The 55,287-nt window shown below is 62.2% G+C and carries 58 protein-coding genes (2 of these 58 cut by a window edge); 26 read left to right on the top strand and 32 right to left on the bottom strand.

What is annotated here, in order from left to right; all coding sequences use genetic code 11:
- The 3 genes in view from AArc1_RS15800 to AArc1_RS15790 are tightly spaced (at most 58 nt apart) and all read left to right on the top strand, a layout consistent with a single transcriptional unit that may run on beyond the window.
- Nucleotides 1–627: the 3' portion of a BKACE family enzyme gene (locus AArc1_RS15800; protein WP_117365277.1), read on the top strand. 276 nt of this gene lie to the left of the window's left edge; the window shows 627 of its 903 coding nt (coding positions 277–903); the start codon falls outside the window, past its left edge; its stop codon occupies nt 625–627.
- Entirely contained in the window at nt 624–1,430 is an 807-nt protein-coding gene (locus AArc1_RS15795) for an SDR family oxidoreductase (RefSeq protein WP_117365276.1), read from the top strand. The genes AArc1_RS15800 and AArc1_RS15795 overlap by 4 nt, the downstream gene beginning before the upstream one ends.
- 58 nt (nt 1,431–1,488) lie before the next feature.
- Nucleotides 1,489–2,220: an SDR family NAD(P)-dependent oxidoreductase gene (locus tag AArc1_RS15790; protein ID WP_117365275.1), complete on the top strand. Its 732-nt coding sequence runs from the start codon at nt 1,489–1,491 to the stop codon at nt 2,218–2,220.
- Nucleotides 2,221–2,257: 37 nt separating this feature from the next.
- Here AArc1_RS15790 and AArc1_RS15785 read toward each other — a convergent pair whose 3' ends face one another.
- Nucleotides 2,258–3,955 carry an acyl-CoA carboxylase subunit beta gene (locus tag AArc1_RS15785; protein WP_117365274.1) on the bottom strand — a complete coding sequence of 566 codons (1,698 nt, stop codon included), beginning with the start codon at nt 3,953–3,955 and terminating at the stop codon, nt 2,258–2,260.
- 154 nt (nt 3,956–4,109) lie between these two features.
- On the opposite strand from AArc1_RS15785, the gene AArc1_RS15780 reads away from it, so the two are divergent.
- The 4 genes from AArc1_RS15780 (at nt 4,110) to AArc1_RS15765 (ending at nt 9,657) form a co-directional block, all read left to right on the top strand.
- A complete protein-coding gene (locus AArc1_RS15780; RefSeq protein WP_117365273.1) occupies nt 4,110–5,276 on the top strand; it encodes an acyl-CoA dehydrogenase family protein in 1,167 nt (388 codons plus the stop codon).
- A 343-nt stretch (nt 5,277–5,619) separates the two neighbouring features.
- The gene (locus AArc1_RS15775) at nt 5,620–6,618 is read left to right on the top strand and encodes an IS110 family RNA-guided transposase (protein WP_117362518.1); all 999 of its coding nucleotides are present in this window, start codon (nt 5,620–5,622) and stop codon (nt 6,616–6,618) included.
- Between the two features lie 797 nt (nt 6,619–7,415).
- Nucleotides 7,416–8,144 (top strand): hypothetical protein, encoded by a 729-nt coding sequence (locus tag AArc1_RS15770; RefSeq protein ID WP_133412206.1) that lies wholly within the window; start codon nt 7,416–7,418, stop codon nt 8,142–8,144.
- Nucleotides 8,145–8,499: 355 nt separating this feature from the next.
- Nucleotides 8,500–9,657 carry a hypothetical protein gene (locus AArc1_RS15765; protein ID WP_117365271.1) on the top strand — a complete coding sequence of 386 codons (1,158 nt, stop codon included), beginning with the start codon at nt 8,500–8,502 and terminating at the stop codon, nt 9,655–9,657.
- A 222-nt stretch (nt 9,658–9,879) separates the two neighbouring features.
- Here the strand turns inward: AArc1_RS15765 and AArc1_RS15760 are convergent, their stop codons facing one another.
- The 4 genes from AArc1_RS15760 to purB all read right to left on the bottom strand — a co-directional run bounded on the left by AArc1_RS15760 (nt 9,880) and on the right by purB (nt 14,525).
- The gene (locus AArc1_RS15760) at nt 9,880–10,275 is read right to left on the bottom strand and encodes a DUF5518 domain-containing protein (protein WP_117365270.1); all 396 of its coding nucleotides are present in this window, start codon (nt 10,273–10,275) and stop codon (nt 9,880–9,882) included.
- Between the two features lie 298 nt (nt 10,276–10,573).
- Nucleotides 10,574–11,050: a hypothetical protein gene (locus tag AArc1_RS15755; protein ID WP_117365269.1), complete on the bottom strand. Its 477-nt coding sequence runs from the start codon at nt 11,048–11,050 to the stop codon at nt 10,574–10,576.
- A 280-nt stretch (nt 11,051–11,330) separates the two neighbouring features.
- Entirely contained in the window at nt 11,331–12,983 is a 1,653-nt protein-coding gene (locus AArc1_RS15750) for a class I adenylate-forming enzyme family protein (RefSeq protein WP_117365268.1), read from the bottom strand.
- A 147-nt stretch (nt 12,984–13,130) separates the two neighbouring features.
- A complete protein-coding gene (gene purB / locus AArc1_RS15745) occupies nt 13,131–14,525 on the bottom strand; it encodes an adenylosuccinate lyase (RefSeq protein WP_117365267.1) in 1,395 nt (464 codons plus the stop codon).
- Between the two features lie 177 nt (nt 14,526–14,702).
- Between purB and purH the strand changes: the two genes are divergently transcribed.
- The gene (gene purH, locus AArc1_RS15740; RefSeq protein WP_117365266.1) at nt 14,703–16,328 is read left to right on the top strand and encodes a bifunctional phosphoribosylaminoimidazolecarboxamide formyltransferase/IMP cyclohydrolase; all 1,626 of its coding nucleotides are present in this window, start codon (nt 14,703–14,705) and stop codon (nt 16,326–16,328) included.
- A gap of 296 nt (nt 16,329–16,624) precedes the next feature.
- Here the strand turns inward: purH and AArc1_RS15735 are convergent, their stop codons facing one another.
- Nucleotides 16,625–17,161 (bottom strand): hypothetical protein, encoded by a 537-nt coding sequence (locus AArc1_RS15735; RefSeq protein ID WP_117365265.1) that lies wholly within the window; start codon nt 17,159–17,161, stop codon nt 16,625–16,627.
- Between the two features lie 221 nt (nt 17,162–17,382).
- Here AArc1_RS15735 and AArc1_RS15730 point away from each other — a divergent pair, with 221 nt between their 5' ends.
- Nucleotides 17,383–18,153, top strand: a complete 771-nt coding sequence (locus AArc1_RS15730) for an SIMPL domain-containing protein (RefSeq protein ID WP_117365264.1) — start codon at nt 17,383–17,385, stop codon at nt 18,151–18,153.
- Between the two features lie 12 nt (nt 18,154–18,165).
- Here AArc1_RS15730 and AArc1_RS15725 read toward each other — a convergent pair whose 3' ends face one another.
- From AArc1_RS15725 to carA, 3 genes are all read right to left on the bottom strand, one after another.
- Nucleotides 18,166–18,819 (bottom strand): DUF7504 family protein, encoded by a 654-nt coding sequence (locus AArc1_RS15725; protein WP_117365263.1) that lies wholly within the window; start codon nt 18,817–18,819, stop codon nt 18,166–18,168.
- The gene (locus AArc1_RS15720; RefSeq protein WP_117365262.1) at nt 18,816–19,709 is read right to left on the bottom strand and encodes a GAF domain-containing protein; all 894 of its coding nucleotides are present in this window, start codon (nt 19,707–19,709) and stop codon (nt 18,816–18,818) included. The genes AArc1_RS15725 and AArc1_RS15720 overlap by 4 nt, the downstream gene beginning before the upstream one ends.
- A 135-nt stretch (nt 19,710–19,844) precedes the next feature.
- Entirely contained in the window at nt 19,845–20,921 is a 1,077-nt protein-coding gene (gene carA / locus AArc1_RS15715) for a glutamine-hydrolyzing carbamoyl-phosphate synthase small subunit (protein WP_117365261.1), read from the bottom strand.
- Between the two features lie 102 nt (nt 20,922–21,023).
- Between carA and AArc1_RS15710 the strand changes: the two genes are divergently transcribed.
- Nucleotides 21,024–21,437, top strand: coding sequence for an Lrp/AsnC family transcriptional regulator (locus tag AArc1_RS15710; protein WP_117365260.1), 414 nt, complete (start codon nt 21,024–21,026; stop codon nt 21,435–21,437).
- A 39-nt stretch (nt 21,438–21,476) separates the two neighbouring features.
- Here the strand turns inward: AArc1_RS15710 and AArc1_RS15705 are convergent, their stop codons facing one another.
- The gene (locus AArc1_RS15705; protein ID WP_228442343.1) at nt 21,477–22,511 is read right to left on the bottom strand and encodes a GNAT family N-acetyltransferase; all 1,035 of its coding nucleotides are present in this window, start codon (nt 22,509–22,511) and stop codon (nt 21,477–21,479) included.
- A 261-nt stretch (nt 22,512–22,772) separates the two neighbouring features.
- A complete protein-coding gene (locus AArc1_RS15700; RefSeq protein WP_117365258.1) occupies nt 22,773–23,237 on the bottom strand; it encodes a universal stress protein in 465 nt (154 codons plus the stop codon).
- 134 nt (nt 23,238–23,371) lie between these two features.
- Here AArc1_RS15700 and AArc1_RS15695 point away from each other — a divergent pair, with 134 nt between their 5' ends.
- From AArc1_RS15695 to AArc1_RS18780, 4 genes are all read left to right on the top strand, one after another.
- Nucleotides 23,372–23,932: an NUDIX hydrolase gene (locus tag AArc1_RS15695; RefSeq protein WP_117365257.1), complete on the top strand. Its 561-nt coding sequence runs from the start codon at nt 23,372–23,374 to the stop codon at nt 23,930–23,932.
- Between the two features lie 206 nt (nt 23,933–24,138).
- Entirely contained in the window at nt 24,139–24,453 is a 315-nt protein-coding gene (locus AArc1_RS15690; RefSeq protein WP_117365928.1) for a DUF7853 family protein, read from the top strand.
- 112 nt (nt 24,454–24,565) lie between these two features.
- Nucleotides 24,566–25,207, top strand: a complete 642-nt coding sequence (locus tag AArc1_RS18785; RefSeq protein ID WP_154670859.1) for a hypothetical protein — start codon at nt 24,566–24,568, stop codon at nt 25,205–25,207.
- 6 nt (nt 25,208–25,213) lie between these two features.
- Nucleotides 25,214–25,462: a hypothetical protein gene (locus AArc1_RS18780; RefSeq protein ID WP_117365254.1), complete on the top strand. Its 249-nt coding sequence runs from the start codon at nt 25,214–25,216 to the stop codon at nt 25,460–25,462.
- Nucleotides 25,463–25,771: 309 nt separating this feature from the next.
- Here AArc1_RS18780 and AArc1_RS15670 read toward each other — a convergent pair whose 3' ends face one another.
- Both AArc1_RS15670 and AArc1_RS15665 read right to left on the bottom strand, forming a co-directional pair.
- Nucleotides 25,772–26,077, bottom strand: a complete 306-nt coding sequence (locus AArc1_RS15670) for a hypothetical protein (protein ID WP_117365253.1) — start codon at nt 26,075–26,077, stop codon at nt 25,772–25,774.
- A 168-nt stretch (nt 26,078–26,245) separates the two neighbouring features.
- Nucleotides 26,246–27,271 carry a zinc-binding dehydrogenase gene (locus tag AArc1_RS15665; protein WP_117365252.1) on the bottom strand — a complete coding sequence of 342 codons (1,026 nt, stop codon included), beginning with the start codon at nt 27,269–27,271 and terminating at the stop codon, nt 26,246–26,248.
- A 129-nt stretch (nt 27,272–27,400) separates the two neighbouring features.
- Here AArc1_RS15665 and AArc1_RS15660 point away from each other — a divergent pair, with 129 nt between their 5' ends.
- The 3 genes from AArc1_RS15660 to AArc1_RS15650 all read left to right on the top strand — a co-directional run bounded on the left by AArc1_RS15660 (nt 27,401) and on the right by AArc1_RS15650 (nt 30,351).
- Nucleotides 27,401–27,919, top strand: coding sequence for a MogA/MoaB family molybdenum cofactor biosynthesis protein (locus tag AArc1_RS15660; protein WP_117365251.1), 519 nt, complete (start codon nt 27,401–27,403; stop codon nt 27,917–27,919).
- Nucleotides 27,920–27,948: 29 nt separating this feature from the next.
- Nucleotides 27,949–28,668, top strand: coding sequence for a 5-formyltetrahydrofolate cyclo-ligase (locus AArc1_RS15655; RefSeq protein WP_117365250.1), 720 nt, complete (start codon nt 27,949–27,951; stop codon nt 28,666–28,668).
- Nucleotides 28,669–29,301: 633 nt separating this feature from the next.
- Nucleotides 29,302–30,351, top strand: coding sequence for an RNA-guided endonuclease TnpB family protein (locus AArc1_RS15650; RefSeq protein ID WP_117365249.1), 1,050 nt, complete (start codon nt 29,302–29,304; stop codon nt 30,349–30,351).
- 285 nt (nt 30,352–30,636) lie between these two features.
- Here AArc1_RS15650 and AArc1_RS15645 read toward each other — a convergent pair whose 3' ends face one another.
- The 5 genes from AArc1_RS15645 to infB form a co-directional block, all read right to left on the bottom strand.
- Nucleotides 30,637–30,957, bottom strand: coding sequence for a DUF7126 family protein (locus AArc1_RS15645; protein ID WP_117365248.1), 321 nt, complete (start codon nt 30,955–30,957; stop codon nt 30,637–30,639).
- Nucleotides 30,958–30,959: 2 nt separating this feature from the next.
- Nucleotides 30,960–31,877, bottom strand: coding sequence for a glutamine-hydrolyzing GMP synthase (gene guaA, locus AArc1_RS15640; protein WP_117365247.1), 918 nt, complete (start codon nt 31,875–31,877; stop codon nt 30,960–30,962).
- The gene (pyrG, locus tag AArc1_RS15635) at nt 31,877–33,562 is read right to left on the bottom strand and encodes a glutamine hydrolyzing CTP synthase (protein WP_117365246.1); all 1,686 of its coding nucleotides are present in this window, start codon (nt 33,560–33,562) and stop codon (nt 31,877–31,879) included. Before pyrG ends, guaA begins: the two co-directional genes overlap by 1 nt.
- 138 nt (nt 33,563–33,700) lie before the next feature.
- Nucleotides 33,701–33,904 carry a hypothetical protein gene (locus AArc1_RS15630; RefSeq protein WP_117365245.1) on the bottom strand — a complete coding sequence of 68 codons (204 nt, stop codon included), beginning with the start codon at nt 33,902–33,904 and terminating at the stop codon, nt 33,701–33,703.
- A gap of 102 nt (nt 33,905–34,006) precedes the next feature.
- A complete protein-coding gene (infB, locus tag AArc1_RS15625; protein WP_117365244.1) occupies nt 34,007–35,806 on the bottom strand; it encodes a translation initiation factor IF-2 in 1,800 nt (599 codons plus the stop codon).
- 297 nt (nt 35,807–36,103) lie between these two features.
- Here infB and AArc1_RS15620 point away from each other — a divergent pair, with 297 nt between their 5' ends.
- Nucleotides 36,104–36,349, top strand: coding sequence for a PRC-barrel domain-containing protein (locus tag AArc1_RS15620; protein WP_117365243.1), 246 nt, complete (start codon nt 36,104–36,106; stop codon nt 36,347–36,349).
- Nucleotides 36,350–36,353: 4 nt separating this feature from the next.
- Nucleotides 36,354–36,812 carry an NOB1 family endonuclease gene (locus AArc1_RS15615; protein WP_117365242.1) on the top strand — a complete coding sequence of 153 codons (459 nt, stop codon included), beginning with the start codon at nt 36,354–36,356 and terminating at the stop codon, nt 36,810–36,812.
- A 45-nt stretch (nt 36,813–36,857) separates the two neighbouring features.
- On the opposite strand, the gene AArc1_RS15610 is transcribed toward AArc1_RS15615, so the two are convergent.
- From AArc1_RS15610 to AArc1_RS15600, 3 genes are all read right to left on the bottom strand, one after another.
- Entirely contained in the window at nt 36,858–37,970 is a 1,113-nt protein-coding gene (locus AArc1_RS15610; RefSeq protein WP_117365241.1) for a CPBP family intramembrane glutamic endopeptidase, read from the bottom strand.
- An 87-nt stretch (nt 37,971–38,057) separates the two neighbouring features.
- Nucleotides 38,058–39,362 carry a glucose-6-phosphate isomerase gene (locus AArc1_RS15605; protein ID WP_117365240.1) on the bottom strand — a complete coding sequence of 435 codons (1,305 nt, stop codon included), beginning with the start codon at nt 39,360–39,362 and terminating at the stop codon, nt 38,058–38,060.
- Nucleotides 39,363–39,572: 210 nt separating this feature from the next.
- Nucleotides 39,573–39,854 (bottom strand): hypothetical protein, encoded by a 282-nt coding sequence (locus tag AArc1_RS15600; protein ID WP_117365239.1) that lies wholly within the window; start codon nt 39,852–39,854, stop codon nt 39,573–39,575.
- Between the two features lie 138 nt (nt 39,855–39,992).
- On the opposite strand from AArc1_RS15600, the gene AArc1_RS15595 reads away from it, so the two are divergent.
- On the top strand, nt 39,993–40,466 hold the full coding sequence (locus tag AArc1_RS15595) for a DUF5812 family protein (RefSeq protein ID WP_117365238.1): 474 nt from the start codon (nt 39,993–39,995) through the stop codon (nt 40,464–40,466).
- A 31-nt stretch (nt 40,467–40,497) separates the two neighbouring features.
- Here the strand turns inward: AArc1_RS15595 and AArc1_RS15590 are convergent, their stop codons facing one another.
- Nucleotides 40,498–40,872 (bottom strand): hypothetical protein, encoded by a 375-nt coding sequence (locus AArc1_RS15590; RefSeq protein WP_117365237.1) that lies wholly within the window; start codon nt 40,870–40,872, stop codon nt 40,498–40,500.
- Nucleotides 40,873–40,989: 117 nt separating this feature from the next.
- Here AArc1_RS15590 and secF point away from each other — a divergent pair, with 117 nt between their 5' ends.
- Complete coding sequence (gene secF, locus AArc1_RS15585) at nt 40,990–41,886, top strand: protein translocase subunit SecF (RefSeq protein ID WP_117365236.1); 897 nt, start codon at nt 40,990–40,992, stop codon at nt 41,884–41,886.
- Entirely contained in the window at nt 41,886–43,520 is a 1,635-nt protein-coding gene (locus AArc1_RS15580; protein WP_117365235.1) for a preprotein translocase subunit SecD, read from the top strand. The genes secF and AArc1_RS15580 overlap by 1 nt, the downstream gene beginning before the upstream one ends.
- A 66-nt stretch (nt 43,521–43,586) precedes the next feature.
- Here the strand turns inward: AArc1_RS15580 and AArc1_RS19560 are convergent, their stop codons facing one another.
- The 7 genes from AArc1_RS19560 to AArc1_RS15550 all read right to left on the bottom strand — a co-directional run bounded on the left by AArc1_RS19560 (nt 43,587) and on the right by AArc1_RS15550 (nt 48,789).
- The gene (locus AArc1_RS19560; protein ID WP_267130075.1) at nt 43,587–43,712 is read right to left on the bottom strand and encodes a hypothetical protein; all 126 of its coding nucleotides are present in this window, start codon (nt 43,710–43,712) and stop codon (nt 43,587–43,589) included.
- A gap of 61 nt (nt 43,713–43,773) precedes the next feature.
- Nucleotides 43,774–44,442: a ribonuclease HII gene (gene rnhB / locus AArc1_RS15575; RefSeq protein ID WP_117365234.1), complete on the bottom strand. Its 669-nt coding sequence runs from the start codon at nt 44,440–44,442 to the stop codon at nt 43,774–43,776.
- A 146-nt stretch (nt 44,443–44,588) separates the two neighbouring features.
- A complete protein-coding gene (locus tag AArc1_RS15570) occupies nt 44,589–45,950 on the bottom strand; it encodes a tRNA pseudouridine(54/55) synthase Pus10 (RefSeq protein WP_117365233.1) in 1,362 nt (453 codons plus the stop codon).
- 81 nt (nt 45,951–46,031) lie between these two features.
- Nucleotides 46,032–46,253 (bottom strand): hypothetical protein, encoded by a 222-nt coding sequence (locus AArc1_RS15565; RefSeq protein WP_117365232.1) that lies wholly within the window; start codon nt 46,251–46,253, stop codon nt 46,032–46,034.
- An 82-nt stretch (nt 46,254–46,335) separates the two neighbouring features.
- Nucleotides 46,336–46,923 (bottom strand): NUDIX hydrolase, encoded by a 588-nt coding sequence (locus tag AArc1_RS15560; protein ID WP_117365231.1) that lies wholly within the window; start codon nt 46,921–46,923, stop codon nt 46,336–46,338.
- Between the two features lies 1 nt (nt 46,924).
- Nucleotides 46,925–47,452, bottom strand: coding sequence for a DUF7109 family protein (locus AArc1_RS15555; protein WP_117365230.1), 528 nt, complete (start codon nt 47,450–47,452; stop codon nt 46,925–46,927).
- 155 nt (nt 47,453–47,607) lie between these two features.
- On the bottom strand, nt 47,608–48,789 hold the full coding sequence (locus AArc1_RS15550; RefSeq protein ID WP_117365229.1) for a glycosyltransferase family protein: 1,182 nt from the start codon (nt 48,787–48,789) through the stop codon (nt 47,608–47,610).
- Nucleotides 48,790–48,992: 203 nt separating this feature from the next.
- Between AArc1_RS15550 and AArc1_RS19150 the strand changes: the two genes are divergently transcribed.
- A complete protein-coding gene (locus AArc1_RS19150) occupies nt 48,993–49,163 on the top strand; it encodes an HVO_0758 family zinc finger protein (RefSeq protein ID WP_186336611.1) in 171 nt (56 codons plus the stop codon).
- Nucleotides 49,164–49,269: 106 nt separating this feature from the next.
- On the opposite strand, the gene AArc1_RS15545 is transcribed toward AArc1_RS19150, so the two are convergent.
- From AArc1_RS15545 to AArc1_RS15535, 3 genes are all read right to left on the bottom strand, one after another.
- The gene (locus AArc1_RS15545) at nt 49,270–50,457 is read right to left on the bottom strand and encodes a DHH family phosphoesterase (protein WP_117365228.1); all 1,188 of its coding nucleotides are present in this window, start codon (nt 50,455–50,457) and stop codon (nt 49,270–49,272) included.
- 220 nt (nt 50,458–50,677) lie between these two features.
- Complete coding sequence (locus AArc1_RS15540) at nt 50,678–51,565, bottom strand: NAD-dependent epimerase/dehydratase family protein (RefSeq protein WP_117365227.1); 888 nt, start codon at nt 51,563–51,565, stop codon at nt 50,678–50,680.
- A 158-nt stretch (nt 51,566–51,723) separates the two neighbouring features.
- A complete protein-coding gene (locus AArc1_RS15535; protein WP_117365226.1) occupies nt 51,724–52,149 on the bottom strand; it encodes a DUF5791 family protein in 426 nt (141 codons plus the stop codon).
- A 181-nt stretch (nt 52,150–52,330) separates the two neighbouring features.
- Between AArc1_RS15535 and AArc1_RS15530 the strand changes: the two genes are divergently transcribed.
- The 3 genes from AArc1_RS15530 to sppA all read left to right on the top strand — a co-directional run.
- A complete protein-coding gene (locus AArc1_RS15530) occupies nt 52,331–53,413 on the top strand; it encodes a tubulin/FtsZ family protein (protein WP_117365225.1) in 1,083 nt (360 codons plus the stop codon).
- 367 nt (nt 53,414–53,780) lie between these two features.
- Nucleotides 53,781–54,662, top strand: coding sequence for a coiled-coil protein (locus AArc1_RS15525; RefSeq protein WP_117365224.1), 882 nt, complete (start codon nt 53,781–53,783; stop codon nt 54,660–54,662).
- 289 nt (nt 54,663–54,951) lie between these two features.
- Nucleotides 54,952–55,287, top strand: the 5' portion of a protein-coding gene (gene sppA / locus AArc1_RS15520) for a signal peptide peptidase SppA (protein ID WP_117365223.1). The gene runs 660 nt beyond the window's last position; 336 of the gene's 996 nt are visible here — the first part of the coding sequence; the start codon lies at nt 54,952–54,954; the stop codon falls past the right edge of the window.

Below are 55,287 nucleotides of genomic sequence, written 5' to 3'. Positions count from 1 at the left end.
GACATCGTGCTCAACTTCTCGACCGGCGCGATCGAGACGCCGCTCGAGGACCGACTCGAGTACGTCCAGTCCGTCGGCCCCGAAATCGCCGCGCTCAACATGGGCTCGATGAACTACGCGAAGTACTCCGACGCCCGCGAGGAGTACGTCTTCGACATGATCTTCGAGAACCCCTTCTCGGAGATCCGTGACCTGCTCGCGGGGATGAACGAGGCCAGCGTCACGCCCGAACTCGAGTGTTTCGACACGAGTCACGTCGGGAACACGCGGCCCCTGCTGGAAGAGGGTGTGCTCGAGCGCCCGTTCCACGCGAGCCTGATCATGGGTGTCCTCGGCGGCATTCCTGCGACGGTCGAGAACCTGGTCCACCAGGTGCGGCAGTTGCCCGAGGACTGTACCTGGCAGGTGATCGGCATCGGCCGCGACCAGTGGCCGCTCGTCGCCGCGGCGCTCTCGATGGGTGGGAACGTCCGCGTTGGCCTCGAGGACAACTTCTACCGACCCAGCGGCGAGATGGCCGAGAGCAACGCTGACCTGGTCGCGGATGCCGTCGAGCTGGCGAGACAGGTCGGCCGCGAGCCCGCGGCGCCCGACGAGGCCCGCGAGATCCTGGGGGTCGAGCGATGAGCTTCGAGGAGACGCCGCCCTCGACCGACGTCTTCGCCGACGATCTGTTGGCGGGGGAGACCGCTCTCGTCACCGGCGGCGGGACGGGGATCGGGAAGGAACTCGCGCTGGCGTACGCCAAACATGGCGCTGATGTCGCCATCGCCAGCCGCTCTATCGACCACCTCGAGCCCGTCGCCGAGGCGATCGAAGACCGCGGCGTCGAGGCCTGCGCGACGACCGTCGATGTTCGGGATCGCGACGACGTCGACGCCATGCTCGAGACCGTTCTCGAAGAGCTGGGAGACGTCTCGATTCTCGTCAACAACGCGGGGGCGAACTTCCTCTGTCCGGCCGAAGAGCTGTCGGCCAACGGCTGGCGCTCGGTCGTCGGGACGATCCTGGACGGCACCGCAAACTGCACGTTCGCCGTCGGTGAGCACCTGATCGACCGCGGCGGCGGTGCCATCGTCTCGATGGGTGCGACCAACTCCGTCCGCGGGGCGCCGTATCACGCCCACTCCGGTGCAGGGAAAGCGGGCGTCCACAATCTGATGCAGACCGTCGCTGCCGAGTGGGCCCGCCACGACGTCCGCGCGAACACGGTCGCACCTGGCGTAATCCGCACCGAGGGCGTCATGGACGTGATGGGCGAGGCCGTCGCCGAGCAGGTGATCGACGAAGATCTGGCGGCCGACCGCCTCGGGACGCCCGCCGACTGCGTGCCCGTGACGCTCTTTCTCTCGAGTCCGGCCGCGGCGTACGTCACCGGCGCCTACTACGCGGTCGACGGGGGCCAACTGCTCGCACCGACGCCGATGTGACCTGCGCTCGAGTCCGCGGCCATCCACAGTTAACTCCCCGGCCTCGAAACACCCGGCCATGACACTCGAAACCGAGACGGTGATCGTCACCGGCGCGAGTCGGGGACTCGGTGCTTCGATGGCCAAACGATTCGCCCGCGAGGGGGCGACCGTCGTGGTGACTGCCCGCAGTGAGTCGGAACTCGAGGCGGTCGCGGCCGAGGCTGACGGCGAGACCCTCGTCGTCCCGGCCGACGTCACCGACGAGGCTGCCGTCAGGGCCGTCGTCGAGACGACGGTCGACGAGTACGGTGCGGTAACTGGCCTCGTGAACAACGCTGGCATCGGCCTGCTCAACATGTACGGCGAACAGCGCGTGCTTCACGACGTCGAGACCGAGGACTTCCGTCAGATTCTGGACGTCAACGTCACCGGCGTCTTCCTGTTCTCGAAGTACGTCGTCCCACACATGATCGACGCTGGCCGTGGCACCATCCTCAACATCTCGTCGGGACTCGGCCGCCGCGCGGCGGCGAAGTGGGGCCCCTACGTCGCCTCCAAGTGGGCCCTCGAGGGACTGACTCGGACCCAGGCGGCCGAACTCGAGGCGTACGGGATCACCGTCAACGGACTCGATCCCGGCGGCCGCGTAGCGACGGCCTTCTGGGACCACCTGCCCGAGGACGAACGCGAGGGCGTCCTCGAGCCCGACGTCATGGACGACGCCGCCACGCGCCTGCTCGCACAGGGACCCGACGGCATCACCGGCGAATCGATGCCGGCCGACGAGTGGGAACAGCGACTGGGCTGACTGCTCCCGCTCCCTCGACCACTGCCACACTCAGCAGTCAGAACAGCACCGTCCCGTGGTAGCGATCCCGTTCCGTCCGCCGTTTGGTTCGTACCGTTCGCAGCCGGGCTGCCAGCTGATCGCGCAGGTCACCGGCCGGCAGGAGTTCGTCGACCTGCATCCGTGCGGCCTGCGTGCGGACGTCGATGTGTTTCTCGTACTCCGCGCGCATCCCCTCCTCGAACGCCTGCCGTGAGTCGGGGTCCATCTCCTCGAGCTGTTCGGCGAACAGCGCGCTGACAGCTGCGTCGGGACCCATGACGGCGATCTCGGCACTCGGCAGGGCGAGGGTGGCGTCGGGGTCAAACGAGGGGCCGGCCATCGCGTAGATGCCGGCACCGTAGGCTTTACGCGTGATGACACAGAGCTTGGGAACCTGCGCGTTCGAGGTCGCGTAGATGAACTTCCGGCCTTTCTGGAGGACGCCTTCGCGTTCGACCTGCGAGCCGACCATGAAGCCGGGCGTATCACAGAGGTAGACCAGCGGAACCCCGAAGGCGTCACAGGTCCAGACGAAACCGGCTCCTTTCTCGGCGGAGTCGGGGAAGATCGCCCCACTTTTCGCGGCGGGCTGATTGGCGACGATGCCGACCGGTCGCCCCTCGATCCGGCCGAAGCCGGTGACGAGTTCGGGGGCAAAGTCGGGTTTGAGCTCGAACCACGAGCCGGCGTCCACGAGGCGGTCGATCACCTCGAGGATGTCGTAGGACTCGTTCGGTTCCTCCGGGATGACGGCGTCGAGGCCCCTCGGATTGGCCTCGGGAACGTCCGGTTCGCGCGTCGGCACCGGCTCGTCGTGGCGCTGTGGGAGGTAGGTCAACAGGTCGCGGACGGCCTCGGCGGCCGCACGCTCGTCGGGGACGACGAGGTCCGCGCTGCCGGACTCCGTGGCGTGGACCGGTGGCCCGCCGAGGTCCTGCATCGTCGTCTGCTCGCCCGTGACGGCCTCGACGACGCGTGGGCTCGCGATCGCCATTCCGCTGATCTCTTCGACCATGATCAGGTAGTCACAGAAGACCGGCGTGTACGCCGACCCCGCGATGTCGGGGCCGTAGAGGACGCCGATTTGGGGCACCTGCCCGGAGTGGATACACTGGTTGTAGAACATCCGACCGCCGCGGTAGCGATCCATGTGGGTGTCGCCCGGCTCGCGCTCGTCGAGGTTTAGTCGCGCACCGGTCGAGTCGATCAGCCGGAGGATCGGCGCCCCGACCTCGACCGCCCGTTCGGCCAGCCGGATCTCCTTCTCGACGCCCATCTGACCCAGCGACCCCGCCTTGACCGTGTAGTCGTTGGCCGCGAAGAAGACCGTCCGGCCGTGGATCGTCCCGACGCCGGTGATCATCCCGTCGGCCGGCAACTCGCCGTCGGCGTCGTGTCTGGCGAACGTGCCGTCTTCGTACTCGATCTCGTCGAAGAGTAACTCGAGGCGGTCCCGGACGAACAGTTTCCCGAGCGCGTCGATCTTCTCGTGGCCGCGTTCGGGACCACCCGAGAGTATCCCCTCGATTTCTTCGCGTAGCCGTCGCTCGCGGTCGGTGATCACGGGATCGTCACAGCCATCGCCCGCGGTCGCGAGCGGCTCTTCGTCGCCGTCGACGACGAGTTCGACGGACTGGCCCAGGTAGGCCGAGAGCGCACTGGCTATCGCGCGGGCGGTCTCCTCATCGGGCGTGGCGTCGACGCGGATCTTCACTCGACGTCCCCTCCGTGCGTCGATCGATCGACCATACTGGGGCCATTGCTACCAACTCTCAAAGAAATTCGGTCTCCATAGGAGGTTGAACGCCGTTTCCGTTTTTAGCTGTGGGAAACTGTAACGTCGCTGCACGATTATTGATGGCAGTAGCATGGATTACACCGAGACGGACGAACACCGACTGATCCGCGACAGCGTCCGCGAGATCGCTGGGGACTACGATCGGGCCTACTGGAAAGGCTGCATCGAGGAGAACGAGTTCCCCGAGGCATACTGGGCCGACCTCGCGCGCGATGGCTGGCTCGGCGTTACCATCCCCGAGGAGTACGGTGGGGCCGGACTGGGCATGCTCGAGATGTCGATGGTCATCGAGGAACTCTCTCGTGGCGGCGGCCAGGGTGGGATCATCTTCGTGCTCACGCCCGTCTTCGGCGGGATCAGCATCCAGCGCCACGGCACTGAGGAACAGAAAGAGCGGTACCTGCCGGCGATCGTCGACGGCGAGATGCGCTTCTGTATGGGCCTGACTGAAGCGGGAGCCGGAACGAACACGCTCAACATCGACACGACGGCCGAACGTGACGGCGATGAGTTCGTCGTCTCTGGCCAGAAGATGTGGATCAGCGGCGTAGAAAACGCAGACGAGATGCTGCTGATCGCCCGCACGTCCGACCTCGACCCGGACAATCCGACCCACGGCGTCTCGATGTTCCTGGTACCCGAGCCCGCCGAACGAGACGGCATCTCCCTGACGCCGCTGGACGTCGAGGTCCCCTGGTTCGAGACCCAGTACCAGGTCGATATCGACGGCCTGCGCGTCCACGAAGACCGTATCCTGGGCGCAGAAGACGGCGGCCTCTACCTTCTGTGGGACACTCTGAACACCGAGCGGATCGCTGGCGCGGCGAGCGCCATCGGCGGCGGCCTGCGTGCGGTCGACCTCGCGGTCGACTACGCCAACGATCGGTCGGTCTTCGGCCAGAAGATCGGCGGCCATCAGGCGATCCAGCACCCGCTCGCCGACGCCTACGCCGAGTTGCTCTGTGCCCGTGAGATGACCTACAAGGCCGCCTCGAAGTGGGATCAGGGCGAAGACGCCGGGACGGAGGCCAACGTCGCAAAACTCCGCTCGAGCGAGGCCGCGACGAAAGCCGCCGATCGGGCCATCCAGACCCACGGCGGGAACGGCTTCTCCGCGGACTACGAGGTCTACGACATCTGGCAGAACTCGCGGCTGTTGCAGACCGTCCCCATCACCAACGAGATGGTCCGGAACTTCCTCGCCGAACACACGCTCGGACTCCCGCGGTCGTACTAGACCGGGCCACGTTGTCGCGATCGGTCGAAGAGCTTCGTTTCCTCGGCAGTGGTCGTGTTATAAGTAACACCTGGCTCTGCCGAAAACCTTGCTAAGTGATAGGTTTTAGCGATCGTGCTGACTCGATGGAAATTCTGCTATATCCCATGAGAGCGTGAAACAAGTATGGGACGCAAGAGACCGAGCTGTATTCCGTGTCTGAGAACACGTGGTGCTGACTGGTCCGAGTGCGTAGGAAGCCGAGTCCTGGGCATGACAGCCCGACTGCCGCTCTTGGCGGCAGTCGGGAAAGCCCGCATAGGTGAATCTCTGTTTCACGCACCAGCGTTCCAAGGTGAGTCCAATGTTCATTGGAATCGACGTACACAAGCGGTACTCACAGATCGCAGTACTGGACAAAAACGGTGAGATCGTCGAAGAGGTTCGCGTCGAAAACGCGAACCTCGACGACTTTGCCCAGCGGTACGCTGGGTCAAAAGCCGCGCTTGAAGCGACCAGCAACTACTATCACATCCACGATACGCTTTCAGCGTATCTGGATGTGACCGTCGCCAATCCCGGCGAATTGAAGTTGATCTCCGACTCTGACAAGAAAACTGACCGCGTTGACGCGAAACAACTCGCTCGAATGCTTCGGTTAGGCTCGGTTCCTGAAAGCTACGTTCCAACCGACGAGGTTCGGCAAGCCCGCGCACTTGTGCGCGGGCGACAGAAACTCGTCGAGAACCGGACCGAGTACGCAAACAAGATTCACGGCTTGTTGAGTGATCATGGCATCACTCGGGAGGTAAAGCCGTTGAGTGTGGAGGGACGAGAGTTCCTGGCGGAACTCTCGCTCCCGGCCCCGTGGGACGCGTTGTTGGAGTCGTATCTGGAGCTCATTCAGACACTCACTGAACAGATTGAGTCGTTGGAAGTGGAGATCGAGGAGCGGGCTGGGTCTCTGAAGGAGACCCAGCTCCTGATGACGATTCCTGGCGTGAGTTACTTTACGGCGTTGACGATTTATGCAGAGTTGGGAGAGATCAATCGGTTTGATCGGGCCAAAGAGGTCGTGAGTTACGTCGGGTTAAACCCGATAATCCGCGAGTCTGGCGACTCGCGGTTTGAGGGGAGCATCTCGAAGCGAGGATCAGGACGAGTCCGGTGGTTGCTCGTTCAAGCGTCGTACTCAGCAGTACATACGTGCGAAGACGAGTACCTCAGCCAGTTCTACAACCGGTTAGCTCGAAAGAAGAACTCGAAAACAGCGATTGTCGCAACCGCCCGGAAGCTGCTGGTTTCAATGTATCATATGCTGGACCGTGAGGAGGTGTACGATCCACCAGGGGTGAGTGCCTGAGCGCCGCCAGGGCGGCGCTCATTGGCCGGCTGGTGGCAGCGTGAGCAACTGCCCTCGCAAACAAGAAGTCCCCCGCCTGATGGCTGTTTCAGTAGCTATCGGTTCGCCGGTTGTCGATTCTACGCCAGAAAACTATAGGAAGTCCTTGTCGCCCGAAGAATTATCTTGGCAAACGTGGTTTGGTCAGTCAGCAGAATTTCCATAGGTGAACATAAAGTGCAAATGCGGCACAAAACGGAGAGTGATATGTGAAGGGAAGAAATCAATCAACGCAAGTGAAAACTTAGCTATAGGATATGTTCTTCTGTCAGAAATTATTTAGTCCGATAGCTATGAACAGAAGATATGATCGACCGATACAGAGCACTAATACTGTTTGGGTACTCGGCTTTTGGTTTGGTACTTACTACTTGGATGCTTGGACTCACCGAATTAGGCCAGAAGCACATTGACAATCCAACCTCAGAGTTATCCGTAGTTACGACTGGGGCAGCTGTTGTAGCTCTTCATATCCTCGTTTTACATAACCAGAAGAGGTAGAAACGAACGGTGTCTGTGTGCTGCACCCATCCCCTAAGTCGGTCACGCAACTCCTGACAAAAGCTGAGTAGTTCGAAGAATCCGTGCTGAACTCACAGCGCGAATGTGGCACGAGTACTGACTTGGTTAGCGAAGTTGGTGATCGGTCGGAACAGGTGGAAAACAGCACTTAGTTCGGTCCACATCTCAGATGGGTTTCTCCAACTGCTGTTTTTGATAAGCAGAAAGTATTTATTACCTGATTAGATATTCTGGGTGTGAAACGACGTGACTTACTCGCTGCAGCCTCTATTACGACAGTCCTCACTGCAGGCTGTTTAAGTGGTTCTGATAATGTGAACGGCGAACAGAGTGAGGATAATAGCAGTGCCGATGATGATGAAAGTGCGGATGAAAACAGTGACGATATAGAATACGAGCGTTGTGACGCCAGGTTCGTACATATTTCTGCCTTGCCAGATCCCGCTGAAGAAGAGGCACGACGTGCGATCGAAGACGGCGAGTATGAAATCGATGACAGGCTACTCCTTTCCGAAGTAGTCAACATCTTTACAGCGGTCTTCATCGACGGGCCAACCTATTACAGTGGTATCACTGAACACGATGGCGATGAGATGCGCCTGCTAATGGAGGAAATACGTCCCCAAACCCAACCACTAACGTTACAAAACTACGCGGATAAGGACGTGACGGCAAATGTGCGGATCGAACTTGATGGCGATGTTCTCGTTGATGAATCCGTGGAGATCGAGGCAAGCGAAGCCGTCCCACTTGGTGACGACGATCAGTACCGCTTTGGAAGCTATTACGCCGAGGTCAAAATCGAGGAGTTAGAATTGGAGGATGATATGTCGTGGAGAGTGAACGAATCAAGCCATCACTCAGATATCTCGTTCGATGAACAGTCCCTTTTCCGAGAAGGTCAGGAACACTCGAGCCCGCTATATTGTGAATGGACTGATGATGGCGAGGTCCGTCCAATGTGATAACCAGACGGCATTGATCAGCTCCACTATCTGCCCGAATATGGGTATCTGAACAGTACTTAGTCTTGAGAACCCACCAGCGCCGATTATGCAAGTGTACTGATCGGCCGGTTCAGGGAATTGAACGCGAAACAAAGGGTCTCACTGTCTGCATCCATGCTCTGGATGTTGCACGCACTTTCTGCCAGCTACTGAATAGATTGAGCGAGGCGTGCTGAACTCACAGCGCGAATGTGACATACGAAGTGGTAACCATCACCGAGCCGCCTATGGTTGATTCGAACCGAAATTCCTCTACTGATTCTACAACTGAACGACCCCAAAACACTTACCGGGCGTGTAGGTTCTCCAAGGTATGAAGCGACGAGCCATCCTCGCCTCTCTCGGCACCACCACGACCGCCGCCCTCGCAGGATGTGCGGACACCGTACAACGAACCGATGACGATGGACGCTCCCTGCAGGACGTGGAACACGTACCGGATGGAGTGACCGCAGTCTACGATTACCTCGAGTACGACGATGATGATGACGCGCCGAACACCGATGGCGGCGAGGCCATCATCATCGACGACATGGACGTGGTAGACGACCAACTCGGGGGCCACGAGGACGTAGCCGCGTTCGTCGAACCGGTCGACTTCGACGATGCTTACGTGGTCGCCTCCAGAGGAGGCTTCCCCGGTACAGTGCGCGACGTGACCGTCGACGCTATCAGACAACGGAACGACGGCCTTCGGTTCGACATCCACTACGACCTCGCCCACGATTGGAACGAATTCACCGGGATAATCGGATTGGTCGAGGTGCGCGGAGCCGACGACCCGCCCGAGTCGGTCGTCGACGAGTGGATGAACCCAGTGGTGTGTGTCACCGACTACGCGCCGTACCACCGCCTTCCCGATCCCGTCCGATGGGAGGTCGATCTGGCACTCGAGGAGGGGACGTACGAAACCGACAAAACGCTGCTGTACCCGAAGGCCGTTTCCGAAGACGCGACGCTCTGGAAGAACGACGAGTACTACGAGACCACCGTGGAGCGCGACGGCGACGCGTCGACACTCGAGTTCGAGAAGGTCGAGGACGGCCACTCCTCGCCCGCGAGACTCCACGTGATCAACGGTCGTGACGACCCGTTCGAGGTCTCCGTCGTGGTCGCCGACGAGGAGACGACGATTCTCGACGAGGAGTTCGTTCTCGAGCCGCCAGAAGACGAGGAAGTCAACGGCCCGGTTGACTACGTGGACTCGGAGAAGTTCGAGTCGTTCGATCTCGTCGAGACGTTCGGCGAGTACGATCTCTCGCTGGAGAAAGACGACGGCGAAACGCTAGAGGAGTCGATCAGCGTCGACCCCGAACAGGAGGAGTGGTACCTCTCCTTCCGCGAGGAAGACGATCACGCCGACGAGGTGGAACTGAACTCCGATAACGACCTTGACAATATGTCTTATTCGAAGCCCGTTGGCATCTGCATCGCCGGGACCGGCGGATGGTGGGGGTATCCGGAAGGCTAACTCAACCGGAGGGATCCCGGACACCCTCTCCGCACCGACTGGCACATCATCTCCACTGGTGTCGACCCGTCCTCTGTTGATGAAGTTGGATCCACCCTCTGAGTCGGTCAGGCCACTACTGGCAGAAACCAAGCAATTCGAACAATCCGTGCTGAACTCACAGCGCGAATGTGGCACAGACTCAGCGTCGATCTGCGAGGATGAGTGTTCGCTAAGTACGGGTCAGCGTGTACTCAACGTATTCGTTACCCACCCGCCAAGACGACCAAAGACCCACCCCAACATGGACATGACGACCAGCGCGAATCCACTAGTGTAAATAAACACAGGTATAGCGCCTGCTGACTCCGTACCAATCATCAGTACGTCGGGAAGGGAGAACAAAATTCCGAGACTAGCACCGAGAAGCCCGGTGCGGAGTCCAGCGGCGCTCGGGTTAACCGACCGAGTAACTGCGATCCCTCCTGCAATGACTGCACCGATTACTGTAATCAATCCGTCCGTTTCGAATCCCAGCACCCAGCCGAGAATAACACTGACAGGTAGTGCGACCAGCATACCGGATATTGCGACCTGCCATACCTGAGAAATGCTACGTGAGTGGAGGGCAGGCAGCATATCCAAACAAAATGATCGAAGTGTTAAAACTCTTTCAAACGGGAGATCAGAATTGCCAGAACCGCTAGCAGTCAATACGCACGTGTAGTGAGCGGGGCGGTTCACTGCTTTCGGTATGAAACAAACGGAGTCATCGTGCTGCACTAATGCCCTGAGTCGGTCACGTCGCTTCTGACAGAGGCCGGGTAGCTCGTTCAGTACCTGCTGAACTCACAGCGCGAATGTGGCACGAAATCTGGCCCGATCTGCAACGAGAGTGATCGGTCAGTACTAGTAAACCAGGTTCCGGTAGCACTAATCAACAGTCAATTTGCACACCGTTCTCTGGTTTTTCGGTTGAGTTCTCCGTTCGATAAGTGTCTGACTCAGTTACGTAGTAGTACGCCCGAGTATCGTGATATTCGTGCCAGACTACATCATCACCGTGACCAGAAACTTCTATCTCCGATTCAATCCCTACCTTCGCTGTCCCACTATCGTGTTCCTCGACAGAAGTGATTTCAAATGATATGGTCCCTGCATTTCCCTCCTCGACCACGTAATCCTCAAGGTATGTTTTTTCGCAGTTCTCTAATTTTGGTCTAGACACATGCTCGAAGGAACCCAACGATACATCGTCGTTGTCGCTGTTGTCGGACTCGTTGTTGCCGTCTTCCTTTGAATCGCCACTATCGCTAGACTCGCCGTCGCCGTTTTCCTCAGAATCGTCGCCGAGACAGCCAGCGAGACCGGGCGATGTTGCTCCAATCAAATAAAGGAATGATCTTCGTTTCATACCTAGGAGCTATAGCCACTTAATAAATGCTTTCGGGAGGTTGATCAGTCTGTACTTAGTTATTCAGTGAGGGCGTTCAGTATACACGTGTAGTGAGCGGGTGGTTCGCCGCTTTCGGCGTGAAACAAACTGGATCGTCGTACTGAACTCATGCTCTGTATGCAGCAGTAAACTCTTATTATGTTCTGAGGGGTTTAACAGACCCTAACAACTGAAACGGTTCCCCACATCGATCACACAGTCCTCGTGCAATTGGGTGCGCACTGACGGTCAGTGGCTCCTATAACTTCTCGTCGCTCGACTGCAACGGCTCCTCGAGTCGCCTCTCGACTTCTTCTTCCAGGACGTACCGCTGGACCTTCTGAGTGGCGCTTCGCGGGAGTTCGTCGACGACGAACACCCGTCGTGGATGGGCGTAGGTGGCGACGCGCTCGAGGGCGAACGAGCGGATGTCGGATTCGGTTACGTCGGCGTCCGCCTCGGGGACGACGAACGCGACGGGGGCTTCGCCTTTTACCTCGTGTTCTGCGGCGACGACGGCGGCTTCGGCGACGGCTTCGTGTTCGTAGAGGGCGTCTTCGACTTCGGCCGGATAGACGTTGTTGCCGCCGGTGAGGATCATGTCGTCGGCGCGGTCGACCATCCAGAAGTAGCCGTCTTCGTCGACCCGAGCGACGTCTTCGGTGTAGAACCAGCCTGCATCGTCGAACACCTCGTCGGTTTTCTCCGGTCGGTTGTGATAGCCCTCGAAGACGTTCGGTCCACGGATCGCGAGTTCGCCAGTGACGGTTTCTTCTTCGTCGAAGTCGATCTCGGGGTCCGGGAACGGCTCGAGGTCGTCGGGACCGACTTTCGTCTCTCGGGTCGCCGGATCGACGATCTTGAGTTCGATCCCTGGCAGCGGCGGGCCGATACAGCCCGCGGCCTTGCGGACGCCGTGGACGGGTTCGATAGTCCCCGCGGGAGCAGTCTCCGTCATCCCCCAGCCCTCGACGACGGGGACGTTCCAGGCCTCCTCGATCTGTCGGCGAACTTCCTCGGCCAGCGGCGCGGCCGCACAGGTGACGTCCTCGAGCGACGAGAGATCGTACTGCTCGGGATTTTCGCGATACTCCCGAAACATCATGGTGTACATCGCCGGCACGCCAGCGAACTTCGTGAGGGTGTGTTCGTCGATCGCTTTGAGCATGTTCACCGGATCGGGCTCGGGCTGGAGGACCATCGTTCCGCCGCGATAGAGGTACGAGCCGAGCAGAGCGTTCAGCGCGTAGATGTGGAACATCGGCAACACGAGCAAAATCGAGTCATCGGCGTCGACCCCGAGCCCGCCGAGACTGTAACTCTCGAGCGTCGAGAGCACGTTTCGGTGGCTGAGCAGGACGCCTTTCGGTCGGCCCGTGGTACCGCTCGTATACGGCTGGATGCAGACGTCCTCGAGGTCGCGCTCGATCGACTCGAACTCGTCGCTGGCGTCCATCGTCGCGTGTGAGTAGTTGACGACGCCGCGTTCCTCGTCGGCGACGCCGGGCAGGAACAGCGTCTCGACGCCGGCTGCGGCGGCGAGTTCCTGGGCCTCGTCCGCGAGAAACGCCGAGGCAATCATCGTGTCGATGCCGGCGTCCTGGATGACGTATGCGAGCGTCTCCGGGTCCATCCGGAGGTTCAACGGGGTCGATACCGCCCCGGCTTTGATAACGCCGAAGTGTGCCGCCGGAAACTGCGTCGTGTTCGGGATGAACAGCCCGACGCGATCGCCCGGGTGGACACCGTGGTTTACCAGTACGTTCGCGACCTTGTTGGCTTGTGCCTCGAACTCGGCGTAGGACTGTTCGCTCCCCATGAACGAGAACGCCGTCTTCTCACCGTACCGATCCGCTGCCATCGTCGGGAGCGACCCGACGTGTGCTAACCGTTCCCCGTGATGATATTCCATGGTACGGCCAGACGTAGCACATAATCCGTAATAAATTATCACTGTGGTTCGAGTTGCACACGACGGGCTCGAGTGCACCTGTCCAGGTGGTCGACTCGGGTAACTACCCCTATCGCTCCCCAAAAATCTGCTCCGAGTCCCCGCGCGTTACTGCTCGAGATCGACGTCGTCGACGAGGTCGCCCGCGACCCCGGTGTACCCTGCTGGTGTCAGTTGAGCGAGTTCCTCGCGGACGCGGTCGTCGACCTCGAGGTCGTCGAAGAGGTCACGGAAGTCCTCGAGCGTGACCGACTTCCCGCGGGTAAGTGCTTTGACCTGTTCGTAGGCGTCTTCCTGACCCTCACGGCGCAGGATCGTCTGGACGGCCTCGCCGATAATCTCGGGCGTAGCGTCGAGATCGTCGCGCATGACCTGTTCGTTGGGGACGACTTTCGAGAGTCCGGCGGCCGTCTTCGTGTAGCCGATCAGGCAGTGAGCGAAGGCAGCGCCGATGTTGCGTTTGACCGTCGAATCGGAGAGGTCCCGCTGGAGCCGGGAGGTGGTGATGTAGTCAGCGAGGAACGTGAGATCCGAGTTGGCCTTCGAGAGGTTGCCCTCGCTGTTCTCGAAGTCGATCGGGTTGACCTTGTGGGGCATCGTCGACGACCCCGTCTCGCCGGCGACGGCTTCCTGGCCGAGGTAGCGATCGGAGACGTAGAGCCACATGTCCAGATCGAGGTCGAGTACGACGTCGTTCGCGCCACGGACCGCGTCGAACACCGCCGCGAGGTCGTCACAGGGGTTGACCTGTGTCGTCAGCGGTTCGAACTCGAGGCCGAGTGCCGTGACGAACTCCTCGGCGACTGCTTGCCAGTCGACGTCCGGGTAGGCAGCGTGGTGGGCGGCGTACGTGCCCGAGGCCCCGCCGAGTTTTCCGCGCAAGGCGTCGTTCGCTCGACGAATCCGGCCCATTGCCGTCCCCAGGCGGGCGGCGTAGACGGCCATCTCTTTGCCGAACGTCGTCGGCGTCGCAGGTTGGCCGTGGGTGCGTGCGAGCATGGGGAGGTCACGGAACTCGTAGGCCATTCCGCTGAGCGTTTCGGCGACGCCGTGGAGTTCGGGTAACAGGACCTCGGCGACCGCGTCGCGGACGAGCAGACGGTGGGCGAGGTTGTTCACGTCTTCGCTCGTCAACCCGAAGTGAATCCAGGCGGAGGCGTCGCTGTCGGCTGGCAGGTTGTGCCGGACGAAGTACTCGACGGCTTTCACGTCGTGGTTGGTCGCCTCGAACCCGGCGTGACCCTGCGTCTCGAGTTTCTTGATCAACTGGGCGTCCTCCTCGGCAAAGTGCTGGTAGAGTCCCCGGAGCGTCTCGCGTTCGTCGTCGTCGACCTCGAGTGGCGTCGCCTCGAGGTCGGCGAGCGCGATGAGGTATTCGACTTCGACGCGGACGCGGGCACGCATGAGCGCGGCCTCGCTCGCGTACGGCGACAGCGGTGCGGTCCGGCCGCTGTAGCGCCCGTCGAGCGGCGAGACGGCATAGAGCGTGTCTGTGTCGGTCATCGTCGATCCCTTTTCAGTACAGGGGGAAAGGGATATCGGAACTCTCCACATCCAAATCCACGTGTGTGCATATTCGGGGTAGTGGTGGCGAAAATACTGCCGTATCAATCCACGTACGTGCATATCGGTGGCTTCGAGACCGCAATCACTTTTGCCCTCGCGGGCGGGCATACGTCTATGACGCGCATCGCCGGGATGGCCGGCAACCGAGGGCGAAACCTGTTGAACGTCGCCGATCGCTCGCCAGGCGGAGCCGAACTCGCCGTCGTACTGACCAACACTCCCGACGCACCGGTACTCGAGGCTGCGGCCGAACGCGGGATTCCCACCGAGGTCGTCCCGCTCACCGAGGACATGAGCCGTAGCGAACACGAGGAAGCCGTCCTTGAGGCGCTTTCTGCCTACGAGTTCGACCTCGTCTGTCTCGACGGCTACATGCGAATCCTCTCGGATACGTTCCTCGAAGAGACTCCGCCGACGCTCAACGTCCATCCCTCGCTCCTCCCGTCGTTCCCCGGCATGGACGCCTGGGGTGACGCACTCGAGGCGGGCGTCTCCGTCACCGGTTGTACGGTCCATCTCGTCACGGACGCGACCGACGACGACGGTGAGGTCGTCGAGTCTGAGATCGACGGCGGCCCGATCGTCACCCAGGAACCGGTCCCCATCTACGAGGGCGACGACGCCGACTCCCTCAAAGAACGGGTGCTCTACGAGGGCGAGTTCCGCGCGTACCCACGCGCCGTGAAGTGGTTCGCCGAGGGTACCCTCGAGGTCGACGAGGAGGCTGGCGAGGTGACGGTCGACGCCGACGTTGCTGACGAGGAGGGCGGCCTACCCGCCCGACGGATCGGCCCGAGCGACCGTCTCGACACCCTCCGCTACGGCGAGAACCCCCACCAGGACGCCGCCGTCTACGCAGATTACACCTGTGAGGAAGCCTCGGTCGTCCACGCCGACCAGCTGAACGAGGGCGCGAAAGCCCTGAGCTACAACAACTACAACGACGCCGATGGCGCGCTCAACCTGATCAAGGAGTTCGACGAACCCGCCGCCGCAGTCATCAAACACACCAATCCCGCGGGCTGTGCGACGGCTGATACCCTCGCCGAGGCCTACGAGAAGGCGCTCTCGACGGACCCGATGAGCGCCTTCGGCGGCATCGTCTCGCTCAACCGCGAGTGTGACGCCGAGACCGCCGACCTGATCACCGACTCGTTCAAGGAGGTCGTCGTCGCCCCCGGCTACACCGACGACGCCCTCGAGGTCCTCTGTGCAAAGGACAATCTCCGCGTCCTCGATGTCGGTGACCTCGAGGGAGCCAGCGAACGGTTCACGGAGAAACCGATCGTCGGCGGCCGACTCGTTCAGGAACGCGACGACCAGTCGATCGACGTGAACGACCTCGAGGTCGTCACCGAGCGCGAGCCCACGGACGACGAACTCGAGTCGATGGTCTTCGCCTGGCAGACGCTCAAACACGTCAAATCGAACGGTATTCTCTTCACGAAGGGAACGGAGACGGTCGGTATCGGGATGGGACAGGTCTCCCGCGTCGACGCCGTCCGGCTGGCAGCAATGAAAGCCGACGAGCACGCCGAAGGAAAAGACGCTGAGGGTGCCGTGATGGCCTCGGATGCGTTCTTCCCGTTCCCGGACGGCATCGAGGAGGCCGCGAAGGCTGGCATCGAGGCGGTCGTCCAGCCCGGCGGCTCCGTCAACGACGACGACGTGATCGCCGCCGCGGACGAACACGGAATGGCGATGGCGTTTACGGGCCAGCGGTCTTTCAGACACGACTGAGCGAAGTGAAGGCGTGTCTAAAACTCGAAAGAGGAGCGTAGCGAGTCTTTCGTTGGTTCAGACACGATTAGCACCGCGAGCGAAGCGAGCGGTCTTTTTCGCCCAGGTTTTTGCGCGAGGGCGAGCGGTGCGCGGTTTGGAGCGAACTGAGTACGCGAAAACCGCGAAAGTGAACGGCGAAGCCGTGAACGAAGCGAACCTGAGCGGAAAAAGGTGGATGCCGCGATGGCGTTTACGGGCCAGCGGAGTTTCCGGCATGACTGAACGACTGCCGTGTGCGGATTCCGTGACGGTGGCTACTCGAGCGGTTCGTCGACGAACGCCTCGAGAAAGGCCGCTGGCAGATGGGTTCGTTCCCACTCGCGTCGGCGTTTCTCGGTGAGTAGCGTCGCCCACAGAAAGAGGACCGTCGTCCCGGTCGCGAGGCCGGGGAACACGACGAGCAGCGTCGTCACCAGCGGCTCGAGCAGGAACAGTCCGACAAACCGGTGGATCAGGCCCGAGATGTCGGGGCCGAACACCGCCCAGCGTGCGAGAAACGGGGTCACGACGACGATCACGAGCGGGTAGACGACGGTGTTTCCGATGGGACTGCCGTAGCCCCGGACAAACGCGAGGGCGAAATACGCCCAGACGAGGACGGCCCCAGCGACGCCGCCGACGCGCTGGGCACCGACGTTCACCTCGAGTGCGAGCACCGAGACGTCGCCGTAAACGGCTGTGACCGCGCCGAAATAGCCCAGCACGAAGACGACGACACCGCCCAGTACCGTCATGGTGTGGGCGGTTGCAGACTGGGATTCGAACCCAGCGAGCGCGAGCGGTCGCTCCATCACTCGAGCGGACGGGTCGCTGTGTTGTGATACTGTCGGATAGAACCCTTATGGCGATTTGTCACACCATCTCGACAAATTCTATTCAGTCCGACAGTATGCGGCTTCCGAGTGCTATCAGGAGAGGCTGCGTTGCCGTCGTGAGCCGCTATCGCGCTGTCGGTCAAATGGATATTTCAGCTTGGCGAACCCCTTTTTCATAGGCTCTCGTCGGTCGAGGTATGGACAGACGACGCTTCATCGCGGTGTCGGCCGTCGGCGCGGTCGGGACCCTCGCTGGCTGTACAGGTGCTGCACAAGAGGATGGGAGTCAGAACTCGGCCGATTCGACCCGCGGGGCAGCTCCAGAAAGCGCTGCGGAGCGTTCGATCGAGGTGCGCGCGAACGGTGAGATCGAGACGGAGCCAGACGAGGCGTCGATGCACGTCGGCCTCGAGGTCACGGGCGACAGCGCGGACGAGGTGGAGACCGAACTCGCCGAGCAAGCCGAGGAGTTGCGAGCGGCGTTCGAGGAACTCGGAATCCCCAACGACGACGTCGAGTCGGGCCGGTACGACGTGCGGCCGGAGCGCGACGGAACCGACTACGAGGGATCACACAGTTTTCACCTTACCATCGACGACGTCGATCGCGTCGGTGACGTCGTCGACGGAGTCACGGCTGTCGGGGCCGACGACGTCGGCCGGATCAACTTCGGCCTGAGCGACGAGCGCCGCGCCGAGTTACGCGACGATACGCTCGCCCACGCGCTCGAGAACGCTGACGAAGAGGCGTCCTCGATCGCGGCCGATCGTGACGTCTCGATCACGGGTACGAAGTCGGTGTCGACGCGAAACGTCGATGTACAGCCAGCGACAGCCGATGCACCCGAGGCCGACATGCAGGTCGCCGAGGACGACACGGCCGCAGGAACGAGTACCGAAATCGAATCAGGCCCAGTGGTCGTCACTGCCTCCGTCGAAGTTGCCTACGGGTTCGAGGCGATCGACTAACCCTGAAATCGGTTACAACGAGACGGTCACGGTTTCGTCGGTGCTAGAGAGCCCGGACGTTTCGAGCGTCGCCTCATTTTGACCGGTGGTTTTGACGTCGATTCGCCCGGTAAACGACACCTCCATGCCCGAGAGCATACTGTCGACGTCCGTACCGATGTCGGCGCTCGTATCGATGGCACAGACACCGATCCCCTCGCCACGGCGAAGGTCGGTGAGGAGATTCGAGTTGAGAAACCGATAGACCGATCGGGTATCGTCGACTTCGCCGAGGATGGTCGAGCAGAGAAAGATGCCGGAGCGAAACCGCGTGGTCGACTGCTGGGCGGCCGCGACGAGCCCGGAATAGTGCATGCCGAGGTTCGTGAGGTCGCCAAGCTCGTCGACGGTTTTGATTTCTTCGCCCTGGTCTGGGCCCTGGCAGCTGAGAACGAACGACCGGCTACCGGCGCTCTGTTTGACCGCTTCGAGAGTTCGTCGAACCGTCGGTCCGCCGCTGTTCGTCGCGAGGACGATGCTCTTTTCGTCTTCATCGGCTGCGACGATGCGTGCGAAGATCGATTTAAGCGCCGCCTCGTCATCTCCGGTGAGCAAAATCGAGGTTCCGCTGTCGATGTCCTCTAGCGGCAGTGGGTCCAGCGAGAACGCCTGCGTGCGGAGGCTCATTGTGCTACCTCCACGTCGGTCGCCTCCCGAACGGTCCGACGTAGCTCGAGAACTTCCATCGCCGTCTCGGCGTACTGCTCGAGGAGTCGTTGTTCCTCGGCGGTGTAGCTCCGCGGTGTGTCGTCGAGTACGCAGACCTGTCCGATCACCTGGCCGTTCGGGGCGGTCATGTTCGCACCGGCGTAGGACCGAATCCCGAGGTTTTGGAGCTGTTGGTTCTCGTTGAAGCGATTGTCCTGCATGATGTCTTCGACGACCATGACGTCCTCCTGAAGCATACTGTGGGTACAGATCGTATCCTCTCGAGTGAGCGAGTCCCAGTCGCCGCCAGCACAGGCCAGAAATCGCTCTTCGTCGGCTTCGATCAGGCCGATGAAGGCAACGGCGACGTCGAAGTGGGCGGCGATGAGGTCGGTTAGCCGTTCGAAACTCTCGTCGATCGGGAGCGAGTCGATGTCGTACGAGGCGAGGGTCTCGAGGCGTTCGTCTTCGTCTTCGGGTTTAAGAAAGCCGACCTGTGCGCTGTGGTTGATCACGTCGTCGACGATAAAGCCGAGCCGATCCTCGGCGTCTGGAAGCTCTCGACTCAGGTATTCGACGATCACCTCCTCGAAGGATTCGGTATCGATATCGCCCGGGGCAACGTCGGTAAACAGGACACAGGGCGTTTGTGGAGATTCAGTGCGAAGGATGTCGACGACCTCGAGACCGGTCCCGTCGGGCAGGTCGTACTCGGTTACGACACAGACGATCGACTCGGTTTCGAGTGCGTCTCCGACGTCGTCTACCGATGTTGCTTCGATTACGGATAGTCCGTCGACGCGACCGACCGCAGCGGCAGTCGTTGCCACTCGGTCTGGTGTGTCGACACACAGAACGTTTCGTGTCACACGTAAAAATTGTCCGGTGGAGGATAAATACTGTGTGGTCGATCAGCCGAAGTGGCTTTTTGGGCTCTCGAGAGGGGTCAAATGAAGTGTGGCGATTCCTCAACTAATGTGAAATTTGTTATAGAAATGACCCGTTTAGTCGTCGGCGGGAACGGCTCGGTGGGGTTCGCCGTCGACCATCGCGAGAACGTCGTCGAAGAAGTCGAGGGTATCTTCGGGGCCGGGGTTCGCTTCGGGGTGGTACTGACGGGTGATCACGTCGTACTCGATGCCGTCGATCCCCTCGGGCGTGTCGTCGTTGACGTTGATCTGGGTCACCTCGAGGTGGTCGCCGGGGTCGGCGACCGTGTAACCGTGGTTCTGGGTGGTCATGACGACTCGGCCCGACTCGAGATCCAGAACGGGCTGGTTGACGCCGCGGTGGCCGAATGTCATCTTTTCGGTGGTCCCGCCGAGTGCGCGGGCGACGATCTGCTGGCCGAGACAGATACCGGCCACGGGGGTGTCCTCGACGAACGTCTCGACGAGCGCCGCGGCGTCCTCGTAGTTGGCGGGGTCGCCGGGACCGTTCGAGATGAACAGGACGTCCGGATCGACGGCCTCGACGTCGGCGACGTCCGAGTCGTAGGGGAGGACGTGGACCGTCGCCTCTCGCTCGAGCAGGGAGTCGATGATCGATCCCTTCGCGCCGCAGTCGACGAGCGCAACGTCGGGGCCGTCGTTGTCGGCGCCGTGGACGACGGGTTCCTCGACGCTGACCTGTGCGCCGATGTCGGTGTGGTCGCTCATTGCCTTGCAGGCCTCGAGTTGCTCGAGCGCGTCGTCTTCGGTGACGTCGTCGCCGACGGCGATACCGCATTTCATCGCCCCCTGGTCGCGGATGTCGGTGACGATCTCGCGGGTGTCGAGGTGGTCGATCGCGGGGACGCCCTCGCTTTCGAGCCAGTCGGTGACGTCCTCGGTCAGTTCCTTTGCGAGCACCGCACGCGGATGGACTTGGTCGTCCTCGAATCGCTCTTCGCGGACGCCGTAGTTCCCGATCAGCGGATACGAGAACGTCAGGACCTGCTCCTCATAGGAGGGGTCGGTCAGACTCTCTTCGTATCCGGTGTATGCCGTCGTGAAAACCAGTTCGCCACGAGCCGTTCCCGGAACGCGACCACGTCCCTCGAGTACGTGGCCACCTTCCAGTGCAACGTAGGCCGCTGTCATTACGATCTACGTATCGGATCGACCGGCATAAGTGTTGTCTTCGAAGCTGAGTTACGAAATTCGTAATCGGTAAGTGGTTGTCGGTGGTACTCACGCATCTCCATGGACGAGCTGGACCGACAGATACTGGATATTCTCCGGCGAGACGCACGAACGCCGTATACGGAGATCGCAGACGAGGTCGGGACAAGCGAGGGGACCGTCCGCAACCGCGTCGAGCGGATGATGGACGACGAGGTCATCGAACGCTTTACCATTTCGACGCGGACGGGCAACGTCAAATCGATGATCGAGGTCAGCGTCGCGGTCGACGTCGATACCAAGCGGATCGCCGAGCGCATGGCCGAGTGGGAAGAAGTCGACTTCGTCTGGATGGTCTCGGGCGAACAGGACGTCGTGTTGGTCGTCGACGCTGCCGACACGCGCGGGGTGAACGACCTCATCACGCAGGCTCGAGAGCAAGAAGAGGTCGTGAGCACCAAGACCAGACTCATCCTCGACGAGGAACTCGGCTGATCGCACGATCAGTGATCGACCGATGGCCCGACCGGTGTCTCAGTTCGCGTAGCGCCAGTACAGCGAGCGTCCGGTTTTCACCAGTCGCCAGGCGGGGCTCGTGGCGCGTTCCCAGTAGAGGTTGGGGACGAGCCGACCGCCGAACTTCTCTTTGAAGCGGAATGCACCGTCCTCGAAGTTCGCACCCGAGCCACCGAAATCGTACCGCTCGTAGCCGTTGTCGATCCCCCACCGAAAGAGGTAATCGTACACCAGCTCGGAGGCGTGATACTCGAAGTACGCCGAGGGGACGCCAGCGAAGAAGCCGTGGACCGTCGACTGCTCATCGTTACACAGCGCGAGAAAGCCCCCGGCGTACTCGCCGTCGATCGTCAACGAGACGAGCACGAGCCGGTCGGCCATCGGCCGCAGATGATCGAAGAAGTCGAACGGATAGACCGTCCCGTCGATGTGCTCCATTCGCGTCCGATACCCCTCGTAGAATCGCCGCAGGTTCGCCCGCGATGGCTCGACGTCGTCGATCTCGTGGTCGTGGTCCCGTCCACGTCGGATCGCCCGCCGCCTCGAGCTGTCCATCTCCTCGAAGATCACATCGTATCCCCTCGCGAGGTTGAGCAGGAACCGACCGCCAGCTCGGCTCGAGTCGTACCCTTCGGTCTCGAGCGGATCGTTGTACCGAAGGAAGTTCGTGTTGGATGCCCGGATCTCGTGGACGATCGTGCGCCCGGCACACAGGTCGGGAATCCCCTCGATCAGATGCGAGAGTGCCTCGGCGACGTCGGTCGAGAGCAGCGGACCTCCAAACCCCGGGTAGATCGACGTGAGTCGATCGAACGGCGTCTTCGGAATGCCCACGATAAAGTTCGGAAACAGCCCAATCAGGTTCGTATCCTTCTCTACGAGGATGTGCCTGGCTGGGTACCCGAGTCCACGTTCGATCGCCTCGAGCCACTCATAACGGTGGAATACGGTCGCGAGATCACATCGATCGACGACTTCGTTCCACCGGGTTCGATCGATCGCCTGGATCGTATCGACGGCGGTCACGGTCAGGCCGGAATCGGCTCCGGCCATCGTTCGGGCGTTCCCGACGCCAGCACCTATAGCTGATCGGGCGGAGTGAGTGGATCGCTGGAGCATCTGTTTGCGGTTTCCTGCGCGAGCGACGGGTTAAGTTATCGTAACGTACGGCTGTATGTCGGTCACACCAATCGGACGTAGCGCCCGAATACAGCGGGAAGCAGTTGATTTCTGGGCCTGTCGCTGGCACAGTGATCGTCCGAACCCGGCCTCCATGGCCCCGAAAGGGGGTATCTCACCGACAATCCGGTCCGCCTACTCGAGGTCCTGGGGGACTGCAACGACGGGACAGTTCGCGTTCAACAACAACGACTGGGTGACGCTCCCGAACAGCGCCTGTCCGAGGGGACGACGTTTGCGGCCGCTGACAACGATGTACTCGGCGTCGTGTTCTTCGGCGTATCGGCGGATGACCTCGGCGGCATCACCGACTAACCCGATCGTCTCGTACGTCTCGAGGCCGTCTACCTGTGCTGCGGCTTCGGCTGCGATTTCGGAGGCCGACTCCTGGACTTCCTCGACGACTCGCTCGGACCACCGCCCCGCGTGGGCTCTCAGCGCGTCTTCCGAAACGTCCGTAAAGTCCTCCCTGAAGTCGACCGTGGGATCGCCCACGTGGGCGATGTGTAAGTCGACGTCGTAGTGTTCGGCCAGGTCGTTCGCCTGTTCGATGACTGCGACCGCTCGATCGGAGCCGTCGATTGCCGCGACGATTGCCATATCACCTTCTTGCGCCGTGGCACCTATTAGGACTACGGCTCTCGAGCCCCCTCCCTTTTCTGCAGTCTTTCTCGACGACGCCGTCTTCGCTCGTAGGCGGTACTGGTTTGACGAATCGCGCTGAGGGTAGGCGTATGCAAACGCAAGAGGGCGATCTCGCCCACGAAAACGCACGCCAGAACGTCATTGCAGTCGACGAACGCGACACCGCACTCGAGGTCGTCAACCGCCTCGAGGCCCACACGGGCGACGGCATCCGCCACCGCGCGTTTACGGCGCTCGTTTTCGACGACGAGGACAACGTTCTGCTCGCCCAGCGAGCACCCGAAAAACGCCTCTGGGGGACCTACTGGGACGGCACTGTTGCTTCCCACCCTGTCGAAGGCCAGAGCCAGAAGACGGCTACCCGCGAGCGCCTCGAGGAGGAACTGGGAATCACGCCCGACCAGTACGACGACCTCCGGCTGACCGACCGCTTCGAATACAAACGGTACTTCGAGAACGAAGGCGTCGAACACGAGGTGTGTACCGTTCTCAAACTGACGCTGTCAAATCCATCACTCGAGCCAAACGAGGAGGAGGTAGCCGGACTTCTGTGGGCTCCCTACGAGCGACTGCACACGAACCCCGAGTGGTACCGCCAGCTCCGACTCTGTCCGTGGTTCGAAATCGCGATGCGACGTGACACTCGGTAATGGTAACGCAACGCCACCTGGTATCGCTGTCTCGAGGCCACAGCTACCACCGTGTCGATGCACTCCAGTCGGCCTGTTCTCGCCGCTTCCGATCCGCAACTGGGTTCTCTCACCTCGGAATGGTAAGTGGTATCATGCAACAAGGCTTATTATCCCGTGCATCGTAGTGTCGGGTGAGGACCGACGGAATCGGTCCGTGTGACGAAATGAGTTCCCCATCATCGGAAACCGAGACGCACGAAGTGACGCTCTCCAGAGACGAGCAGTGGACCGTCCATCACGTACTCGCGACCCGAATCGACGACGCCATCGACGCCAACGAAACGCCACCGGAGTGGGCGATCGAGGCGTTCGAGGCGCTCGAGTCGGGCGACGAGTCAGGGACGTTCACCGGCCGACAGGCGACCGAACTTGCCGCCGCGCTCTCGGACTATCTCGCCGACAACGCACCGGACGCGGACGTCGCCCACGGGACCGACGTCCTCGATCGTCTCGAGTCGGCACTCGAATCACGGGCCTAGCTGGATCGGCTTTTTTCGACCGGTAAAGCCCGCTTCGAGCGACGGCGACCGGCCCCGACGTGGACGACGTGAGCACTATCGGTAGACGCTGTTCTCTCGAAAAATACGTCTGATGGTCCGACGGTCGTTACCGCTGGCCCTGCTGATGTCCGCCGGTCGGCATCGACTGGATGCCGCTGGTGACCGACTCGAGGGCTCGACCGGCCGTGTCGGCCAGCTCTTGCATCTCCGGTTGCTGGTACTGCTGGAGCTGTTGGCTTCCCTGCTGGAGGAGCTGCTGGCTGCACTGACTGAACTCCTGGGTGAGTGGGTTCTCTTCGATCATGAACTCCTTCTGGAGATGTGCGACGTCTTTCAGCGCATCTGCAATCCCAGCGGCGTACTCGTCACCCCGACGCGTCGCCTGGGTGTCTGCGAACTCGGCAACCGACTCAAGTCGGTCCAGATCCTCGATGGCCGACTGAATCTGCTGTGGCACTGTCTGGGAGAACTGCTGTCCTATCGACGTTCCGGAACCGCCCCCGAACTGCTGGTGCTGTGGTTGCTGTCGTCGGCCGCGTCCGGGCTGCATCTGCTGTTGTTGATGTGGCTGAAGTTCTCCCTGGGACTGTTGAGACTGCGGTATCTGCTGTTGTTGTCGTGGTTGCTGCTGTTGGTGCTGTTGGTGCTGTGGTTGTTGTTGTCGTGGTTGCTGCTGTTGGTGCTGTTGGTGCTGTTGGTGCTGTGGTTGTTGTTGTCGTGGTTGCTGCTGTGATGGCTGTTGCTGCTGTTGTGGTTGTTGCTGCTGGAAGCCCTGCTGTTGTGGCTGCTGCTGTTGTGGTTGTTGCTGCTGGAAGCCCTGCTGTTGTGGCTGCTGCTGTTGTGGTTGTTGCTGCTGGAAGCCCTGCTGTTGTGGCTGTTGCTGCTGGGATTCTCGTTGTTGTTGTTGTGGCTGTTGTTGCGCTTGGGGTTGCTGTTGGTGTTGCTGTTCGTGCTGTCGTGGCTGTCGCTGTTGTCTGCTCATGGGTAGGTTCTCTCCTCGCACGCGGATGCTGTCTGGGGCGGTGTGACAGTGGTGACTCTTGGGTGGCCACTCGCAGTCTGTCCGCTCGTCCGTCGTGTCGTCCGTAACGCTCCAATTGGGCTCTGGAAGACCCACTGTTGCCGACCACGGACGGGAATATAATACCGGTGTGTGGTGCGTCGGAATTATGGGATAACCAGTACTCCAGTGGTTTTGATACGATCGACGCACTCGAGTCGTCCGGCTTCACCCGCCTCGAGAGACGGTGCAGTCGCTATCGAGTTGGAGCCGTCCGCGATACTCAGATTCGACCAGTCAGGGACGCGTCGTCGCCCAGACTGCGGTAATCGCGAGCAGTACGGCCGGAACTAGCGGGAGGATTAACAGCGCGAACAGGTAGCCGACGTCCGGTGGCCACAGAACGATTGCGACCGGCGCGACGATGAACGCAAAGACGATGACGCCGACGAGGGTCCACCCTCGCCAGTCGAACTCCCGATCGGCCGTCGTGGGGTGGGCTGGATCGTCGACCCAGTCGTCGTCGCCCTCTTCTTGACGGGTCCCGTCTTCGTCGAAAGCCGACGGATCGTGGACGTAGCCGCCGTCGTCACTCGAGCTCACGAACGGACGTTACGACCGCGTCGTCAAAGCACTCACGGTTCTTACTGTCGAACGGGCCTGTGCTGAGAATTCACTGGACGCACGACGAATTCGTCAGCGACGCCTGACCGACAGCGTCAGAAGCGGTTCGCCCCGTCGATTGTCGTCGTCGAAACCGGTTCCGCTCGTCTAGAGTTCGCTGTCTGGCCGAACGACGACCTTCCCGAAGCCCTCGCGGTTCTCGATGATTTCGTGAGCGCGAGCGCTCTCGCTCATCGGCAACTCCTCGCGGATGGCTGGCTCGAAGGTGCCGTCCCAGACGAGTTCCATCACGTCGTCGACCTGCTCGGGTGTCGCCATCGTCGAGCCGATGATCTCGAGTTGGTTCCAGAAGATCCGCGGGATGTCGGTCTCGGGGTTGCCACCGCCGGTGCCACCGCAGGTCACCAATCGGCCGCCTTTCGCGAGGCTCTTGATCGAATCGCGCCAGGTCGGGGCACCGACGTGTTCGACGACGACGTCGACGCCGCGGCCATCGGTCTCCGAGCGGACCCACTTCGCGAAGTCTTCTTCCTCGTAGTTACAGACGTGGTCAGCGCCGTGTTCTTTGGCGTACTCGAGTTTCTCTTCACTGCTGCCGGTTGCGTACACCTCCGCGCCCGCGTAGTCGGCGATCTGGAGCGCCGCGTGGCCAACGCCGCCGCTGGCACCGAGGACGAGCACTTTTTCACCAGCCTCGAGGTCCGCGCGGTCGATCAGCATCCGCCAGGCGGTCTGGAAGACGAGACAGCTCGAGCCGGCGATGGTCCAGTCGACGTGCTCGGGGACGGGGATGAGGTTGTCCTCGTTGATAGCGGCGTACTCGGCGTGGATGCCGGGAACGTGCTCGCCGATGATGTGATAGCGAGGATCGAGCGTCGGATCGTCCATCCGGAGGTCGCCGACGCCGGCCGACAGCGCTACGTGGTCGCCCTCCTCGAAGCGGGTGACGTCTTCGCCGACCTCGGCGACGACGCCGGCTCCGTCGCTGCCGGGGATGTGTGGCATCTCGAGGTCGAGCGTCGGGAGCCCACGGCGGGTCCAGATGTCGAGATGGTTGAGTGCGGCGGCTTTCACGTCGACGAGAACTTCGTCGCGGCCGACTTCGGGGTCGGGATACTCGCCGTACTCGATGACGTCCGTGTCTCCGTGTTCCGTGATCTTGACCGCTTGCATATCCGGGCCAACGGGTACTCGATATAAAATGGTGATGATACGGGCAACGTGTCGAAGTAAACGTCGACAATCGTCGACATCTTCGATAGATCGGGTGGCGTTTTTATGCCGGCACGATGGACTGTTCACATGGTTGGACGCGACCGCGGCACGCTCGAGACGGTCGGCGTTGCGATCGTCACCATCTCTTCGGAGTCGACGATCGAAGAAGACGATGCGGGAGCGGCGATCGTCACGTCGTTCGAGGAGGCGGGTCACGAGGTTGTCACGCGAGAACTCATTGCACGAACTCACGACAACGTACAGGCGAAGGTCTCGAGACTCGTCGACCGTGACGACACCGACCTCATCGTCACCACCGGCGGAACTGGCGTCGAACCGCGGGATGCGACGCTCGAGGCCGTCCGGCCGCTCGTTCAGAAGGAACTGCCCGCCTTTCTCAACCTGTTTCACGAACTCTCTTACAGCGAGATTGGGACCGAGGTGGTGAGCAGTCGAGCGCTCGGCGGCATCGTCGACGGCGTTCCCGTCTTCTGTCTGCCGAACGATGAGACTGCGACCCGACTGGCCTGCGACGCGATCATCGTTCCCGAAGCGCCGAGGCTGGCGACGCTCGCCAACGGCGGCACCGACGAAGACGAACCTTGAATGGAATCCGGCACCAACGCGACCTCGAGATGGACAAACAGGAGATCCGTGAACACGTCTGGGACGACCTCGAAGACAGCGGCGTCGCTCGGTTCCCGTTCCCGCCACACGGTCGGATTCCGAATTTCGAGGACGCGTCGGCCGCTGCCGACCGGCTGGCCGACCAGCCCGAGTGGCAGGCAGCCGAGACGATCAAGGCGAACCCCGACGCCCCACAGCTCCCGGTCCGGCGGCGTGCACTTCGCGACGGCAAGACGGTCTACATGGCCGTTCCGCGGCTCGCCGACGAACGGTGTTTTCTGAAACTCGATCCCGACGAACTCGCCGACTACGACGCGGCGACGACGGTCTCCGGCTCGTCGACCCACGGCGAGCAACTCGGCCCCGACGCCGTCGAGTCGATCGACCTGATCGTCTCCGGGAGCGTCGCCGTAACCGACGACGGCGCGCGAATTGGGAAAGGCGAGGGCTACAGCGACCTCGAGTACGCCATCCTTCGTGACCTCGGCCTCGTCGACGAGACGACACCGGTCGCGACGACTGTCCACGAACGCCAGGTGCTCGACGAGCCGGTCGACATCGACGACCACGACGTCCCGATGGACCTGATCGTCACGCCTGAAGCAGTCCGTCGGCCCGACCGCGGCGACCGTCCCGATGGCATCGACTGGGACTTGCTTACGGACGACCGTCTCGGGGAGATACCGATACTCGAGCGACTCGCTGAACGGCGACTGGATGAACGGTGACTCGATTAGAAGACAGCTGATGGACCGTCCCGTGTAGGAGTCGTCCAACGCATCGCTCGCGGTCGGACGAGCCACTCGAGTCAGGAACTACCGTTCAGTGAGAAATCCATCCGAGGCGCGAAATCGCGCCTCGAGTGCCAGAACCGCAGGGTGTGACGCGAGCGGGTGCAGCGGCGCCCGCGTCGGAACGGTATGGCAATGGTGGGGGGAAGGGTGCTGTGGTGGGATTGCTGGAAGTCACGGGAACAGGCGTTGGGTGCCTCGGTGGGGTCTGCCCGTCGACCTCCATCCATCGCTTGGAGGGAGAACTACTTGAACGGGGATGACGGTATACCGTTCTTACGCTGACTTTCGTCGAATTTAACTCGGATTCAAACTGCTGAATTCGGCTGAATGAACGTTCATGCCGCGACATTCGGGAATAAGTGGGAGTTTCCTAACGAACGATCGTCGAGAACGCGTTGGCACCAGCGTGTGAATCAGTTCGAGACTGACCGTTACAGGTTAACAGGCGCAATGCCACGGTCTTCAGGCCGTGGATACGCGCCGTCAGTTAGTGACACAATCCACCGACGATAGCACGGCCTGATATTCCAACAGATACATAAGATAGCGCACCTAATTACAATTGTAATGGTCACGGTGACTGTCACCGCGAAGTTTCACAACCCGTCCCTCTCACGGCGCAAAGAGTGGCAACACGCTACTTGTCTCTACCGTGACACCAAGCAGTTCTGTATCGACGGATGGGAGAACGACGACTTCGGCAAATCCGTGACCACCGCCAGCATCGACAACGACCTCTACTCGGCTATCCAGAACCAAGCCATTCGAGAGGCGAAATCCGACCACAACAAGGACGGAGAGGTTCGCTACCGAGAGAGTCAACCGTTCGCCGTCAACAACCAGAACTGGGAAATCGACACAACCGAGAACGGCACGGTCGTCGTCGGCTTCCCGTGCGTCTCCCAGTGGTGGTACACCCCGATAGAAGTGTACGACGACATTGCCGACCCCGTAGACCGACTGGTCGAAGGTGACGCCGATAAGACCCGTCTACAGGTCTACCGTCGTGGAGACGACTGGTACTGTACGTTCAACACCGAATACGACGCCGACACGTCGGGCGAGACGCCCGTCGGTGTCGATATTGGTGAACGACACATCCTCGCTGTGACCGCCTACGGTGAGGACGAGTCGATGCTGGTGTCTGGTGGTGAGGCGAAGTACGTTCGACGCAAATATCGTTCCCTACGCGATTCGCTTTCGGAAGCGGGTGCGCTTCGCGCACGAAACCGTGTGGGTGACAAAGAACAGCGTCGAATCAAAGACCTGAATCACAAACTCTCCCGTCGCCTCATCACGTTCGCGGAACAGTTCGAGAATCCAGTCATTCGGATGGAAGACCTCGAAGGCATCCGCGAGAATAGTTCGTGGTCAGGCGTTCATTCGTGGCATTTCCACCAACTCCAACAGTTCATCACGTACAAAGCCGAACGCGCTGGTATCCATGTCGAGAAAGTCGATGCCCACCATACCAGCCAGCAGTGTTCGGCGTGTAGTTCGATGGGAACCCGTGATGGCGACCACTTTTCGTGTTCGGAGTGCGGTCGTGGACGCCACGCCGACCTGAACGCTTCGGAGAATATCGCACAACGGGAGGGTGAACCATGCACGGCGTAACAGCTCGGCTGACGCGAACCGTGCTACCTCGCTGGTTGAATAACCAGCCGTCGTCATCGGGCTACGCCCGATTGCTCGTGGAACGTTGTTCCACGCTGTTGACGCCTGTAGTTGACAGGGGGGAAGGCCCCATTGACAGGGCTGTATGCGCTGAAAAGCACACTGTTGGTTACAACTCGGTGGCGACCGTTGACGGGTCACGCGAAAGCGTACTTGAACTCAGAGGAAACGCGCAACCTGAATATCCACTTCGTGGATTCCCGCGTCTTTAGGCGCGGGAGGATGTCAAGAAACTAATGCGTCGGCCACTGCATCCGCATCGACCAGTCGGGGGTCGACTGCGAGATCGAGTTGTCCCTTGACGAACTCCGGGACCGTTCGCCGGGCGTAGACGACCGTTCGAATACCGTCGTTCAGATCACAGACGATCGGGATCGCCGTCGCCTCGTCGACGTCCGTGAGCACGAACAGGTCGGCTTCGAGCGCGCCCGCCTCCTCGAGCGTTGGCCGGGTCGGGATCCCGCCGACGCGGGTGACGGAGACGCCTTCGGCCTCGAGCGCTGTGGCGAGGTCGTCTTCGTCCGGCCCGGCGACGATTGCCTCCATATTCACTCGTACTCGATCGTCGCCGGCGGTTTGTGCGTCACGTCGTAGACGACGCGGGCGACGTTCTCGTTGGTGCCCGTGATCCGCGATTGGATGCGCTGGAGGGTCTCCCAGTCGATCTCTTGGGCGCGAGCGGTCATGCCGTCACGGGAGTCGACCGATCGAACCGAGACGATCCAGCCATGGACGCGGTTGTCACCCTTGACGCCCGTCGCCTTACCGATCACCGCAGCGAGGGCCTGCCAGGGCTCGTACTCCTCGAGTTCCTCCTCGACGACGTGACAGGCTTCGCGGGCGACCTCGAGTTTCTCCTCGGTGACCTCGCCGATGACCCGAACTGCCAGGCCGGGGCCGGGGAACGGCATCCGCTCGGCGACGATCTCCTCGAGTCCGAGGTGTCGGGCGACTTCTCGCACTTCGTCTTTGTAGAGGTCGCGGACGGGTTCGACGATGCCCTCGAAGTCGACGACGTCCGGGAGGCCACCCACGTTGTGGTGGGATTTGATCCCGCCTTCGCTCTCGATCCGGTCTGGGTAGATCGTCCCCTGGACGAGGAAGTCGGCGTCGGCGTCTTTCGCTTCGCGTTCGAACTCGCGGATGAACTGCTCGCCGATTACCGCGCGCTTCTCTTCGGGGTCGGTAACGCCGGAGAGGGCCTCGAGAAATCGGTCCGTGGCGTCGACGACGCGCAGCGACTCCATGTAGTCGAACGTCTCTTCGATCTGTGCGGTCTCGCCTTTGCGCATTAGGCCAGTATCGACGTAAACCGGGGTGAGCCGGTCGCCAATAGCCTCATAGGCCAGCGCGGCGGCGACGCTCGAGTCGACGCCACCCGAAAGGGCGATGACGGCGTTTGCGTCGCCGATTTCGTCTTCGATCTCTGCGACTGCATCTGGAACGAACGTCTCTGTTTCTACCATCAGTGGGATACCTCAGTTTCGGTTTCAGTTTCGGTGGTCGACTCGTCTTCGCCAGTGTCGGCCGTCGCTCGCTCGACAACCGCTTCGACGAGCCCCAAAAACGGCGGACTCGGCTGGCCAGGCCGAGAGGTGTACTCGGGATGGAACTGCGTCCCGAGGAAGTACGGGTGGCCCTCGAGTTCGAGGATCTCCATCCGGTTGCCGGCGGTGCCCGAGAACGTCAACGGTTCGTCTTCGAACTGTTCGAAGTACTCGGGGTTGACCTCGTAGCGGTGACGGTGGCGTTCCGTACACGAGGTGTCGTCGTACAGCTCGTAGGCGAGCGTCTCCGGCTCGATAACCGTCGTGTGCTCGCCCAGTCGCATCGTCCCGCCCATGTTCTCGACTTCGTACTGTTCGGGCAGGATGTCGATGACGGGATGGCACGTCTCTTCGTCCATCTCCGCTGAATGGGCCCCCTCGAGACCCAGCACGTTCCGGGCGTACTCGACGACGGCCATCTGGAAGCCAAGACAGAGACCGAGGAAGGGAACGTCGTTCTCACGAGCGTATCGGACGGCCTCGATCTTTCCTTCCGTCCCGCGCATGCCGAAGCCACCGGGGACGACGATCCCGTCGACACCCTCGAGCTGGCCGTCGTGGCCGTCTGCGAGGTCGTCGGCGAAGACCCACTCGACGTTGACGTCGACGCCGACCTCGAAGCCCGCGTGCTTGAGCGACTCGTGGATCGACATGTAGGCGTCTTCTAAGTCGTACTTTCCGACGAGCGCGACGTCGACTTCGCCGTCTTTCTCGGTGGTAACGATCTCTCGCCACTCGTTCGTTCGCTCCTCGGCCGAGAGCGCCCGGTCGTCGAGGCCGAATCGCTCGAGGACGAACTGGTCGAGCCCTTCCGACTCGACCATCAGCGGGACGTGATAGACGTCGTCGACGTCGGGATTCGAGAACACCGCTTCGGTTGGAATGTCACAGAACAGCGCGATCTTCTCTTTGGTCTCCGGGTCGAGCCGGTCTTCACAGCGACCGACGATGACGTCGGGCTGGAGGCCAATCGAGCGCACTTCCTTGACGCTGTGTTGTGTGGGTTTGGTCTTCTGTTCGCCGTTTTTGGAGTACGGAACCATCGTGACGTGGACGAACAGGACGTCGTCTTCGTCTTCTTCGTGGGCGAACTGGCGTAACGACTCGAGATAGGGCATCCCTTCGATGTCACCGACCGTGCCGCCGACCTCGACGATGCAGACGTCCGTTCCGTCGGCGGCTTCGCGGATGCGACGTTTGATGTCGTCCGTAATGTGCGGGATGATCTGGACGGTCTTCCCGAGGTAGTCACCAGCGCGCTCTGACTCGATGACGTGCTGGTAGGTCTTCCCCGTCGTGACGTTGTGATCTGAGGTCATATCGATGTCGAGGAACCGCTCGTAGTTCCCCAGGTCGAGGTCGACCTCGCCACCGTCTTTCAGGACGTAGACCTCCCCGTGCTGATAGGGATTCATCGTCCCAGCGTCGACGTTCAGGTACGGATCGATCTTGACGGCAGTCACGTCGAACCCGGCGTTTTTCAGGAGTCGGCCGGTGCTCGCGGCCGTGATTCCCTTTCCGAGTCCCGACATGACGCCGCCGGTGACGAAGATGAACTTGTTCCCCAATGAGGGGTCATAATCAGTGTCCGATTCCGTCGGCATACCGAGTGTCCGCGTGAGCAGTTGAAAACGATTTCGGGACCGGACCGTCTCCGACAGGAGTTGTCATTCGAGCTGAGACGACACTCCTCGAGCGGATCAACGGCCTCGTGAGCCGAGTCAGTCACTCGAGGGCCCCGCTCAGGAACCGTCATCCGATGTCGTCAGCTCGTCGGATGACCGGCTACCCCGTCTCGAGAGGAGATACCACTGCGGAATCGCGAGCCCGGCCAACAGCCCGGTCAGGAGAAAAAAGGTCATCCTCGCGTCGACCGCCAGGCTGTAGATCGACCCGACTCCGAGCCCGACGTAGACGCCAGCCAACACCCACCCGAGCTGTTTCACAACCAAACTGTCCGTTCCGATCCGATAAGGGCTGTGGCCGAACGGACTCGAAGCAATCGATGGCCGAAGTAGCGACCGGCAGCGGCGGGGCCGGACTGACCGTTACTTGCCCCAGAACGGATCGCGTTTGCGCTGTTTCTCGAGGTACATGTTCAGCGCCTCGAGTTCGTCGCCGGGGATCTCACTGGTCAGCTCCTGTTCGAGGATTTTCGCGTGCTTTTCGGGGATTTCGGCCCAGAGGACGTCGTCCTCTTCGATCTGTCTGCCGACGGTCGGGCCGTCGATTGCGACCGAGACGCGGTCGCCCGCGCGAGCTTCGTCGACGTCTTCGCCCTGATCCTGGATGCCTTTGACCTGGCCGACGCGGTCGGGGTCGTTCCCTTCGAATTTCACGACGGTGTTGTTGTTCTGGAGCGTGCCGGCGTACAGTTCGACGCCGACGACCGCCGGATCGTTCTGACGGAACGTATGATCGGGCAGGATGCGAAACCGGGCGGGTCGGGTGATGTTCTCGAGGATGGTGTCCTGTTGGGCGCGTTCGATTCCTTCGACGTACTCCTCGTACTCCTCGATAAGCTGATAGATAACCTCGTCGGAGAAGATCGTCACGTCGTCGATCTCGGCTCGCCCGCTGGCGTCGCCGAGGACGTCGACGTTGAATCCGAGGATGGCGCGCTGTTTCGGTTCATCGGCCGTCGAGGCAACCGACACGTCACGTGGTGCGATGTCACCGACTTCCGCACGAACGATCGGGACCTCGGCTTCCTCGAGGGCGTCGGCCATCGCCTCGAGGCTGCCTAAGGTGTCGGCTTTGACGACGACGCCTTGCTCGGCGGTGTCGACGGCGATGTCCGCGAGTTCGGCCTCGACTTCGGTGACGACCTCCTCGAGGGCGCGGTTGCGGACGACCCGGACCGGCGCACCGGCCATCGCGTCGTCGAGGTCGGGGGCGGCGACTTTGATCCCCGCGGCAGCGCCGACCTCGTCGACTTTCTCGAACCGACTCTCGGTTCGGATCTCCGCGAGCGGTCGAGGCTGGAGCAAGGCGCGAACGTCGGTGACGAGGGGGTCGTTCTGGCCGCCGACGACGATCTGATCGTCGGCTTTGATAGTCCCGTCGTAGAGCACCATGTCGACCGTCGTTCCGAACCCTTTCTCGTCTTTGACCTCGAGGACCGTGCCGACGCCGGGTCCGGCGACGTCGATCTCCATCTCCTCTTTCATGTACCGCTGTGAGAGCCCCATCATGACCGCAAGCAGGTCCGGGACGCCCTCGCCGGTCATCGCCGAGACGGGGACGACGCCGACGTTTCGCTGGAAGTTCTGTACCCGCCAGTAGAGGTCGGCGGAGAAGCCCTCGTCGGAGAGGTTCCCGATGATCTGATAGAGACTTTCGTCGAGTCGGCCCGTCACCCGATCGGACTGGGACTCGTACGTCGCGGTGATGGGGGTATCCTCGTTCGGGTTCCAGCCGGGAACGGTGTCGATTTTGTTCGCGGCGACGATAAAGGGGGTCTGAGACCGTTTGAGGATGTCCAGGGCCTCGAGCGTCTGGGGCTGGAAGCCGTCGTTGACGTCGACGACGAGGATCGCGATGTCTGCGAGCGCGCCACCGCGGGAGCGAAGCGTCGTAAAGGAGTGGTGGCCCGGCGTATCGATGAAGAGCAATCCGGGAAGGTCGAAATCGTCCGGGTTAACGAGCTCGCCAGCGATCGACGAGACGACGTCGAGGGGGACGGCCGTCGCGCCGATGTGCTGGGTAATCGCACCTGCTTCACCCTCGATCACCGCGGAGCCGCGGATCTTATCGAGGAGACTTGTCTTACCGTGATCGACGTGTCCGAGGACGGCGACGATCGGGGTCCTGAGAGATGTGGGGTCGCGAGTGTCCGTATCCGACATGATGAACCACCGAGAAGGTCTTGTATAGAGGGTCCGCAGGACGGTAGTTAAACCCATCGTCATCCGTGTTGTTCCGCTTCGGCGTACCCGTGGCAGGCACTCAACCACTTTCGAACTCGAGCGATGGACGCGAACGTTCAGCGTGTGTACCGACTGCTGGCCGCTCGAGAGCACCCGAACTGGGTCGGTCGAACCGCAGCGAGCTGGGTCGGTCGAGATCCGGACAAAACCGACTCGATGACGGCTCGTTGTAGCGTCCCCGTGGTTTTTAATACCGACTAGTCAGTACGGGGTAGCATGAGCAACATACTCGCGGAGAACCTCTCGGATAAATCCGTCATGGGCTCGGACGGGACCGAGCTGGGATTGCTTCACAACATCACCATGGACCTCAAATCCGGTAAACTCCACGATCTCGTCGTCGACCCGCACGAAGACGTCCCGACGCACACCGTCGATTTCGACGTCGACGACCGAGGCCGATTTCTCGTTCCCGTCAACCGCGTTCAGGCGGTCAAAGACTACATCGTCGTCAAGCGCTAACGGTATGTACGTTCTCGACTCCTCGGCTTTTATCCACGACTTCCACACGACAGAACAGACTGCGACGATCCCGCTCGTCCGCGAGGAACTCGAAGACGAGAGCGCCTATCGCTACGACGCGATGGAAGGCTCCGGGATGTACGTCCACATTCCCAACGACGATACCACCGAGAAGGTACAGCGTGCAGCCCGCGAATCCGGCGACCTCGAGGTGCTATCCGAGACCGACGTTCGGCTCATCGCCGCGAGTTTCGAACTCGACGCCACGCTCGTCACCGACGATTACGCGATGCAGAACGTCGCCGAGAAACTCACCGTCGACGTCGAGGTCATCGCCCGTGAGGGCATCGACGAACAGCGCAACTGGCACTACCAGTGTCAGGGCTGTGGCCGGGAGTTCGACGAGCAGAAAGACCGCTGTCCGATCTGCGGTACGGAACTCGCCCGGAAGAACCCACAGTAGTTGCCGCGAGGCCCGCTTTCGACTTTCAGTGGCAGGTCGTCTCGATCAGACGACGTAGAGCATCGCAAACTGGATCGCGTTGAACATCCCGTGGATCACCGCCGGAACGACCAGATTCTCCGTTCGCTCGTAGATCACGCCGAGCACGAGCGACAGGGCGAAGATCATCACCAGGCTCGCGAGCACCTGTCCGGGACCGTCGGTCGCGTACGCCAGGACGTGGACGAACGCGAAGACGACGCTCGCGACGACGACCGCCCCGTATCGCGAGAACGTCTCGTACAGCGACTTCTGGATGACGTTGCGGTAGAGCAATTCCTCGAACGGGCCGACGAACAACAGCATCGCCGGGATGATGACGATGAGTAACTCGGGGTTCTGTTCGGCCTCTTCGACGGTTCCGTGACCCGCCGTTTCGACGCCCGTGGCGGCCATCAGAAACGAAGCGCCGACGAGAATCCCGAACAGGACGATCAGGCCGCCGACCGTCCAGAGCACCGTCCGAACCGTCGGCACCTCGAGGTCGATGTACGACAGGCCGTAGCCACGAAAACGCAGGTAACCGATCGCGACCGAGCCGAGCCCGACCGCGAACGAGAGGTACGTAAGCACCATCCACTGGAGCTCCGAGAGCGATCCCAGGAGGAAGATTGCGGGCGACGCAAGGAGCACCTGTGCGATGAACATCGCGATCAGTCCGATCGATCCGACGGCGAGCATCTCGAGGAACTGTACCGTCCGTCGTTTCAGCCCGGAGTTGGAGATCCCTGCGTAGTCGGCGACGCCGACGGCGACGACGCCTGCACCGACGAGAAACGCCGTGAATACGAGCGAGATCGACCACTCGAGTCCCGGAACGACGATCGAGCCGAGGACCCCCTGGTTGATCGCGTACCCTGCAGAGAGGACGACGAGCACGCCGGAGCCAGCCGCGAGCGGCCCGCCGATCCGTCGCTCGACGACCCCGTACCGCCGCGAGAGGAAGGTGACGGTGGCGAGCAACGCGAAGCCGGCGGCCAGCCAGATGGCAGGCTCGTCGACGCCCCGGCGAACCGGGACGGCAGCAGCAGCAAGCGTCGCTGCCGAAAGTGAGAGTCCGATCGCGAGAACGACGTCTGACCCGAGCGTCGTGTCGTCGCCCTGCCTCGTCGCTGTCATTAGGCTGGTATTCTCCTCGAGACTGATATGGACACCGTTTGTGGGTGCGCAACTCCGACGGTGTCTGTCGGCCAGCGTCCGGAGCCGCTACCGTTCGACGCGCAGTTCGGTCTTCGCCGCGACGGCCTCGGCTTCCTCGAACTCGCCGCCGCCGAGGAGACCGCGGGTCGCGTTCTTCGCCCACTCGACGGCTGGCTGTTCGAACGTGTTCACGCCGTAGAGTTCGCCCGCGAGCACGCAGGCGGCTTCCATTCCGTAGAGGAGTCCGCCGAGTTCGGCGGCGTCGACGCGCTCGAGTTCGATCCGGACGTTCGGCTGGCCTGCGGCGGCGAGGCTGGCCTCGGTGGCCGAAAACTCCGCCTCGAGCAACTCGCCGAGTGTCGCGTCGCCGAGGTACGCGAGGTCCTCGACGTCGGTGTCGGGGATCGATCGGTCCGCGCGTGCTTGCGGGGTGACGAACGTAACGAGTTTGTCACGCGGCCCCGCCCGGTACAGCTGGAGCTGTGAGTGCTGGTCGGTCGCACCCAGGGCGCGAACCGGCGTCTGGCCGAGGTCGTCTTTGCCCAGGCTCTCGGCCCACAGCTGGGCGAACCACTCGGCGAACGTCTCGAGCGACTCGGCGTACGGCATCATCGCGTTGATCCCGGCCCCGCGGCCGTCGAGTGCGTAGGCCGTCGCGCCGTAGGCGTAGGCCGGACACTCGAACAGCGAGCCGGTCAGACTCTTGCGTTCGGCGTCCGCCCCTTCGAGAATAGCCTCGATATCGAGGTCGCAGACGGCGGCGGCGACCAGCCCGACGGCCGATAGCGCGGCGTACCGTCCGGGGACGCCGTCTGGCACGGCCAGGGAGGGCAGGTCGTGGCGGTCGGCCAGCTCACGGAGTGGGCCGGACTCGCCCGTGGTAACGATCGTCCGTTCGGTCCAGTCGACGCCTGCGGAGTCGAACGCCTCGCGGACGACGAGGAAGTTCGCCAGCGTCTCTGCGGTCATTCCCGAGCGTGAGACGACGTTGATCGCTGTCTCGGAGAGCGTAAGTCCCTCGAGTCGACGCGAGACCCACGCCGGATCGACGTTGTCGAGAAAGACGGTTTCGGTGCCGTCGCCCTGCGCTTCGAGGGCGTCGACGATCGTTGCCGCGCCGAGGGCACTCCCACCGATGCCGACCGTGACCAGCGTCTCGCAGTCGGCGACCGGCTCGACCGCCGTCCGGATCTCGTCGGGATCGGTCTTTTCCGGTAGATTCAGCGCTTCGTAGCCGTGTTCTCCATCCGCCATTCCGCGCTCGATTCGCTCGTGTGCAACGGCGACCTGCTCGTCTATACGCTCGAGGCCAGCTCTCGAGATGCCTGGCGAGGCGACCGACGAAAGCGCGTTACCGATATCGACGTTCATGCTCGTGTGGGCGAGCGCCCGGACTAAAGCCGTTTTGTCATGCCCGGCGGAGCGTCGACTCGCCGTCGTGGTCGCTCGAAAAATCGATGTTCCCTCTCGGTTCCGTTTTCTGGAGGAGGCGACGGGCACAGACGGATTCCACCGAATTCGTTCCAGTGGGCACACATCCCGCTGCGTGCGCTCACCCGTATCCAGCCGTTGGAGTCCGTCTCAGGCGTCAGTCTCGATGATCTCAGGCTCTTCGACGGCGTCGACGTCGTCTACACGCCGCTGGAGCAGACAGCCAACGACGCCAGCGACGACCATTCCGGCCCCGACCGCTCGAGTGTGGCGAACGTACCACGGCCGTGGCTCGAGCTCGGAGACGTTCTCCAGACCGACGCTCCAGAGCTTCAGTGACGCCGAGAGGGCACGTTTCGGTGCCAGCATCGTAACGATCCCGTACAGTGTCGTCAACGCGTAACAGACTTTCAGGAGTGGTGAACCGGCCATACGGTGATGGATGGGCCAGCCCGACAAAAGTACACCTGTTGATCCCCACCAGTCGAGAGCCAAATCAGCGGCCGATCGAGTCTTGAAGCGTAATGTGGATGCGAAACGCCGAAACCGACCGACGACCTACGGCCGGCCATGACCGAAAAGACGGGTACGTTCGTCGTCACACACGCCGAATCCGAATCGGCCGTCGTCCGCGACGTCGAGACTGCACAGATCCACACGCTCGCGTCGAACCCCGGTCTCGAGCCCCACGACGTCCTCGAGGCGACCGTGACACCGGAGCCGCCGCTCGAGGTGACCTGGCAAGTCGTCGACGTCGACGGCCGCCGATCGATCGAACTGGTCGACAGCGACCTCGAGCCCACCCAGCACTCGAAGGCGCTCGCCGCCGATGCGGACGTCGGCGACCTCATCACCGAAGAGCGGGCCGGAACCGGCGAGATACACGTGTTCCGTGTCCCCAGAGAAGACGTCGACGCGGCCGCCCACGACGTTCTCGAGGACGACGAGACGATCGCGCGGGCTGCGCGTCTCGAGGCCGTCCGCGTCGAAGTGCGCCGATCGGCCGACGAGGGCGTATTGAGCGTTCGATACCTGCCGGATTGAGCCGAAGCGGCTGCCTCTGGGCACTCGGTTGTTACCCCTGAGTCGGGCCACCCTTACTCTGGACGCGCCAGCTTCCCTGGATACCGCAGGCCTCGCGGACGTCGTACTCGATCTCGGTGTCGTCGTCGATCACGGAACCGCCCTCGACCCGTTCGACGCGCAGCGGGACGTCGAGGGTGTTCCCACAGCAGCCAACGCCGACGAACTCCTCCCAGACGTCTCCTGCGTTCGCCTGCTTGCGAGTCTTGCGAAGGAACGCGCGAAACGACGGTTTTTCGACCTGGAAGCGTCCCCACTCCGAGAGGTCTTTGGGATATGATACCACAATTCGCTCGGCTGGCGGCGCTGGTGTTTCGTCGTCGATCGCGTCGCGTCGGTCGGTCTCTTGGCTCGATTCGCCCGTCATTACTGTGCTTACGCGCTCGAGCGGCAAGAAGGCCAGGTAAATTTCGATAATATTCTCGGGAAACATGCTGTAGAAATTGAGAAGGCTTACTTTGGGTGGCCGCCAGTGGTCGGATACATGGGGTATTTCGACGTACCGGAGGTAGAATACACCCGGTACAGCAACCGCCAACTCGCGGCGGTGCCACTTGCGGTCCTTGCGGTCGCACTGCTCGTGTTGAGCGGTTCGTTTCTGGTCTACGGCACGCCCGTCCAGCTGGGAATGGACTTCGCCGGTGGCGCCGAGTTGACGGTGCAGACGACGTCGTCCGAAGAAGAGATCCAGAACGCATTCGATGTTGAGCCGGACTCCATCCAGGCCGTTCAGGCTCCCGGAGTCGAGAATCAGTACACCGTCCAGTTCGCCGGTATCGAAGACAGCGAGGCCATCCAGGCGTTGACCGAGCAAGCCGAGACCAACCTCGAGGCCGACGGTGACGCCTCGGTCGTCCAGCAGGAGTCGACGGCCTCGCCGGCGTTCGCCGAACAAACGCAGCAGACTGCACTGCTCGGGCTCGCCGTGGCGTTTCTCGGGATGAGCGTCATCGCGTTCGTCCTGTTCCGGACGTTCGTTCCGTCGGTCGCCATCGTCGCTTCGGCGTTTTCGGATATCGTGATTCCGCTCGCGTTCATGTCGATCGTCGGGATCCAGCTTTCGCTGGGGACCGTCGCGGCACTGTTGATGTTGATCGGGTACTCGGTCGACTCGGACATCCTGTTGAACAACCACATCTTACGTCGGGAGGGTGACTTCTTCGAGAGCACCCACCGTGCGATGCAGACGGGGATCACGATGACGGTGACGTCGATGATGGCAATGCTCGTCATGGGCGTCACCGCGTACCTCTTCGGCGTCGAACTGCTGGCATCGATCGGGATCATCCTCTTCGTTGGCCTCGCAGCCGATCTGATGAACACCTATATGCTGAACCTGAGCATGCTTCGGTGGTACAAGTTCCACGGGGTGAGTCGCTGATGGGGGTGAAAGCCTTCCTCAAGGAGTACTGGCGGCTGATCATGATCGTCAGTTTCGTCGGCTTCGCGCTCGTCGCGCTGTTCATCCCCGGCGGAATCATCGCCGACGAGAGCATCGCCGACGACGACGCCCAGGTCGACGAAACGCTCACCAACCTCGAGTATGGCCTCGGACTCGACGGCGGCTCGCGCGTCGCTGCGCCACCGGTCGGCATCATGGCCGACAACCTCGAGATCGAACCCGGTGACGAACACGAGGTCGAGTCGGTAGTCCTCGAGTACGACTACGACGAGGCCGACCTCGAAGCGGCCGACACGCGGGTCCGGTACGACGAGGACAACGACCGATTCACCGCCGAAATCTTCAGCGAAGACGTCTCCCACGCCGAGTTCGCCGATGCGTTACAGGAGGCCGGACTCGAGGTTACCGAAGGCGATATCGAAGACGGCGTCACCCAGCAGACACGCGACGAGATTATCGAGACGATCGACCTGCGGATCAACGAAGGCGGCCTCGACGGCGGGCAGGTCTACCAGGAGGCGACCATCGGTGGCCAGTATTACATCGTCACCGAGGTTCCCGGCATGGACCCCGACGAGCTCCGGGATCTGTTGACCGAGCGCGGAGACGTCCGAATCGTCGCGTACCACCCTGATGACGACGGTAACCAGACCAACACGACCGTCCTCCAGAACGAGGAGATCGCCGATCCGGGCTCCGCTTCCTACGACGACCAGCAGGGCCAACACTACGTCCCCATCTCGGTCGACGACACCGAAGGCGAGGACGGGACGTCTCCTGCCCACGAGTACCAGTCGTCGATGAGCGAACTCGGCTTCACCGGGGAAGGGATGGGCCAGTGTACCATCCACGACCGCGAAGCCGGGCAGTTCGACTTCGACCCTGACGATCCACAGTGGTGTCTGCTCACCGTCGTTGACGACGACGTAGTCGACGCACACAGCATGAGCCAGGACCTCGGTGGGAGCATGGAATCCGGCGAGTGGGTCAACAGCCCGTCGTTCCGGATGATCGTCCCGACCCAGCAGGACGCCTACCAGCTCTCGGTCAACCTGAACTCCGGGGCGCTGACTGCGCCGCTCGATTTCAGTCAGGAACAGACCTACTCGCTCCAGCCCGCACTCGCTGACCAGTTCAAGGTCTACTCGCTGATTATCGGCGCGTTCTCGATTCTGACCGTCGCCGGGATGATCTTCCTGCGGTATCGGAACCCGAAAGTCGCCGTGCCGATGATCCTCACCGCGTCGGCGGAGGTCGTCATCCTGCTCGGCTTCGCGGCGCTGATACGCATGCCGCTCGACCTCTCGCACGTCGCCGGGTTCATCGCGGTCGTCGGTACCGGGGTCGACGACCTCGTGATCATCGCCGACGAGGTGATGGACGACGGCGAGGTGAACTCGAGGCGGGTGTTCGAATCCCGCTTCCGCAAGGCGTTCTGGATCATCGGCGCCGCGGCGGCGACGACGATCATCGCGCTCTCGCCGCTGGCCGTCCTGAGTCTGGGCGACTTGCGCGGGTTCGCCATCATCACGATCCTCGGTGTGCTGATCGGCGTGCTCGTCACCCGCCCGGCCTACGGGGACATCCTGCAGCGTCTGCTGACGGACAAGTAACCGTTCGATCCGTTTTGCTTTCACGCCGTTTTCGCGACCGTTCCCCTCGAGCGACGAGTTTCTAACTCACTCTTCGGATCGCTCGTCTTCGCCCGCCGAAGATGGCTCGTACCAGTGCAACCCGTACCACTTCAGCCCAAAAACCAGGCCGATAAGCACCACGAACAGCAGTACGGCGATCGCCTCGGCCATACGAACCGATCCGATACCGCTATCCGTAACAGTGTGGCATGGCGGCCGGATCGCGCTGTTATCAGAACTGTCCGAGCTCCGTCTGCTGGGCGGCCGCGAGGACGTCCCGGCACGTGGACCACGACTCGCGGGCGCAGGCGGGTAACTCGCCGTGGCCGTCGACGTAGGACTCGAGGAACTCCCGCGTGGCCGGGTCGCTCGGATAGCCGCTGCCGACCTCGCCGTACTTCTCGCCGAGTCGGGCGACGTGAGCGTCGCGTTCGACCTTCGCGACGATGCTCGCTGCGCCGACGATCGGTGACTCGTCGTCTGCGCCGTGGTGGGCGTCGATCTCGAGGGGGATGTCGGTTCGCTTCGCACAGGCCTCGTGCACCCGCTGGGCGAACCGCTCGGCGTCGGTGTCGCAGGCGTCACAGAGCCCGGAGACCGATCGTGTGGACTCGAGCCCACCGACGGCGTCCGCGATCGCCTCGGCGTGGGCGGCGACCGCGAGCGAGTTCATGTCCGTCTCCGGGTCGTCGATCCGTGCGACCGTGATCTCGGCGACGCCGACGGCGATCCGGTCGTCCTCACACAGCGTCGCGGCGAGGTCCTCGCGGCGGGCGGGTGTGAGTCGCTTCGAGTCGGCGATCCCCGCCGGGAGCGCGTCCGGGTCGTCACAGTATACGGCTGCGGCGAACATCGATCCGAGCACCGGACCCTTTCCGGCTTCGTCGACGCCGAGTGGCATGGCTCGAGGATCCGTGGCTGACGGCTAAACCGTTGCGTTACCGATGCGGTCGTCTGGACCCCAGCCGACGAACTCGCCGCCGTCGATTGTCAGCGCTCGCTCGTACGTCGAGAGGTCGCTGGCGTTTCACAGCGCGGTTCCGTCTATTAGCTGCCCGCTGTGTCCTCGCGCGGGTCGTCCCGGAAGTAGGCCTCGAGTTCGAACGGCTCGTCCTCGCCTTCGACACCAGTGACGTCGAGCGCCGTCACCTCGGCGTCGGTCTCGAGCAGGCCGGCGAGACTCGGCTCGGTTCGGCCCTCGTCGCCGCTGATTAGTTCTTTGATGTAGAGTCCGCCCTCGCCGTGAACGCGGACCTCCGCGCTGGTGGGCTCGAGCAGGTCGCCGTCGATCCCGTAGACGGTTCGCTCGCGAGTGAGGTTCGCCCGCCGGTGGTCGACCCGCTGGGGGGTGTACTGTTCGACGGTCGTTCCGTCGAGTTCCTCGAGTGCGCTCTTGAGGGTACTTTCGTCGACTGGGTCACCGAACGCGACGTCGGCACGGTAGCCCTTGCTCGCATCGTGTTCTTTGACCCGTTCGACCATCTCGTAGGTGGCGAGTCGCAGCCCGTCGACCTCGACGCCGCCGGCCGCGTCGTTGATCGCCCGCTCGAGTTCGACCGGGTCGGGATCGCGTCGCTGTGGGCGTTTCACCTCGAGGACGAACGGGCGCCCCTCGCCGAGCATCCGGGCATCGACGTCCTCTCGCCCGGCGCCGTGGAATTTCCCCTCGTCGCCGTCCATCGCCTCGACGACGTGGGGCCTGACGGTCTGTTCGACGCTGGTGTCGTACATGTAGCCCGAGCCGCCACAGTATTCACAGGGCTCCTCGCCGTCGTCGCCGAGTTGCGCCCCGCTGCCGCCACACTCCCTGCAGGGCCACTCTGTCTGTGGAATATCTCGTTCGATCTTGCGGTAGCGCCCGTAGACGAACGCCGGGTTGACCTGGACGTCGACCGCGTGGCTCGTTACGGTCTCTGACTCGAGGGCCTCGAGCGGGTCGAACGCTTCGAGGTCGACCACGGCGAGTACGTCAGGCCGATCGAAATCGACCTCGGCACCTGTCTTCGAGCCAACGCGACGACCCACCTCTCGGTTCAGTTCGCGTTTGACCGACTCGCCGACGTCGGGTTCGAGCCCGGCGTCCTCTCGGGCCAGGCGTTCGTTCTCCTCGACCAGCGGCGGGACACGGGTACCGACCTGGTAGGTTTCGAAGTGGGTTCCCTCGAGTTCGCCGACGATGGCGTCTGCGATGGCATCGGCGGTACCACAGTATCCCTCACAGACCCAGCAGTCCGCAGGGCCATCGGGGTCGAAATCGTCGTCGTCGTCCAGTGCGACGGCGGTACGCAGCGCCCGGCCGCGTTCGCCGTTTGTCAGGCCGAAACTCCGCTCGGCGAAGGGGCTGCCGAGACAGGAATCACAGACCGGCCCCGTCGCGAGCATCGCGCGGGCGTCGTCCAGAACGGTCATATCGCGTGAGTCGGGGCGGCTGTCGTAACACGTTTTCCCTTTGCGGGCGCTAACGCGCGGATTCCGGGAACGATATCGGTTTCAGACGTCGATCTCGTCCATCGTCCGCTCGAGGTCGTCGATCGTTCCGTCGATCGCCGTGACGCGTTCGAACTGCTCGTCGACCGCATCGACGATCTCGGTGAGCGCTTCGACGAGTCGGTCCGATGCTTCGGCGGCGTTCTCGGCCATCGACGCGGCCTCGAGTTCTACCAGCGTCGCGTACGTCTCCGTCCGTCGTCTACGTCTCCTCTCGAGGCTCATCTTGTCTACTCGATCGAGAGCAGTCGCTGTCAGGGAAAGTAGCTACTGGCCACGCCGCCGTCAGTGCGGTCCGGCCTCGTTCTCACATTCGAGAGCCGTCGACCTTCTCGGGGGGTTCGAAGTCGGTCGTCAGCTCGAGCAACTGCACCAGGATACGGCCGGTCGCGCCCCAGACGGTGTAGCCGTCGACGTGGAAGTAGTGGACGACGATGTCGCCGTAGTAGGGGTGATCGCGTCGCTCGTACTCGAAGTTATCTGGATCGAGCAGCCCCGACAGCGGCAGAGTGACGATCTCGGCAACCTCGCTGTCGTCGCGTTCGTACTCGCGGTCGGGAACGTGAGCGACGAACGGCGTCACGGCGTACTCCGTGACCGTTCGAATGTCGTCGAGTTGGCCGACAACCTCGGCCTCATCGGGCTCGAGCCCGATCTCTTCGCTGGCCTCACGAAGTGCGGTCGCGAGGAGCGTGTCGTCCGTCGGTTCGGCTCCACCACCGGGAAAACTCATCTGGCCGGGGTGTTCGCCGAGGTGGTCGGCTCGGCGGGTAAACAGCAGGTGGTCCTCGCCGTCACGGTCGACGATCGGCGCGAGCACGGCCGCGTCGTATGGCTGATCGTCGATTCCAGTGGGGTCGTGTTCAACGACGGGCTCGAGGGTCATTCGGACCATCTCACTCGAGTGCCTCCGTCAGTCGGTCGCGTTCGGTCGCGAGGTCGATCGGTGCCCACGCCTCGAGGTCGTAGCTGACGTCGAGCAGTCGCTCACAGCGGTCGGCATCGCCGGCGTCGATGGCGGCCGTCACGTCGGCGACGAACTGCTCGCGGGCCGTCTCGCCGAGAGCGTTACGATTCGGCCGACGGGGTTCGACGTCCAGAATGTGTGGCACGTCCTCTGCAGCGTCGGGAACGATCGGAAACGCCGTCGGGCCAGCCACCAGCAGCTCCGACTCACTCCCTCCGTCGGTTCGTCCGTCAGCCATGTCGCTTCCCACCGACTCGCCGTCGGCCGCCTCCGGCTCGTAGGCGACGAGCGCGAACGACTCGAGGGCGTCCTCGACGCCCGTTTCGAGGACCGCCTCGTCGACGCTGGTCCCGTCGGCCCGAAACGCGGCCTCCGAAAGCGCACGCTCGAGTTCCGCCCGCGTCAGCCCGCCGAAGAGGTCGACGACGCCTGCCAGTTCGTCGGCGGTCACGTCCATACCCGGCCCAACGGGTGGTTCGCAGATAAAGATTGATAGGGAACTCGAGGTCGGGCTACCTCTCGGTTCGCCGGCCGAAATGGGTCCCAACCGTTCGGACGCGAAGCTGTCACCCCCGCCGTCGACGTGTCGATAGACGGGCACAGCGTCCCGTCTCAGTCTACTGATCCCGTCTCAACCCGTCCGTCCTGCCAGGGACGAGCCGCCTCGAGGACGTCCGCCGGCTCGAACGGCGCATCCGTCCACGGGGGCAGCCGCCGATCCGGACCCGGCGGGGAAATCGAGTCGGCGTATCGCTCGAGCTGACCTCGCTCGCTCTCGAGGTCGTACTCGAGGCCGTTGAACGCCGCGTCGGCCCGGTACTGGGCGAGCAGACGTTCGCCGGTTTCCAGATACCGTCGCGGGAGCGAGTCGTACGTCGGCTCGACGCCGCGCTGTTCGACGACCCGGAGCAGTTCCGCCGCGACCGTCCGGCTCATCCCCTCGAGTCCCGTCTCGCCGGCGACCACCCGGTGGTCGTGGACGTGTCGGCCGAGGTCGACCTGTGCGGTTCCCGCGAAGCCGGCGTGGTCGAACGCGTTGCCGAGCGTGCCGACCTCGAGGCCCCACGACCGCGGCGCCTGCAGCCGGCGTGTGAGGTCGGCGCTCGCGGCGAACTCGCCGGCCAGCGCGTAGCGAAACGACGAGAGATACTCGAGAATCGGCTCGTCGTGGACGGTTGCGAGCGTCTCGACGAGTGGCTCGTAGAACAGCCGGAACAGGCGACCGAACAGCCGGTTTCGCTCGACACGTGCGTAGTACCCCTTGGAGAACTCGAAGCCCGCATCCATCGCCAGGGGCGCGAGCAGCCGACGGACGTGGTCGGCCTCGTAGCTCCGGGCGTCGGCGTCGTGGACGACGACGGTCTCGGCGGCCGCCGCGGCAGGGCCCAGCGCGAGCCAGACGTCTCTCCCTTTGCCGTACTCGCCTGCCAGGCCCGCCTCTGCGAGCAGGTTGTCGACCCCGGGAGCGCCACACCAGAGGACGCACATCGGCAGTGAGAACGACTCGAGCCACTCGCGAAACGGCTCGATCCGGCCGGGGGCGGCACGAACGGGAACGTAGACCGCGGCGGGAGCGAGCGCCTCGAGTTCCGACAGGACACGTTCGGCGGCAGGACTCTCGCACTCCCGATCGGTCATCGGAACGACGATCGCCGTCTCGCCGACGCATCGCTCGAGATCATCTGTCTCGGTCGGGAGCCGCTCGTCACCGACGCCAGTCCCGGTCTGACCACCATCGACGCTGGTGCCGGTGAGGTCGTGGAGCGTCGCGATCCGCTCCTGTACGTACTCCATCGGCTGTGTCTTCGGCCGGATCGATAAAACGGCCACGACTCCGGCCAAGTAGACCGGGATGGCGTCGGCCGGTCCAGTTCATCGCTGCCCCCCAACTCGACACCGATACTGTCGAACAGTTGCTATCAACTCGCGTTGGCTGGTCGCGACAACCCCGGATAAAGCCCCGGTCTTTTTCTTCCCTTCCTTCTTACAGGGTGAACATGAAATCAGTCCGGAAAGCGCTCCGCGAAGGAGAACTCGAGAAAGATACCTACGACCGACTCGTCTGCGCCGAGTGTGAACAGCCCCTGAAGACCGAGAACGATCCGGACGAGATCAAGACCGTCCGGATCTGTCCGGACTGTGAGGCCGAGTGGAAAGAGATTCGGTAACGGTTGCTGGCACCTCGAGGTGCAAGCGTAACGGTCCTCAGTTGCTCGGTCCGTGACGTTACGGTGGCTGTCGCTCTTTCACCCGCTTGTCGCGGTGAGGCGCGGACTACCGCTCGCCGGCCATCGCGGCGAACAACCGTTCTTCGAACTCTTGTTTGTCGATTCCGTCAGAGGGGCCGATCCCTCGCATGTGATCGACCGAGAGCTGTCCGCCGCCCATTCGTGCGTGGCCGCCCGCGTTCGCCATCGGAATGTCACTGACCGCGTGCCGGAGTGTCTCGCCCATGTGAACGCGGTCGTCACGTGACCGTCCCGACAGCTGAATCGTCCCGTCGTTTTCGCCAAAGACGACTACCGCGGTCACTCCCTCCAGGTGCATGAGTTCGTCCGCTGCCTGCGGGATCGCATCAGTGTTGGTAATCTCGCCGACGTCACAGACCGCAAAAGCCCCTTCGACGCGCTTTTCCGTAATCGCTTTCGCCTTGATCTGTAATACGTCGTCGCTCACCTGTGGCTTGGCGATCCGCTCGAGAAGGTCCTCGTCGATGCCGTCGAACAGAATCGCACAGGCGTCGAACTCGGCCCGGGAGCAGCCGTTCGTCAGATGGTTCGTGTCGGATTGGATGCCATAGAGCAGTCCGGTCGCGAGTTCGGCAGAGAACTCGATTGGTCCCTCCTCGTCTTCGTGTTCCATCGTCGCACCGATTTCCGTCAGGTACTCGACGAGGATCGTCGAGGCTGCGCCGTACTCCGTCCGGACGTCGGTAAAGCGCGTTCCGGTTCCGTTACCTGGATGGTGGTCGACGACTGCGATCGGTTCGACTGACTGGGCACCGGTGAAGCCTCTGGGCGTGTTGTGATCGACCAGAACCACTGTGTCGCTTGCGAGTTCCGAACTCGACTCGATCGCCTCGAGATCGAGGTCGAGAACGGTCCGAAACGCCCGGTTTTCTTGGTGGCGGATCTCGCCGGCGAACTGTAGCGTCGTGTCGGTGTCGGCCGACTCGGCGATCGCCGCGACCCCCATGGCACAGGACATCGCGTCGGGATCGGGATTCGGGTGCATCAACACCGTCACCTCGTCGTAGTCCCCGAGCACTCGTTGCAGGCGGACGCCGGGTGGCCGGCGAAACCAGCGGACGGTCCACCAGCTACCGACGACGAGCGCACCGACGCCGACTACCAGCAACGAGAGCACCAGTGGCTCGAGAGATTCGAGCCCGTCGACGATCCGCTGGACCGCCGATGTGTCCGCCTCGACGAACGAGATCGTCGAGACGTCCCGATCGTTCATACCGGACACTCAAATCGAGTGATAAAGAATTTTCCCCCGATTTACACGTCTTTCGGGCGAACAACCGTCGACCTGTACGCGCGTTGATCCGGCAGTGTCGCTTTCGTGTGGTGAGAATGCACGCCGCCCCGTTGGCCCTCAGACCTCGAGATGCTCGGCTCGGCCGACAGCGGAACGATTGGTCGGCGTCGGAACGGTCAGTACACCGTCGATAGCGTCGCTACGTGGTGTACGACTCGAGGGCATCGCGATACCCCTCACGGAACGTCGGATACCGGAACTCGTAGCCGAGGTCCCGGAGCCTGTCGTTCGAACAGCGCTTGCTGGTCAGGAGTCGTCGTCGGGCAGCCTCCGAGAGTTCGTCGTCTGCGAGGCGCTCGTCGGTCGTTCGCTTCGGTGGCACGTCGACGCCCGCCTGCTCGGCCAGCCAGTCGGCGAACGTCCATCTGTCGACGGGCTCGTCGTCGACGACGACGACCACCTCGTTTCGCCCTACCTCCTCCTCGAGCAGGAATCGAACCGAACCGGCAGCATCGTCTCTGTGTACCATGTTCAGGTACCCTTCCGTGACGGGCCCCTCGAGGTAGCGCTCGAGGCGATACCGGTCCGGGCCGTAGAGGCCGGCATAGCGGGCGACGGTCCCCTCGAAGCCGTGTTCGGGCGGCTGCTCTAAAGCGACGCGTTCGGCTTCCGCGAGCACCTCGGTCTTCTCGGTGGTCGGCTCGAGCGGCGTCTCCTCGTCGACCCAGTCGCCGTCGTGGTCGCCGTAGACGCCAGTCGAAGAGGTGTAGACCAGCCGTTCTGGGGGCTCATCGCGCTCGCCGAAGGCGTCGACCGCCGTCCGTAGCCCCTCGACGTAGACCTCGCGGGCAGCCTCGGCGCCGCGGCCGCCGCTGCTCGCGCTGAAGACGATCGCCTCGACGTCCGGGATCGCCGCGAGCGATTCGCGGTCGGTCACGTCAGCCCGAATAGCCTCGAAGCCGGCGTCTTCTATCTGCTCGAGACCCGCCTCGGAGCGTCGAACGCCGATCACGTGGTGTCCGTTCGACTCGAGCTGGCGTCCGAGCTCGAGGCCGACGTGCCCACAGCCGAGAATTGCGACCTTCATACCAGTTCTCATGGACGAGTTACTATAACGACACCGCTCACCCACGACGCTTGCTGGTCGTGCATGTGGAAAGCACAGTATTGGCCGCCCGTGTACACGCTAATCGCCCGTGCGTGCGGAAAAATCGTTGGGCGTTCAGGGCATCTCTGCGTGTGTGTTCAGGGCATCCCGTCCGCGATTGCATGCTGGACGTGAACGAACTCCTCGAACGTCATCGGTGCGCGCCGTTCGATCTTCTGCTGGATCTCTTTGGCCTCGAGATCGATCCCGAGTTCGCTCTCGAGCGCCTCGACGTCGAGCACCGCCGATGACATACCGAGCAGCAGGTGCTCGCAGGCCATCGTGACGATCGTATCGGCGTCCGGTGTGTCCGCTTCGAGCGCCTGGATCTGGGCGGCCCCCTCGAGATTCAACTCGGGGGTGGCTTCCTCGCCGATCGCCTCGAGCGTGTCCTGATCGACGTCCGTCTCGGCGGCGACTGTCTCGAGGCCGTACTCGTCGACAATCGCAGCGAGGTCGGCTTCGTACTCCGTCCGCAGTTCCTCGGGCGACTCTGGTGCGTTCAGCCGTTGGTCGTAGAACATACCCGGACTGACAGCGTACACCCTCAAGTGGGTTGTTGTTCGGGAACAGTAGTGAGTCACACGGGCCGCCGGTCGTCGCCGTCGGCGGATTCTGGGTTCACCGTGTGGCTGCTTGTGAGTGGATTTTCTGAGTTGGTATGTCACCGCAACCTTCAACTCACTTTCCGTTCATGGAAACTGTATGAAAGTCGCCCTGATCGGAGTCGGTCAGGCCGGTGGCAACGTCACCGAACGGCTCGCCCGGTTCGACGCGGACATGGGCTTCGAAGCCGTCCAGGGTGCCCTGGCCGTCAACTCCGCCGAAGCAGACCTCCAGTCCCTCGAGTTCGTCGACACGCTGTTGATCGGTGCTGACCGGGTCAACGGACACGGCGTCGGCGCTGACAACGAACTCGGCGCCGAGATCATGCAGTCGGACATCCAGCAAGTCCTCAGCGCGCTGGATGGCCGCGTCACCTCGCGGTCGGACGCAATCTTCGTCGTCGCCGGGCTCGGTGGAGGGACCGGAAGCGGCGGTGCACCCGCACTCGTCCACCACTTACAGCGGGTGTACGACGTCCCCGTCTACGCCCTCGGCGTCCTGCCTGGCCGGAACGAAGGTGCCCTCTATCAGGCCAACGCCGGCCGATCGCTGAAGACGCTCGCCCGCGAGGCCGACTCGACGTTGCTGATCGATAACGACGCCTGGCACGAACAGGGCGAGAGCATCGGCGGTGCATTCGACCGTATCAACGACAAGATCGCCCAGCGCGTCGGCTTGCTTTTCGCCTCCGGCGAAGCCATCGAGGGTGTCGGTGAAAGTGTGGTCGACTCGAGCGAGGTGATCAACACCCTCCGATCGGGCGGCATCTCCGTACTCGGCTACGCGAGCGAGGTGGCGAGCGAGGACAGCGCCCAGAATATCCGGACCGTCATGAGCGTCGCCCGCCAGGCACTGTTGACGGGCACGAGCATGCCTGATGCGACAAAAGCCGACTCGGCGCTGCTCGTCATCGCGGGTCGACCCGAGGCGATTCCCCGCAAGGGCGTCGAAAAGGCCCGACGATGGATGGAAGACGAAACGGGGAGCATGCAGGTCCGCGGTGGTGACTTCCCGCTCGAGAGTGACCGACTCGGGGCGCTCGTCCTCTTGGGCGGTGCCGAACGTTCCGACCGGATCGACGAATTCATGGATCGCGCACGCGAGGCGAAGAAAGCCCAGGAGGACGAGCGAACCGACCCGGCAGAGCAGTTCACTAACGACCGTCTCGAGAATCTCTTCTGAGCCCCCGATGCGGTGGGAGTTCGCTCGCGACTGTCGTCGGAACCGATCATCGAGGCTATTTATATATCTCTCCAGTTCCCATGTCATCGTTCGACACGCTAGACTGGGGCCCTGCTAACGGTTTTCAGGGGTCTACCGATCGGTACATTTAAATTACAGGCTACAGTAGTAGCCAGTACCAGAACGCCATCGGGGCGCGTATCGCTCGACGATCGATGACAGGAAATCTTATTCACCGAGGTTTCGCAGATCGTGAGCACACGCTGTACGCGGCGGATCGAACCGTCCGACGGCTCCCGGTCGGAGCCAGTCATCACCGGCGTCCGCCGGTTCCCGGTGCGGTATGGCACAGAGGTTTGACTAACACATGGTAGACGAATCGAAAAACATCGAACTTACAGAGGACGACCTAGCAAACAAATCGAAAGGACAGCTCATCAAGATGGCCGGTCAACTGCGAGACCGGCGAAACGATCTGAACCAGATGGCTTCTGAGCGGGCTTCCAAGCGCGACGATCTCAACGCGAAGACCCGCGAGAAAGTTGACGAAGCTCAAGAGCACCGCGAACAGCGCGACGAGCTCAACGAGCAGGTCCAAGAGCACAAAGAACAGCGTAACGAGCTCAACGCACAAGCCAACGAACTGTTCGACAAAGTCGAGCAGCTCAAGTCCGACATGGAACTCGACGAGGGCAAGGACCTAGAGCAGCTCGAAGACGAGATCGAGCAACTCGAGTTCAAACAGCAGACCGAAGTCCTCTCGAGCGAGGACGAAAAAGAGCTCATCGAGAAAATCGAGTCCAAACGCGAGGAGTACGAACAGCGCAAGGGAAAACTCGAGCAGAACGATGACCTAGAAGGACTCGTCGACGAGGCAGAGGAGGTCCGCTCGGAAGCCTCCCAGCACCACCAGAAGGTGACGGAGCTCGCGGACAAGGCTCAGGAACACCACAACCAGATGATCGAGGCCTATCGCGAGGCCGACGACATCCGTGATGAGGCCGACGAGATGCACGAGAAGTTCGTCGAGGCCCAGGAAGCCGCCGACCAGCATCACGAAGACTTCGTCCGCGTCCAGAAGCGTCTGCGCGAACTGGACAAGGAAGAAGAGCAAGAGCGTAAGTCCGCTCGCGACAAGAAGAAAGAGGCGGCCAAAGAGGAAGCCGAGGAAATCTATCAGAAGTTCAAAGAAGGCGAAACCCTCGATACCGAGGACCTGATGAAGCTCCAGAAGACGGGGCTGCTCTAAGGCGGTCGTCCTCTCGATTCGTCCCACGTGCGTCTTTTAGTGGGGACGTTTCTCTGACCGCAAACCGCGACTCGAGCGATGAGCCGTCTGAGAGCACCGATTGCCGTATCTAATCGGGTGTTACTTCTGGACAATAGTATCGGCCTGTAGGATAAGCGCTAGTGGCACGACCGAAAAGAGACGATTCCGTCGCCGTCACGAGTGGATCGGGCGCTCGAGCGAACGCGTCGCGACGGAACGATTAACCGGTCGGCACACACACTGTCCGGCATGTATCGAGGTGAGCGTCGTGAGTAGCCTCCGAACGGTTGCCCAGCTCGCGATCGTCGTGGTGTTCGTAGTCGTGTTCGCCGTCGTCGGCGTTTCACTGTTCGTCCTTTACCCGGAGACGATAGCCGACGTTCTCGGCGTAGTGCTCGCCCTCGCCGTCGTGTTCTTCGGCGTCCGGATCGGGAGCTCGGTCTCTCGATCGCTGTTCCCCGGATACGACGTCGCTGAAGTCGCCGTCGAGGGCCCGATCACGCGGGACGGGAGCGGTGGTCCGTTGCCCTCGAGTCCCCGATCGACGCCCGCCGACGACATCGTCGAGCAGATCGAACGGGCGGACGCGGACGACAACGTCGAC

Origin of the sequence: Natrarchaeobaculum sulfurireducens, from assembly GCF_003430825.1 — an archaeon.
Taxonomy (GTDB): Archaea; Halobacteriota; Halobacteria; order Halobacteriales; family Natrialbaceae; genus Natrarchaeobaculum; species Natrarchaeobaculum sulfurireducens.
Note: the sequence above shows the minus strand (reverse complement) of the source record. Positions and strands in the feature narration are given on the sequence as shown.

Excerpts from the sequence above, each read along its gene's own strand:
- AArc1_RS15795 (WP_117365276.1), top strand. The coding sequence starts at position 624 with ATGAGCTTCGAGGAGACGCCGCCCTCGACCGACGTCTTCGCCGACGAT.
- AArc1_RS15790 (WP_117365275.1), top strand. The coding sequence starts at position 1,489 with ATGACACTCGAAACCGAGACGGTGATCGTCACCGGCGCGAGTCGGGGA.
- AArc1_RS15780 (WP_117365273.1), top strand. The coding sequence starts at position 4,110 with ATGGATTACACCGAGACGGACGAACACCGACTGATCCGCGACAGCGTC.
- AArc1_RS15775 (WP_117362518.1), top strand. The coding sequence starts at position 5,620 with ATGTTCATTGGAATCGACGTACACAAGCGGTACTCACAGATCGCAGTA.
- AArc1_RS15765 (WP_117365271.1), top strand. The coding sequence starts at position 8,500 with ATGAAGCGACGAGCCATCCTCGCCTCTCTCGGCACCACCACGACCGCC.
- AArc1_RS15760 (WP_117365270.1), bottom strand. The coding sequence starts at position 10,275 with ATGCTGCCTGCCCTCCACTCACGTAGCATTTCTCAGGTATGGCAGGTC.
- AArc1_RS15755 (WP_117365269.1), bottom strand. The coding sequence starts at position 11,050 with ATGAAACGAAGATCATTCCTTTATTTGATTGGAGCAACATCGCCCGGT.
- AArc1_RS15750 (WP_117365268.1), bottom strand. The coding sequence starts at position 12,983 with ATGGAATATCATCACGGGGAACGGTTAGCACACGTCGGGTCGCTCCCG.
- purB (WP_117365267.1), bottom strand. The coding sequence starts at position 14,525 with ATGACCGACACAGACACGCTCTATGCCGTCTCGCCGCTCGACGGGCGC.
- purH (WP_117365266.1), top strand. The coding sequence starts at position 14,703 with ATGACGCGCATCGCCGGGATGGCCGGCAACCGAGGGCGAAACCTGTTG.
- AArc1_RS15735 (WP_117365265.1), bottom strand. The coding sequence starts at position 17,161 with ATGGAGCGACCGCTCGCGCTCGCTGGGTTCGAATCCCAGTCTGCAACC.
- AArc1_RS15730 (WP_117365264.1), top strand. The coding sequence starts at position 17,383 with ATGGACAGACGACGCTTCATCGCGGTGTCGGCCGTCGGCGCGGTCGGG.
- AArc1_RS15725 (WP_117365263.1), bottom strand. The coding sequence starts at position 18,819 with ATGAGCCTCCGCACGCAGGCGTTCTCGCTGGACCCACTGCCGCTAGAG.
- carA (WP_117365261.1), bottom strand. The coding sequence starts at position 20,921 with ATGACAGCGGCCTACGTTGCACTGGAAGGTGGCCACGTACTCGAGGGA.
- AArc1_RS15710 (WP_117365260.1), top strand. The coding sequence starts at position 21,024 with ATGGACGAGCTGGACCGACAGATACTGGATATTCTCCGGCGAGACGCA.
- AArc1_RS15705 (WP_228442343.1), bottom strand. The coding sequence starts at position 22,511 with ATGGCCGGAGCCGATTCCGGCCTGACCGTGACCGCCGTCGATACGATC.
- AArc1_RS15700 (WP_117365258.1), bottom strand. The coding sequence starts at position 23,237 with ATGGCAATCGTCGCGGCAATCGACGGCTCCGATCGAGCGGTCGCAGTC.
- AArc1_RS15695 (WP_117365257.1), top strand. The coding sequence starts at position 23,372 with ATGCAAACGCAAGAGGGCGATCTCGCCCACGAAAACGCACGCCAGAAC.
- AArc1_RS15690 (WP_117365928.1), top strand. The coding sequence starts at position 24,139 with ATGAGTTCCCCATCATCGGAAACCGAGACGCACGAAGTGACGCTCTCC.
- AArc1_RS18785 (WP_154670859.1), top strand. The coding sequence starts at position 24,566 with ATGGTCCGACGGTCGTTACCGCTGGCCCTGCTGATGTCCGCCGGTCGG.
- AArc1_RS15665 (WP_117365252.1), bottom strand. The coding sequence starts at position 27,271 with ATGCAAGCGGTCAAGATCACGGAACACGGAGACACGGACGTCATCGAG.
- AArc1_RS15660 (WP_117365251.1), top strand. The coding sequence starts at position 27,401 with ATGGTTGGACGCGACCGCGGCACGCTCGAGACGGTCGGCGTTGCGATC.
- AArc1_RS15655 (WP_117365250.1), top strand. The coding sequence starts at position 27,949 with ATGGACAAACAGGAGATCCGTGAACACGTCTGGGACGACCTCGAAGAC.
- AArc1_RS15650 (WP_117365249.1), top strand. The coding sequence starts at position 29,302 with ATGGTCACGGTGACTGTCACCGCGAAGTTTCACAACCCGTCCCTCTCA.
- AArc1_RS15645 (WP_117365248.1), bottom strand. The coding sequence starts at position 30,957 with ATGGAGGCAATCGTCGCCGGGCCGGACGAAGACGACCTCGCCACAGCG.
- guaA (WP_117365247.1), bottom strand. The coding sequence starts at position 31,877 with ATGGTAGAAACAGAGACGTTCGTTCCAGATGCAGTCGCAGAGATCGAA.
- pyrG (WP_117365246.1), bottom strand. The coding sequence starts at position 33,562 with ATGCCGACGGAATCGGACACTGATTATGACCCCTCATTGGGGAACAAG.
- infB (WP_117365244.1), bottom strand. The coding sequence starts at position 35,806 with ATGTCGGATACGGACACTCGCGACCCCACATCTCTCAGGACCCCGATC.
- AArc1_RS15620 (WP_117365243.1), top strand. The coding sequence starts at position 36,104 with ATGAGCAACATACTCGCGGAGAACCTCTCGGATAAATCCGTCATGGGC.
- AArc1_RS15615 (WP_117365242.1), top strand. The coding sequence starts at position 36,354 with ATGTACGTTCTCGACTCCTCGGCTTTTATCCACGACTTCCACACGACA.
- AArc1_RS15610 (WP_117365241.1), bottom strand. The coding sequence starts at position 37,970 with ATGACAGCGACGAGGCAGGGCGACGACACGACGCTCGGGTCAGACGTC.
- AArc1_RS15605 (WP_117365240.1), bottom strand. The coding sequence starts at position 39,362 with ATGAACGTCGATATCGGTAACGCGCTTTCGTCGGTCGCCTCGCCAGGC.
- AArc1_RS15600 (WP_117365239.1), bottom strand. The coding sequence starts at position 39,854 with ATGGCCGGTTCACCACTCCTGAAAGTCTGTTACGCGTTGACGACACTG.
- AArc1_RS15595 (WP_117365238.1), top strand. The coding sequence starts at position 39,993 with ATGACCGAAAAGACGGGTACGTTCGTCGTCACACACGCCGAATCCGAA.
- AArc1_RS15590 (WP_117365237.1), bottom strand. The coding sequence starts at position 40,872 with ATGACGGGCGAATCGAGCCAAGAGACCGACCGACGCGACGCGATCGAC.
- secF (WP_117365236.1), top strand. The coding sequence starts at position 40,990 with ATGGGGTATTTCGACGTACCGGAGGTAGAATACACCCGGTACAGCAAC.
- AArc1_RS15580 (WP_117365235.1), top strand. The coding sequence starts at position 41,886 with ATGGGGGTGAAAGCCTTCCTCAAGGAGTACTGGCGGCTGATCATGATC.
- AArc1_RS19560 (WP_267130075.1), bottom strand. The coding sequence starts at position 43,712 with ATGGCCGAGGCGATCGCCGTACTGCTGTTCGTGGTGCTTATCGGCCTG.
- rnhB (WP_117365234.1), bottom strand. The coding sequence starts at position 44,442 with ATGCCACTCGGCGTCGACGAAGCCGGAAAGGGTCCGGTGCTCGGATCG.
- AArc1_RS15570 (WP_117365233.1), bottom strand. The coding sequence starts at position 45,950 with ATGACCGTTCTGGACGACGCCCGCGCGATGCTCGCGACGGGGCCGGTC.
- AArc1_RS15565 (WP_117365232.1), bottom strand. The coding sequence starts at position 46,253 with ATGAGCCTCGAGAGGAGACGTAGACGACGGACGGAGACGTACGCGACG.
- AArc1_RS15560 (WP_117365231.1), bottom strand. The coding sequence starts at position 46,923 with ATGGTCCGAATGACCCTCGAGCCCGTCGTTGAACACGACCCCACTGGA.
- AArc1_RS15555 (WP_117365230.1), bottom strand. The coding sequence starts at position 47,452 with ATGGACGTGACCGCCGACGAACTGGCAGGCGTCGTCGACCTCTTCGGC.
- AArc1_RS15550 (WP_117365229.1), bottom strand. The coding sequence starts at position 48,789 with ATGGAGTACGTACAGGAGCGGATCGCGACGCTCCACGACCTCACCGGC.
- AArc1_RS19150 (WP_186336611.1), top strand. The coding sequence starts at position 48,993 with ATGAAATCAGTCCGGAAAGCGCTCCGCGAAGGAGAACTCGAGAAAGAT.
- AArc1_RS15545 (WP_117365228.1), bottom strand. The coding sequence starts at position 50,457 with ATGAACGATCGGGACGTCTCGACGATCTCGTTCGTCGAGGCGGACACA.
- AArc1_RS15540 (WP_117365227.1), bottom strand. The coding sequence starts at position 51,565 with ATGAAGGTCGCAATTCTCGGCTGTGGGCACGTCGGCCTCGAGCTCGGA.
- AArc1_RS15535 (WP_117365226.1), bottom strand. The coding sequence starts at position 52,149 with ATGTTCTACGACCAACGGCTGAACGCACCAGAGTCGCCCGAGGAACTG.
- AArc1_RS15530 (WP_117365225.1), top strand. The coding sequence starts at position 52,331 with ATGAAAGTCGCCCTGATCGGAGTCGGTCAGGCCGGTGGCAACGTCACC.
- AArc1_RS15525 (WP_117365224.1), top strand. The coding sequence starts at position 53,781 with ATGGTAGACGAATCGAAAAACATCGAACTTACAGAGGACGACCTAGCA.